Annotated in this window: 53 protein-coding genes and 2 rRNA genes (1 of these 55 only partly in view); 36 read left to right on the top strand and 19 right to left on the bottom strand. The window is 72.1% G+C overall.

The features are described from left to right. Together AB0J53_RS08055 and rrf are read left to right on the top strand one after the other, a co-directional pair. Positions 1-1,388, top strand: a 23S ribosomal RNA gene (locus AB0J53_RS08055); the annotation flags it as partial. Between the two features lie 139 nt (positions 1,389-1,527). Next, positions 1,528-1,644, top strand: a 5S ribosomal RNA gene (gene rrf, locus AB0J53_RS08060). Between the two features lie 111 nt (positions 1,645-1,755). Here rrf and AB0J53_RS08065 read toward each other — a convergent pair. Both AB0J53_RS08065 and AB0J53_RS08070 read right to left on the bottom strand, forming a co-directional pair. Then, the gene (locus tag AB0J53_RS08065) at positions 1,756-2,502 is read right to left on the bottom strand and encodes a class I SAM-dependent methyltransferase (protein ID WP_219519520.1); all 747 of its coding nucleotides are present in this window, start codon (positions 2,500-2,502) and stop codon (positions 1,756-1,758) included. 273 nt (positions 2,503-2,775) lie between these two features. After that, the gene (locus tag AB0J53_RS08070; protein ID WP_364169883.1) at positions 2,776-4,389 is read right to left on the bottom strand and encodes a hypothetical protein; all 1,614 of its coding nucleotides are present in this window, start codon (positions 4,387-4,389) and stop codon (positions 2,776-2,778) included. A gap of 12 nt (positions 4,390-4,401) precedes the next feature. On the opposite strand from AB0J53_RS08070, the gene AB0J53_RS08075 reads away from it, so the two are divergent. Beyond that, positions 4,402-5,586 (top strand): hypothetical protein, encoded by a 1,185-nt coding sequence (locus AB0J53_RS08075; protein WP_364169886.1) that lies wholly within the window; start codon positions 4,402-4,404, stop codon positions 5,584-5,586. A 39-nt stretch (positions 5,587-5,625) separates the two neighbouring features. Here the strand turns inward: AB0J53_RS08075 and AB0J53_RS08080 are convergent, their stop codons facing one another. Next, positions 5,626-6,552, bottom strand: coding sequence for an MBL fold metallo-hydrolase (locus AB0J53_RS08080; protein WP_364169889.1), 927 nt, complete (start codon positions 6,550-6,552; stop codon positions 5,626-5,628). A 110-nt stretch (positions 6,553-6,662) separates the two neighbouring features. Here AB0J53_RS08080 and AB0J53_RS08085 point away from each other — a divergent pair, with 110 nt between their 5' ends. Beyond that, the gene (locus AB0J53_RS08085) at positions 6,663-7,055 is read left to right on the top strand and encodes a single-stranded DNA-binding protein (RefSeq protein ID WP_364169892.1); all 393 of its coding nucleotides are present in this window, start codon (positions 6,663-6,665) and stop codon (positions 7,053-7,055) included. A 123-nt stretch (positions 7,056-7,178) separates the two neighbouring features. Here AB0J53_RS08085 and AB0J53_RS08090 read toward each other — a convergent pair whose 3' ends face one another. Then, complete coding sequence (locus AB0J53_RS08090; RefSeq protein WP_364169895.1) at positions 7,179-8,804, bottom strand: DUF1015 family protein; 1,626 nt, start codon at positions 8,802-8,804, stop codon at positions 7,179-7,181. Between the two features lie 102 nt (positions 8,805-8,906). On the opposite strand from AB0J53_RS08090, the gene AB0J53_RS08095 reads away from it, so the two are divergent. Continuing rightward, the gene (locus tag AB0J53_RS08095; RefSeq protein WP_364169898.1) at positions 8,907-9,332 is read left to right on the top strand and encodes a tetratricopeptide repeat protein; all 426 of its coding nucleotides are present in this window, start codon (positions 8,907-8,909) and stop codon (positions 9,330-9,332) included. 802 nt (positions 9,333-10,134) lie between these two features. After that, positions 10,135-11,106 carry an HAD-IIA family hydrolase gene (locus tag AB0J53_RS08100; RefSeq protein ID WP_364169901.1) on the top strand — a complete coding sequence of 324 codons (972 nt, stop codon included), beginning with the start codon at positions 10,135-10,137 and terminating at the stop codon, positions 11,104-11,106. A 320-nt stretch (positions 11,107-11,426) separates the two neighbouring features. Here the strand turns inward: AB0J53_RS08100 and AB0J53_RS08105 are convergent, their stop codons facing one another. After that, positions 11,427-11,774, bottom strand: a complete 348-nt coding sequence (locus AB0J53_RS08105; RefSeq protein ID WP_364169904.1) for an SCP2 sterol-binding domain-containing protein — start codon at positions 11,772-11,774, stop codon at positions 11,427-11,429. 127 nt (positions 11,775-11,901) lie between these two features. Between AB0J53_RS08105 and AB0J53_RS08110 the strand changes: the two genes are divergently transcribed. The 13 genes from AB0J53_RS08110 to AB0J53_RS08170 all read left to right on the top strand — a co-directional run bounded on the left by AB0J53_RS08110 (position 11,902) and on the right by AB0J53_RS08170 (position 24,608). Then, positions 11,902-12,060, top strand: a complete 159-nt coding sequence (locus AB0J53_RS08110; RefSeq protein ID WP_219509896.1) for a hypothetical protein — start codon at positions 11,902-11,904, stop codon at positions 12,058-12,060. After that, positions 12,057-12,869: a TlyA family RNA methyltransferase gene (locus tag AB0J53_RS08115; protein ID WP_364169906.1), complete on the top strand. Its 813-nt coding sequence runs from the start codon at positions 12,057-12,059 to the stop codon at positions 12,867-12,869. The genes AB0J53_RS08110 and AB0J53_RS08115 overlap by 4 nt, the downstream gene beginning before the upstream one ends. Next, on the top strand, positions 12,866-13,777 hold the full coding sequence (locus AB0J53_RS08120) for an NAD kinase (protein WP_364169908.1): 912 nt from the start codon (positions 12,866-12,868) through the stop codon (positions 13,775-13,777). Before AB0J53_RS08115 ends, AB0J53_RS08120 begins: the two co-directional genes overlap by 4 nt. 75 nt (positions 13,778-13,852) lie before the next feature. Beyond that, positions 13,853-15,562, top strand: coding sequence for a DNA repair protein RecN (gene recN, locus AB0J53_RS08125; protein ID WP_219509899.1), 1,710 nt, complete (start codon positions 13,853-13,855; stop codon positions 15,560-15,562). Between the two features lie 74 nt (positions 15,563-15,636). Continuing rightward, positions 15,637-16,833, top strand: a complete 1,197-nt coding sequence (gene steA, locus AB0J53_RS08130) for a putative cytokinetic ring protein SteA (protein ID WP_219509900.1) — start codon at positions 15,637-15,639, stop codon at positions 16,831-16,833. After that, the gene (locus tag AB0J53_RS08135; protein WP_364169912.1) at positions 16,830-17,822 is read left to right on the top strand and encodes a copper transporter; all 993 of its coding nucleotides are present in this window, start codon (positions 16,830-16,832) and stop codon (positions 17,820-17,822) included. Before steA ends, AB0J53_RS08135 begins: the two co-directional genes overlap by 4 nt. A gap of 1 nt (position 17,823) precedes the next feature. Continuing rightward, a complete protein-coding gene (locus AB0J53_RS08140; RefSeq protein ID WP_364169915.1) occupies positions 17,824-18,675 on the top strand; it encodes a hypothetical protein in 852 nt (283 codons plus the stop codon). A gap of 70 nt (positions 18,676-18,745) precedes the next feature. Then, complete coding sequence (locus tag AB0J53_RS08145; protein WP_364169918.1) at positions 18,746-20,341, top strand: lipid II flippase MurJ; 1,596 nt, start codon at positions 18,746-18,748, stop codon at positions 20,339-20,341. A gap of 80 nt (positions 20,342-20,421) precedes the next feature. Further along, the gene (locus tag AB0J53_RS08150; protein ID WP_364169920.1) at positions 20,422-21,537 is read left to right on the top strand and encodes a glycosyltransferase family 4 protein; all 1,116 of its coding nucleotides are present in this window, start codon (positions 20,422-20,424) and stop codon (positions 21,535-21,537) included. 183 nt (positions 21,538-21,720) lie between these two features. Continuing rightward, positions 21,721-22,704 carry a TerC family protein gene (locus AB0J53_RS08155; protein ID WP_219509906.1) on the top strand — a complete coding sequence of 328 codons (984 nt, stop codon included), beginning with the start codon at positions 21,721-21,723 and terminating at the stop codon, positions 22,702-22,704. 111 nt (positions 22,705-22,815) lie between these two features. Further along, positions 22,816-23,457: a phosphatidylserine decarboxylase gene (locus AB0J53_RS08160; RefSeq protein WP_219509907.1), complete on the top strand. Its 642-nt coding sequence runs from the start codon at positions 22,816-22,818 to the stop codon at positions 23,455-23,457. Continuing rightward, on the top strand, positions 23,444-24,265 hold the full coding sequence (gene pssA / locus AB0J53_RS08165; RefSeq protein ID WP_364169923.1) for a CDP-diacylglycerol--serine O-phosphatidyltransferase: 822 nt from the start codon (positions 23,444-23,446) through the stop codon (positions 24,263-24,265). Before AB0J53_RS08160 ends, pssA begins: the two co-directional genes overlap by 14 nt. A gap of 79 nt (positions 24,266-24,344) precedes the next feature. Then, positions 24,345-24,608, top strand: a complete 264-nt coding sequence (locus AB0J53_RS08170; protein WP_219509909.1) for a hypothetical protein — start codon at positions 24,345-24,347, stop codon at positions 24,606-24,608. Positions 24,609-24,622: 14 nt separating this feature from the next. Here the strand turns inward: AB0J53_RS08170 and AB0J53_RS08175 are convergent, their stop codons facing one another. Together AB0J53_RS08175 and AB0J53_RS08180 are read right to left on the bottom strand one after the other, a co-directional pair. Next, a complete protein-coding gene (locus AB0J53_RS08175; RefSeq protein WP_364169927.1) occupies positions 24,623-25,279 on the bottom strand; it encodes an MBL fold metallo-hydrolase in 657 nt (218 codons plus the stop codon). Next, positions 25,276-26,052, bottom strand: a complete 777-nt coding sequence (locus AB0J53_RS08180; RefSeq protein WP_364169930.1) for a maleylpyruvate isomerase family mycothiol-dependent enzyme — start codon at positions 26,050-26,052, stop codon at positions 25,276-25,278. Before AB0J53_RS08180 ends, AB0J53_RS08175 begins: the two co-directional genes overlap by 4 nt. A 234-nt stretch (positions 26,053-26,286) precedes the next feature. On the opposite strand from AB0J53_RS08180, the gene uvrA reads away from it, so the two are divergent. Together uvrA and AB0J53_RS08190 are read left to right on the top strand one after the other, a co-directional pair. Further along, positions 26,287-29,127: an excinuclease ABC subunit UvrA gene (uvrA, locus tag AB0J53_RS08185; RefSeq protein WP_219509912.1), complete on the top strand. Its 2,841-nt coding sequence runs from the start codon at positions 26,287-26,289 to the stop codon at positions 29,125-29,127. 77 nt (positions 29,128-29,204) lie between these two features. Next, positions 29,205-30,425 carry a PucR family transcriptional regulator gene (locus tag AB0J53_RS08190; protein ID WP_219509914.1) on the top strand — a complete coding sequence of 407 codons (1,221 nt, stop codon included), beginning with the start codon at positions 29,205-29,207 and terminating at the stop codon, positions 30,423-30,425. 69 nt (positions 30,426-30,494) lie between these two features. On the opposite strand, the gene AB0J53_RS08195 is transcribed toward AB0J53_RS08190, so the two are convergent. Next, complete coding sequence (locus tag AB0J53_RS08195) at positions 30,495-31,358, bottom strand: SGNH/GDSL hydrolase family protein (protein ID WP_364169934.1); 864 nt, start codon at positions 31,356-31,358, stop codon at positions 30,495-30,497. Positions 31,359-31,420: 62 nt separating this feature from the next. Next, positions 31,421-32,566, bottom strand: a complete 1,146-nt coding sequence (locus tag AB0J53_RS08200; RefSeq protein ID WP_364169936.1) for an alkaline phosphatase PhoX — start codon at positions 32,564-32,566, stop codon at positions 31,421-31,423. Positions 32,567-32,777: 211 nt separating this feature from the next. Here AB0J53_RS08200 and AB0J53_RS08205 point away from each other — a divergent pair, with 211 nt between their 5' ends. The 7 genes from AB0J53_RS08205 to whiA all read left to right on the top strand — a co-directional run bounded on the left by AB0J53_RS08205 (position 32,778) and on the right by whiA (position 39,156). Beyond that, entirely contained in the window at positions 32,778-33,182 is a 405-nt protein-coding gene (locus tag AB0J53_RS08205; protein WP_364169939.1) for a Rieske (2Fe-2S) protein, read from the top strand. A 106-nt stretch (positions 33,183-33,288) separates the two neighbouring features. After that, complete coding sequence (locus AB0J53_RS08210; RefSeq protein WP_364169942.1) at positions 33,289-33,759, top strand: Rieske (2Fe-2S) protein; 471 nt, start codon at positions 33,289-33,291, stop codon at positions 33,757-33,759. Between the two features lie 46 nt (positions 33,760-33,805). Beyond that, the gene (locus AB0J53_RS08215; RefSeq protein WP_357586644.1) at positions 33,806-34,264 is read left to right on the top strand and encodes a Rieske (2Fe-2S) protein; all 459 of its coding nucleotides are present in this window, start codon (positions 33,806-33,808) and stop codon (positions 34,262-34,264) included. 75 nt (positions 34,265-34,339) lie between these two features. Continuing rightward, on the top strand, positions 34,340-36,265 hold the full coding sequence (gene uvrC / locus AB0J53_RS08220) for an excinuclease ABC subunit UvrC (RefSeq protein ID WP_219509920.1): 1,926 nt from the start codon (positions 34,340-34,342) through the stop codon (positions 36,263-36,265). Continuing rightward, a complete protein-coding gene (rapZ, locus tag AB0J53_RS08225; RefSeq protein ID WP_219509921.1) occupies positions 36,262-37,131 on the top strand; it encodes an RNase adapter RapZ in 870 nt (289 codons plus the stop codon). Before uvrC ends, rapZ begins: the two co-directional genes overlap by 4 nt. Further along, positions 37,128-38,105 carry a uridine diphosphate-N-acetylglucosamine-binding protein YvcK gene (gene yvcK, locus AB0J53_RS08230; RefSeq protein WP_357586646.1) on the top strand — a complete coding sequence of 326 codons (978 nt, stop codon included), beginning with the start codon at positions 37,128-37,130 and terminating at the stop codon, positions 38,103-38,105. The genes rapZ and yvcK overlap by 4 nt, the downstream gene beginning before the upstream one ends. 70 nt (positions 38,106-38,175) lie before the next feature. Then, a complete protein-coding gene (gene whiA / locus AB0J53_RS08235; protein WP_219509922.1) occupies positions 38,176-39,156 on the top strand; it encodes a DNA-binding protein WhiA in 981 nt (326 codons plus the stop codon). Positions 39,157-39,180: 24 nt separating this feature from the next. Here the strand turns inward: whiA and AB0J53_RS08240 are convergent, their stop codons facing one another. Next, the gene (locus tag AB0J53_RS08240; protein WP_364169947.1) at positions 39,181-39,834 is read right to left on the bottom strand and encodes a hypothetical protein; all 654 of its coding nucleotides are present in this window, start codon (positions 39,832-39,834) and stop codon (positions 39,181-39,183) included. 185 nt (positions 39,835-40,019) lie between these two features. Here AB0J53_RS08240 and gap point away from each other — a divergent pair, with 185 nt between their 5' ends. From gap to AB0J53_RS08265, 5 genes are all read left to right on the top strand, one after another. After that, positions 40,020-41,024 carry a type I glyceraldehyde-3-phosphate dehydrogenase gene (gene gap, locus AB0J53_RS08245; protein ID WP_219509925.1) on the top strand — a complete coding sequence of 335 codons (1,005 nt, stop codon included), beginning with the start codon at positions 40,020-40,022 and terminating at the stop codon, positions 41,022-41,024. A 66-nt stretch (positions 41,025-41,090) separates the two neighbouring features. Next, on the top strand, positions 41,091-42,278 hold the full coding sequence (locus AB0J53_RS08250; protein ID WP_364169950.1) for a phosphoglycerate kinase: 1,188 nt from the start codon (positions 41,091-41,093) through the stop codon (positions 42,276-42,278). A 1-nt stretch (position 42,279) separates the two neighbouring features. Next, entirely contained in the window at positions 42,280-43,056 is a 777-nt protein-coding gene (tpiA, locus tag AB0J53_RS08255; RefSeq protein ID WP_281427240.1) for a triose-phosphate isomerase, read from the top strand. A gap of 99 nt (positions 43,057-43,155) precedes the next feature. Further along, the gene (secG, locus tag AB0J53_RS08260; RefSeq protein WP_049564200.1) at positions 43,156-43,386 is read left to right on the top strand and encodes a preprotein translocase subunit SecG; all 231 of its coding nucleotides are present in this window, start codon (positions 43,156-43,158) and stop codon (positions 43,384-43,386) included. A gap of 70 nt (positions 43,387-43,456) precedes the next feature. Continuing rightward, positions 43,457-43,801, top strand: coding sequence for an RNA polymerase-binding protein RbpA (locus AB0J53_RS08265; protein WP_090942943.1), 345 nt, complete (start codon positions 43,457-43,459; stop codon positions 43,799-43,801). A gap of 53 nt (positions 43,802-43,854) precedes the next feature. Here the strand turns inward: AB0J53_RS08265 and AB0J53_RS08270 are convergent, their stop codons facing one another. Both AB0J53_RS08270 and AB0J53_RS08275 read right to left on the bottom strand, forming a co-directional pair. After that, complete coding sequence (locus AB0J53_RS08270) at positions 43,855-45,465, bottom strand: amidohydrolase (RefSeq protein ID WP_364169954.1); 1,611 nt, start codon at positions 45,463-45,465, stop codon at positions 43,855-43,857. A 27-nt stretch (positions 45,466-45,492) separates the two neighbouring features. Continuing rightward, positions 45,493-46,884, bottom strand: coding sequence for an FAD-binding oxidoreductase (locus tag AB0J53_RS08275; RefSeq protein WP_364169956.1), 1,392 nt, complete (start codon positions 46,882-46,884; stop codon positions 45,493-45,495). A 109-nt stretch (positions 46,885-46,993) separates the two neighbouring features. Between AB0J53_RS08275 and AB0J53_RS08280 the strand changes: the two genes are divergently transcribed. Continuing rightward, positions 46,994-48,022: a GNAT family N-acetyltransferase gene (locus tag AB0J53_RS08280; RefSeq protein ID WP_364169959.1), complete on the top strand. Its 1,029-nt coding sequence runs from the start codon at positions 46,994-46,996 to the stop codon at positions 48,020-48,022. Here AB0J53_RS08280 and AB0J53_RS08285 read toward each other — a convergent pair. After that, positions 48,014-48,565, bottom strand: a complete 552-nt coding sequence (locus AB0J53_RS08285; protein ID WP_364169962.1) for a Clp protease N-terminal domain-containing protein — start codon at positions 48,563-48,565, stop codon at positions 48,014-48,016. The two genes, AB0J53_RS08280 and AB0J53_RS08285, sit on opposite strands and share 9 nt — an antisense overlap. 71 nt (positions 48,566-48,636) lie before the next feature. Here AB0J53_RS08285 and AB0J53_RS08290 point away from each other — a divergent pair, with 71 nt between their 5' ends. Beyond that, positions 48,637-49,416 carry a hypothetical protein gene (locus AB0J53_RS08290; RefSeq protein WP_364169965.1) on the top strand — a complete coding sequence of 260 codons (780 nt, stop codon included), beginning with the start codon at positions 48,637-48,639 and terminating at the stop codon, positions 49,414-49,416. A gap of 481 nt (positions 49,417-49,897) precedes the next feature. On the opposite strand, the gene AB0J53_RS08295 is transcribed toward AB0J53_RS08290, so the two are convergent. Then, the gene (locus AB0J53_RS08295) at positions 49,898-50,668 is read right to left on the bottom strand and encodes a methyltransferase domain-containing protein (RefSeq protein WP_364169967.1); all 771 of its coding nucleotides are present in this window, start codon (positions 50,666-50,668) and stop codon (positions 49,898-49,900) included. 94 nt (positions 50,669-50,762) lie between these two features. Between AB0J53_RS08295 and add the strand changes: the two genes are divergently transcribed. After that, entirely contained in the window at positions 50,763-51,779 is a 1,017-nt protein-coding gene (gene add, locus AB0J53_RS08300; protein WP_364169970.1) for an adenosine deaminase, read from the top strand. Here add and pgl read toward each other — a convergent pair. The 5 genes from pgl to tkt form a co-directional block, all read right to left on the bottom strand. Next, a complete protein-coding gene (gene pgl, locus AB0J53_RS08305; protein WP_219509938.1) occupies positions 51,776-52,549 on the bottom strand; it encodes a 6-phosphogluconolactonase in 774 nt (257 codons plus the stop codon). The two genes, add and pgl, sit on opposite strands and share 4 nt — an antisense overlap. 73 nt (positions 52,550-52,622) lie before the next feature. Beyond that, positions 52,623-53,528 (bottom strand): glucose-6-phosphate dehydrogenase assembly protein OpcA, encoded by a 906-nt coding sequence (locus AB0J53_RS08310; RefSeq protein ID WP_219509939.1) that lies wholly within the window; start codon positions 53,526-53,528, stop codon positions 52,623-52,625. Next, entirely contained in the window at positions 53,528-55,129 is a 1,602-nt protein-coding gene (gene zwf / locus AB0J53_RS08315) for a glucose-6-phosphate dehydrogenase (protein ID WP_246646029.1), read from the bottom strand. The genes AB0J53_RS08310 and zwf overlap by 1 nt, the downstream gene beginning before the upstream one ends. Positions 55,130-55,192: 63 nt before the next feature. Beyond that, a complete protein-coding gene (gene tal, locus AB0J53_RS08320; RefSeq protein ID WP_219509941.1) occupies positions 55,193-56,284 on the bottom strand; it encodes a transaldolase in 1,092 nt (363 codons plus the stop codon). Between the two features lie 4 nt (positions 56,285-56,288). Then, on the bottom strand, positions 56,289-56,886 hold the final stretch of the coding sequence (gene tkt / locus AB0J53_RS08325; RefSeq protein WP_364169975.1) for a transketolase. It continues 1,496 nt past the right edge of the window; only the last 598 of its 2,094 coding nucleotides appear in the window; its start codon lies off the right edge, out of view; it ends in the stop codon at positions 56,289-56,291.

A 56,886-nucleotide genomic window follows, 5' to 3' on the forward strand; every position in this document is an offset into this window, starting at 1 on the left:
TGAGATGTGATGCCGAGCCGATTGTGGTGAAGTGGATGATCCTATGCTGCCGAGAAAAGCCTCTAGCGAGTGTTGTGGCGGCCCGTACCCTAAACCGACTCAGGTGGTCAGGTAGAGAATACCAAGGCGATCGGGTGAACTGTGGTTAAGGAACTCGGCAAATTGCCCCCGTAACTTCGGGAGAAGGGGGACCTCTGCTGGTGATGGGCTTTACGCCTGGAGCTGGTGGGGGTCGCAGTGGCCAGGGGGAAGCGACTGTTTACTAAAAACACAGGTCCGTGCGAAGTCGTAAGACGATGTATACGGACTGACGCCTGCCCGGTGCCGGAACGTTAAGGGGACCGCTTAGCTGTGGTAACACAGCGAAGGTGAGAACTTAAGCGCCGGTAAACGGCGGTGGTAACTATAACCATCCTAAGGTAGCGAAATTCCTTGTCGGGTAAGTTCCGACCTGCACGAATGGCGTAACGACTTCCCCGCTGTCTCAACCGCAGACCCGGCGAAATTGCACTACGAGTAAAGATGCTCGTTACGCGCAGCAGGACGGAAAGACCCCGGGACCTTCACTACAGCTTGACATTGGCGTTTGGAGCGTCTTGTGTAGGATAGGTGGGAGACTGGGAAGCTCGGACGCTAGTTCGGGTGGAGTCATTGGTGAAATACCACTCTGGTCGTTTTGAACGTCTAACTCTGGTCCGTGATCCGGATCGAGGACAGTGTCTGGTGGGTAGTTTAACTGGGGCGGTTGCCTCCTAAAGGGTAACGGAGGCGCCCAAAGGTTCCCTCAGCCTGGTTGGCAATCAGGTGTTGAGTGTAAGTGCACAAGGGAGCTTGACTGTGAGACTGACGGGTCGAGCAGGAGCGAAAGCTGGGACTAGTGATCCGGCATCGGCATGTGGAAGCGGTGTCGCTCAACGGCTAAAAGGTACCCCGGGGATAACAGGCTGATCTTCCCCAAGAGTCCATATCGACGGGATGGTTTGGCACCTCGATGTCGGCTCGTCGCATCCTGGGGCTGGAGTAGGTCCCAAGGGTTGGGCTGTTCGCCCATTAAAGCGGTACGCGAGCTGGGTTTAGAACGTCGCGAGACAGTTCGGTCCCTATCCGCTGCGCGCGCAGGAGACTTGAAAGGAGCTGTCCCTAGTACGAGAGGACCGGGACGGACGAACCTCTGGTGTGCCAGTTGTACCGCCAGGTGCACGGCTGGTTGGCTACGTTCGGAAGGGATAACCGCTGAAAGCATCTAAGCGGGAAGCTCGCCTTGAGATGAGGTCTCCCACCCCGTTTGGGGGTAAGGCTCCCGGTAGACGACCGGGTTGATAGGCCGGAGGTGGAAGCGCGGTAACGTGTGGAGCTGACCGGTACTAATAGGCCGAGGACTTGACCACAAAGCTAAAGTTCTGTGGTGTGTGCAGCGCTCCGTAACTCTTCGCCGGGTCCGGAGAAGCGCCGCATCGCAGAATACTTGCTCGCGTCCACTATGCAATTCTGAAACAACAAGCGGTTCGCTTGACAGTTTCATAGAGTTACGGCGGTTATGGCGGGAAGGAAACACCCGGTTACATTCCGAACCCGGAAGTTAAGCTTCCCTGCGCCGATGGTACTGCACTCGGGAGGGTGTGGGAGAGTAGGTCACCGCCGGACAATCTTTCAGAAGAAGGCCCCGACAAGCTGATTGTCGGGGCCTTCTTTTGCGTTCCAAAAGGGCCTCCGGCACTGCCGGGGGCCCTTTTCGCGTTGTGGAGGACTGCTCTCTCAGGCGTTCTTCTGGCGGAGCACGAACACGCCCCAGCCCAGATACTGCCGGCCGTACTCGAGATGGGATCGCCTGGCACGGTTCAGGAAGTCGCGCACGGCGGCGTGATCGGGATCGGCGGGGTTGTCGCGCAGCCAATCGCTCAGCGTCCACCACTGGCTGGCCATGTATCGGTCCCAGTCGTCCTGGTTGGAGAGAACCATGTCCAGCAGCTCGAACCCGGCGGCGTCGAACACCTCCTCCGTTTCCGCGAGTGAAGCGAAGCTGCCCATCGGGACCTGCAGGGACTCGTACGCCTTCTCCGGCGGTGGGGAGATCCAGTAGCACTCGCCCACCAGGGCGAGGCCGTCGCGGCGCAGCGGGCGGCGCATCAGGTCCAGCGTGCCGGCCAGGCCGCCGCCGATCCAGGTGGCCCCAACGCAGGACACGATGTCGTACGTCTCTGGAGTGTCCTCATAGGTCCCGGCGTCGGCTTCGACGAAGCGGACGCGGTCGGCCACGTCCAGTTCGTTCACGCGGGCTCTGGCAGCGTCCAGGAAGACCTTGCTGATGTCGACGCCCACGCCGTGCAGGCCGTACGTGGCGGACCAGGTGGCGAGCAGTTCGCCCTTGCCGCACGCCAGGTCGAGCTGGCGCGTACCGGGAGTGATGCGGCACATCTCGCCGAGCTGTTGAAGTTTGAGCTCGTTGAGTGGGTTAAGGATGTTGTGACGGGATTCGGCGATCTCGTGGAAACGCAAGGACATGCGGAGAGTCTGCCCAAGGGGGCCGCCTGCGTGCGATCGAATATGTGTCGGCCAAGGGACACGGTGTGGCTTGCTACGCTTGAGGGTACCGGGCCACCCCCCACGGGTGGCCTTCGTCGCGTAAGGCCTTCGACAGGCGGCGACCAGCCACGGCGGACCGCCGTACAGGTAGCAAGGGTCCGCTGAGTGAGCCAACGAAATGGACCAGAAGTGAACAGAGATAGCGGATCGGACGGCGGACAGCGCGAGCGCGGCGACTACGGGGAGAGGCGCTCAGACGGAGGCGACAGGAGCGGCGGGCAGGGTTCCCGCGAACGTGACTCCCGGGGCGACCGTCCGTTCCGCGCCGATGCCGATAGATCGCGGTCGTATGGCCGGGACAACCGGGATGACCGTGGCGGCCGGCGTGACGACGGCAGCAGGGGACCGCGCAGTGAGGACCGGCGGCCCTACCAGGACCGTAACTCGGGCGACCGCAGGTCGTGGGACGACCGCGGCCCCCGCCGCCCGTTCCGGGAGGGCGACGACCGGGGTCCTCGGCGTGAGGGCGGGTTCCGCGACGATCGTGGGCCGCGTAGCGACAGTGGTGGTTACCGGGGTTCGCGGGATGGTGGCGAGCGCCGCCCGTTCGGCGACCGGGATGACCGTGGGCCGCGCAGTGACAGCGGCGAGCGTCGTCCCTTCCGTGACCGGGATGACCGGGGTCCGCGTAGTGACAGTGGTGAGCGTCGTCCCTTCCGTGACCGGGATGACCGGGGTCCGCGCAGTGACAGTGGTGAGCGTCGTCCGTTCCGGGATCGGGATGACCGGGGTCCTCGGCGTGAGGGCGGGTTCCGTGACGATCGTGGGCCGCGTAGCGACAGTGGTGGTTACCGAGGTTCGCGTGACGCCGGCGAGCGCCGTCCGTACCGCGACCGCGATGACCGGGGTCCGCGCAGTGACAGTGGTGAGCGGCGTCCGTTCCGTGACCGGGATGACCGGGGTCCGCGTAGCGACAGTGGCGAGCGTCGTCCCTTCCGGGATCGCGATGACCGTGGTCCGCGTCGTGAGGGCGGGTTCCGCGATGACCGTGGGCCGCGTTCCGACAGCGGCGGTTACCGGGGTTCGCGCGATGGCGGCGAGCGCCGCCCGTTCCGCGACCGCGATGACCGTGGCCCGCGCAGTGACAGTGGCGAGCGTCGCCCGTTCCGTGACCGGGATGACCGTGGTCCGCGTAGCGACAGTGGCGAGCGTCGTCCCTTCCGGGATCGCGATGACCGTGGGCCGCGTCGCGAGGGCGGATACCGTGACGATCGTGGGCCACGTAGCGACAGTGGTGGTTACCGGGGTCCGCGTGACGCCGGCGAGCGCCGTCCGTTCCGCGACCGCGATGACCGTGGGCCGCGTAGCGACAGTGGTGAGCGTCGTCCCTTCCGTGACCGGGATGACCGTGGCCCGCGCAGTGACAGTGGCGAGCGTCGTCCGTTCCGGGACAGGGATGACCGGGGTCCGCGTCGCGAGGGCGGGTTCCGCGACGACCGTGGGCCGCGCAGTGACAGCGGCGGCGGTTACCGGGGCTCGCGCGATGGCGGCGAGCGCCGTCCGTTCCGCGACCGGGATGACCGAGGCCCCCGAAGCGGTGGATACCGGGACGACCGTTCGCGTCCGTTCTCGCGTGACGAGCGGCCGGGCGGCACCCGGGCGCGGTTCGGCAGGCCGGAGGACGAGACTGGCGCTCCGCAGCGCGAGAGGCTGCCCGAGGTCGAGCCCGACATCACCGCCGACGAGCTCGAGAAGGAAGTACGCGAGGAGCTGCGTTCCCTGCCCGGCGACCTGGCCGAGCTGGTGGGCAGGCACCTCGTCGCTGCCGAGCGGGCGCTTGAGGCGGACGACCCCGACAAGGCTCACGAGCACACCAAGGTGGCCCGCCGTTTCGCGGCCCGCATCGGTGTCGTACGGGAGGCCGCCGGCATCGTCGCCTACCGGGCCGGGCACTTCTCGGAGGCGCTGAGCGATCTGCGCGCCGCGAGAAGGATGACCGGTTCGGAGGCGTACCTGCCGGTCATGGCCGACTGCGAGCGCGGGATGGGTCGGCCCGAGCGGGCGCTCGACCTCGTACGTTCGCCCGAGGCCGAACGCCTCGACAGGGGCGGGAAGATCGAGCTGAGCATCGTGGAGTCCGGCGCCCGCCGGGACCTCGGCCAGCACGACGCCGCGGTCATCACGCTTCAGCGTCTGCCCGAGTTGCGCGACCCGCAGCCCCGGCCGTGGTCGGCGCGGCTCGCGTTCGCGTACGCCGACGCGCTGGCCGAGGCCGGGCACCAGGAGGCGGCCACCGACTGGTTCGGCCGGGCGATGGCGTTCGACGAGGACGGTGAGACGGACGCCGCCGAGCGGTACGCCGAGCTGACCGGAGCCGTCATTGAGGACGTCGAGGAGGAGTTCGACTACGAGGACGACTTCGACGACGCCGGTGCGGCCTCGGACCAGCCCGAGGAGGACGACTCGCCTGACGACGCCGAGGCGTTCGCCGAGGCCGGCGACCTGCTCGCCACCCCGGAGGCGGAGACGGTCGATGCCGAGCTTGAGCACCTGAGCGAGGCGCCGGACGAGGATGTCGACGCCGGGCAGTCCTCGGCGGAGACGGACGCCGCCGGCTCTGTCCTGGATGATGCCGATTCCAAGGACGTCGATGAGGCGGCTGACGGGTCGGCCGGTGCCGACCGCGAGACGTCCGAGGAGGCGGGTGCGGCCGCGAGCGCCGAGACTGCCGACGTGGTCCAGGACGCCGAGCCGTCGCCGGAGCCCCCGGCGGCCGAGGATGACGCGGACTCCCAGGAGCCCGAGTCGAAGCCCGAGGCCCAGGCTTCGAAGCAGGAGGCCCCGAAGCAGGAGGCCCCGAAGCAGGAGGCCCCGAAGGCGGGAACTCGTCAGGCGGAAACCCGCTCGGCGGAGGCTCCGAAGGCGGACGCCGGCTCCGAGCCGGTGAAGTCCGGTGATTCGGCCGCCGTGGCCGGTATCAACCCTGCCTTCATCGAGCCGGACTTCGGTGACGACCTCGACGAGGGCGACGAGGCTGACGAAGCGGCCAAGCGCGACGAGTAACACCTTGTGCGGGTACGGGTCCCGTACCCGCACAAACAATTACGGCGAGACGCGGTCGAGCCAGTGGAGGATGCCCGCGACGTTCGACGGGGCGCCGCTGAGGAGCTCGAAGTGCTCGGCCGTCTCGTCGTCCGCGGCGAGCGCCGTGTAACGCTCCTTGGTGCGGTCGCGGACCATGGCGACGGCGTGGTCGAGGTCCATGCCCTCCGCGTGCGCCTGCCGGGTGAGATCAACCCAGATGCGCAGTTCCTCCGCCGACCTTTCGAGCGTTTCCTGCACCGCGTCGACGGGCCCGTAGTGGCTGAACAGCAGCCGCTGCGGCCCAAGCGCCTCGAACAGCGCGATCGAGTCGAGCGCGGTCTGCAGGTCGAAGTCCGGCGGCGGGGTCGCCGGGCGCAGGTCGCCGGTCTGGGGCAGGTAGACGCCGGCCGCGTCGCCGACATACAGGTCCCCGGTGTACGAATCGATCAGACCGACGTGGTGCTTGGCGTGGCCGGGGGAGTAGTGGCTGCTCAGCGTCCTGCCGTTGCCGAGGTCGATGGCACCGGTGTCGCCCAGCGCGACGATGCGCTCGGCCTCGGTGGGGGACAATTCACCGAACAGCGTGTCGAGACGGTCTCCCCACACCATCCGGGCGCTGGCCATCAACCGTGACGGTTCGGCCAGATGCCGTGCCCCCTTCTCGTGGACGACCACCTGGGCGGACGGGAAGAACTTCGCGATGTCCCCCACTCCGCCCGCGTGATCCAGATGGATGTGCGTGACCACGACCGTCGCAAGCTCGCCCGGCCCGACGCCGAGCGAGGCCAGCGCGTCGCGCACCACGGGCGCGGACGTGGACGTACCGGTCTCCACCAGGCATGGGCGATCGCCCAGGATCAGATAACCGGCGGTGATGCCCGAGTAGCCGGCCATTTTCGTGTCGATCTCATAGACGTCGCCGCCGAGGGCGGTGATGTTGTCCACAGGCAACTCCTGAACCGCGTCCGCTATCCCCAGAACGGCGTTCCAGCCGAACCGGCCTCGTCCTCATCGTAGAGAGTGATCCTCACCCGAACACCAATGGGAGGACGACTGTGGACCGTAACGAGGTCTTGCTGGTGGGCCGGCTGTCGGCGGGTGTCGAGGACCGCGAGCTGCCCAGTGGCGACACGATGACGAAGTGGCGCCTGCTGGTGCGCCGTCGCAGGCACCGGCGCCACGGCACGATGACCGACAGCATCCCGTGCGTCACGTTCGACACCGAGGTGGCCGACCTGGTCCGGAGCCTCAAGCCGCGAGACCCGCTGGAGCTCACCGGCGCCTTCCGCTGCCGCATCTTCGGTCCGGCGCAGGCCAAGGTCTGGAGCTACGAGGTGGAGGTGTCGTCGGCCAGGGTCATCGAAGCCGACCCCCTCCCGCAGGAGCCCCCCGAGCCGCCGCCACCGACCGCTCCCCGCCCCGTGGCGGTCCTCGCCGAGACCGGCTGACCCCGCCACCCGGGTAGGCGGTCGCGGAGCGGTACCGGCCCATGCGAGCTGGGGCGCGCATGGGCCACTCGCTCCGTCGTGGACGGCGTGCGAGCCCCTTGGGGATGCCGCAACTGCAGGAGGTCAATCGATGGCGAAAGTCCTCAGGACGAGGCCCGTACGGGGCTTGGGGCCGAAGGAGGTGGATTTCCGGGGCACTCGTTCTCCACCGGCCGCGACCGCCAGCACATCGTCCACGGCCAGCGGCTTGAGGAGCACGGCGGTGCCACCGGTCTCGACAGCCAGGCGCAGAGCCGCGTACGGGTCATGATGCACGATCCGCACGGTCTTCTCGTCGTCCTGCAGCCCCCACACCTTGGGCAGCACGAACTGGGTGAGGATGGAGGTGTTCAGCGAGTTCCAGCGGTCCGAGCGGTCGGCGGGCATGGCCAGCGCGAGCTGCACCGGGTCGGGATGGGTCAGCAGGTGGACGCCCTCCGCTCCGGCCAGCAGGAAGGCGGGGTTGTCGGCGGCGTCGAGGGCGGCCATGCCCTCGGCCAGATCCTCCTGGTCCTGCACCCGCCAGGCTCCCTTGGCACGCGCGGCTGCCTCGGGCAAGGGGAGCCCAGGGATGACGCGGTGGATGGCCTTCAGGTCAGGCGGATACGCACGTGAGTCGACGAGCAGAGCCAGCCCGAAGTCCCACGGCCCGCCGCCGGCCCGACGGCTCAACGGGGACGCGCCGGAGGAGGGAACCTGACTTCCTGCGGGCTGGGGGCGGGTTGCGTGTTCCTGGCGCTGGAGTACGCGGTAGGTGGCGTATCTGTGGTGGCCGTCGGCGATCAGGGCCTGGCGGGCGTGGAGGTCGGCGTTGACGGCGTCGATCTCGGCCTCGTCCGTGATGGCCCAGAGGCGGTGCGTCAGGCCGTCCTCCGTATGGGCGGTCACCAGAGGCGGGCGGGTCGCGGCCACCTCGTCCACCAGGGTCGTCGCCGTGCCGGTGGCGCCGTCGTAGAGGAGGAAGATGGGCTCAAGGTTGGCCTGGGTGGTGCTCATCAGGGCGAGGCGGTCAGCGATGGGGCCGGGCATGACGTCCTCGTGGGGCAGGACGATGCCCTGCGCGGGGTCCGCCAGGCACACGTCCCCGATGAGGCCGCGCTGCACGACGTGTTCGCCGCGCTGCTCGTACACGTAAAGAGCGGGACGGTCGTCGACCACGAGGACGCCCGAGGCGAGCCACGCCTGCAACGTGTCGCGCGCCTGGCCATAGCGGGCCGGCGACGCTTCGCTGCTGCCGGCCTCCGGGGTGACCGTGGCACGTCCGGGCTGTGGCGCAGTTGCGGGACGTCCAGATGGTGGCGCTGCTGCGAGGCGTCCAGGCTGTGGCGCGGCTGCAGGACGTCCAGATGGTGGCGCGGCTGCGGGGGCTCCGGGCGCGGAGGCGGGCTTTGCGGGCGAATGGCCGTGCGGCTGGGAATGCGCGGGTGGTGTGCGTGGGTTTGCCGAGGTACCGGGGGCGGGAGTGCTCTCGCCGAAGTGGCCAGCGGGAGCCGGCTGGTTGGCGTCTCCCGAGGGCGAGATGGGAAGGATGAGACGGACGACGTTGTAGGGATGGGAGTCCAGCAGCGCGTGGACATCACCGTCCGAAATCAGGTCGTACGGCGGGGAGGTCACCTTGGCGGGATCGTCGACGGCGAATCGTACGCCCCGGAAGGGGCGCAGTTCGAGACCATCCGGTATCGGCAGTTCGGAATTCCCCATACCGGGCATGCTGTCATAGACGTCCGTGTCTTTCCGTGGTCGCCCCGACGCTCCGCCGGTGCCCGATTCCCCAGCGAACCCGTCGATTGCCGATGAAGGAGAGCTCACGCAATGGTCCAAGGTGAAAACCCTCACGAAGATTCCCCGACGGGCGCTCCGAGGGGCGACGTTTACGACTGGTACCAGCGTGGAGTGAAGTTGCTCAAGGAAGGCAGCCCGGCGGCCGCGGCCGCGCTGCTGGAACGGGCGGCCGGGGCCGAGCCGGAGTCCCGCAGCATCAGGGAGGCGCTGGCCAGGGCCCAGTTCAACTCGCGGCAGTACGCGGAGGCGGCCGACAGTTTCCGGCGGATCGTCGACGCCAACCCCGCGGAGGACTACGCGTACTTCGGGCTAGGCCTGTCGTTGTGGCGCACCGGTGACATCGAGGGAGCGCAGGAGCCGCTCGCGATCGCCGTGGCGATGCGGCCCGATGAGGGGCACTACGTGTCGGCGTTGAAGAGCGTACGGGCGACCCTCCGCGCCCGACGGGAGATGTGACCCCGCCCCGCCGCCAGGGTCCGTGCGTTTGTGTCCACCGCACCCTGATCACCGTCACCGACGCCAACGAGTAGATGGCCGGACGTACGTGGACAAGGCGGGGCGATCAGTGAGCGGCGAGGGGCGACGTCGCAGAGAGAACGGCGCATGTTGCAAGGACGCCCAGCCCGGCGGTGCTGAGGGGCGGCGAATGGCGCTGAGAGGGTCTGGTTACCGGCGGCGCGCTTGAACCCACGATGGGCTGCGCGTGCGGGCGAGCCTGTGTGAAGGTCGCGCGCGCAGTCGGGGGAGGGGCGCGTAGCCGGGAGGGACGCGTAGCCGGGAGGAGGGCGTGGCCGGGGAAGGGGGCGGCCGCTGCTGTGGGCCGTGTGGCGGCCTGCTGATCCTCCGGGCAGGGGCGGCCGGTCGGGCGGGGGCAGGCCGATGGCCAGGGGCTACGCGAGCGCACGCGGTCACGCCCGGGTGGCCGGTCGTGCGAAGGGCAGGCTCGCGGCTGGTAGGCCCGTCGAGGGTGGACCGGGCGGACCGGGCGATGGAGCGAGTCGAGCGAGTCGGGCGGATGGGGCGGTCAGGCGGGAAGGGGCAGCCGGTCGGGCAGTGGCAGTCGGTGGGGCCCGGGGGCGGTCTTGGGGCAGACGGGGCGGTCGGGCATGGGGGAGGGCCGGGCTTCGGCAGCGTGGAGGTTGGGCACCGGGGCGGTTCGGGGCTTCGGCAGCGTGGGGGTCGGGGTGGGCATAGGGGCCGGAGCTGGGGCGCGGTTAGAGTCTCACGGGATGTGGGTGGGCTAGGGGAATGAGGCATTGTGCTGATCGACGGCTATGACACCCTGCTGCTTGACCTTGACGGGGTCGTTTACCTGGGGCGGCATGCGGTGCCCGGGGCGCCGGAGGCGTTGGAGCAGGCTCGGCGGCGCGGGGCGCGGCTGGCGTACGTGACGAACAACGCCTCGCGGACGCCTGCCGCCATCGCGACGCATCTGCGGGAGCTGGGGGTGCCGGCCGAGGTGGCGGACGTCGTCACGTCGGCGCAGGCGGCCGCGCGGGTGGTGGCCGAGCGGGTGCCCGCCGGGTCGAACGTGCTCGTGGTGGGCGGGTCGGGGCTGCGGCTGGCCGTACGGGATCGGGGGCTGAGGCCGGTGACCACGGCGGCGTCGGAGCCCGTGGCGGTGGTGCAGGGGATCGCGCCCGGGCTGTCGTACGAGCTGCTGTCGGAGGGGGCGCTGGCGGTGCGGCGGGGGGCGTTGTTCGTGGCGTCCAACGGGGACGCGACCATGCCGACCGGGCGAGGGGAGCAGCCGGGGAACGGGGCGATGGTACGGGTGATCGCGCATGCGACCGGGGTTGAGCCGGTCTATGCGGGTAAGCCTGATCCGCCGTTGCATCGGGAGTCGGTGATCCGTACGGGGGCGCGGCGGCCGCTGGTCGTGGGGGACCGGCTCGACACCGACATCGAGGGCGCGGTGAACGCGGGCGTGGACGGGCTGCTGGTGCTGACGGGGGTCGCCAGGCCGGTCGACCTGCTCACGGCGGAGCCGCGGCATCGGCCGACCTATGTGGGGGAGGATCTGAGGGCGTTGCTGGAGCCGTATCCGCCGGTGCGCGACGGGGAGTGCGGCGGGTGGCGGGCGCGGTGGGCCGGAGGGGCGCTGCGGCTCGACGGTGGCGGGAGCCGGATCGACGGGCTGCGGGCGGCGTGCGACGCCGTGTGGGCGGCCGTCGGCGACGGCCGCGCCGAGGAGGATGCGGTCAAGGAGGCCCTCGACCGCATCGGCTGACGCAGGGGCACACGAACCGCGGGCCCGCCAGGGCGGGTCAACCAGAGTGGGGCTCTGAGTGGCCCACGAGGGCGGGCGCTCTGAGTGGCCCACCAGAGCGGGCGCTCAGAACGGGCCTACCAGGGCGGGGTGGGTCTAAGTGTGCGCGTCGGCGCAGGACCGGGTCGGCGCAGGCCGGGACGGGTCCTGCGGGACGGGTCCTGCGGGACGGGTCGGCGGGACGGGGCGAGGGTCAGGGCCTGCGGGTCTGGACCGGCGGGTCAGGTCCTGCGGGACGGAGCCTGCCGGTCGAGGTGCGGGGGCAAGTGGGGGTGGCGGGGTCAGAGAAGGCGGCGGAGGCGCAGGAGGTCGCCGAAGCTGGCGTCGATCTTGACGCGGCCGCCCAGCAGCGCGCGGGCCAGGTCGAGCTCCCCGTCGACCAGCGCGATGAGGTCGTCGGACACGATCGTCAGCTTGACCTCGGCCGGTTTGCCGTTCGCGGGCGGCTCCTCGGTGAACGGGTCGAGGCCGCCGTGGTGGAGCCGGCCGTAGAAGGTGACGTCGAGGTCGGACACCCGGCAGCTGACCGTGCGCTCGACCACATGCTTGGCCCGGTCCTGCTCGTCGATCTCGTCGAACTGGGCGACGAGCTTGACCAGCGCCTCCCGGCACTCCTCGACGCTTGCCATGATCCGCCTTCCTTTCCTTGTCTTCAGGGTCCGTAGCGTTCCACATCGGAGCACCCCGTATGACCCTCCAACGTGTGACACGCCCGCCAAGGTGCCGGGCGCTCGCCCGAGGCGTTACCGTCGAGTCATGAGTGAGCTGCCAGAGGCAACCGGCGACGAGCGGGTCGACGCGGTCCTCGCGGATCTGGGCCGCCTGGCCGGGCTGCCGGTGGGCGAGCACGTGGCGGTGTTCGAGGAGGCGTTCTCCGGGCTGGAGGCCGCCCTCGGCGCCGTGGAGGCGCGGTGAGCCGCAGGGTCCGGCTCGACACCGAGCTGGTGCGGCGCGGGCTGGCGCGTTCGCGGGAGCAGGCGGCCCAGCTGATCGAGGCCGGCCGCGTCGCCGTCGGAGGCCAGCGGGCCGGCAAGCCCGCCACCCAGGTCGACACCGCCTCGGCCATCGTCGTCGCCGAGTCGCCCGGCGGGCCTGATTACGTCTCGCGCGGCGCGCACAAGCTGCTCGGGGCGCTGGAGGCGTTCCCCGAGCTGGACGTGACGGGGCGGCGCTGCCTGGACGCGGGCGCGTCCACGGGCGGGTTCACCGACGTGCTGCTGCGCCGCGGCGCCGCGCACGTGGTCGCCGTCGACGTCGGCTACGGGCAGCTCGCCTGGTCGCTGCGCAGCGACGAGCGGGTCACGGTGATGGAGCGGCTCAACGTGCGCGACCTCATGCCGGGCATGGTCGGCGAGGCGCCCACGCTGGTCGTCGGCGACCTGTCGTTCATCTCGCTGCGGCTCGTGCTGCCCGCGCTGGCCGAGGTCGCCGCGCCGCGCGCCGACTTCGTCATGCTGGTCAAGCCGCAGTTTGAGGTGGGCAAGGAGCTCGTGGGGGCCGGTGGCGTGGTGCGTGACCCGGAGCTGCGGGCGGGAGCGGTGCGGCAGGCCGCCGCGAAGGCCGGTGAGCTGGGGCTGGCGGTGCGTGGCGTGACCGCGAGCCCGCTGCCGGGCCCGTCGGGCAACGTCGAATACCTGCTGTGGCTGGGCAAGGGCGAAGGGGCGCCGCCGGTCGCCGACCTGGAGTCCGAGATCCGGCGCGCCGTGGCGGAGGGGCCCCAATGAGCCGGGCAGCGAGCCGGACCGTCCTGGTCACCGCGCACACCGGGCGGGAGGCCGCCGTGGAGAGCGCCAGGCTGGTCATCGGGCGGCTGGTGGGGGCCGGGCTGAGCGTCCGGGTGCTCGACGGCGAGGCCGCCGACATCGGCTGCGGCGGCGTCGACGTCGTGCCCGCGGAGCCGGGCGCGGCCAAGGACGCCGAGGTGATGATCGTGCTCGGCGGCGACGGGTCGCTGCTGCGCTCGGCCGAGCTGGCCAGGCCGGCCGGCACCCCGCTGCTCGGCGTCAACCTGGGCCACGTCGGCTTCCTGGCGGAGGCCGAGGTCGCCGACCTGGCCGCCGCCGTCGACAGCGTGGTCGCGGGCCGCTACGACGTCGAGGAGCGCATGACGATCGACGTGCTGGCCCGGCAGAACGGCCGCGTCATCGCCGACACGTGGGCGCTCAACGAGGTCACCGTCGAGAAGCGGGAGCGCATGCTGGAGGTGGTCGCCGAGATCGACGGGCGGCCGCTGTCGCGCTGGGGCTGCGACGGCGTGATCTGCGCCACGCCGACCGGCTCCACCGCCTACGCCTTCTCCGCCGGCGGCCCGGTGGTGTGGCCGGAGGTGGAGGCGCTGCTCATGGTGCCGATCAGCGCGCACGCCCTGTTCGCGCGCCCGCTGGTGGTCTCGCCGCGCTCGACGCTCGCCGTCGAGATCCTGCCCGACACACCCGTCGGGGTCCTGTGGTGCGACGGGCGCCGCCACTTCGACCTTCCCGCCGGCACCCGCGTGGAGGTGCGGCGCGGCAGTGAGCCGGTACGGCTGGCCCGGCTGCACGGTGTGGAGAGCACCGGGGCGCCGTTCACCGACAGGCTGGTCGCCAAGTTCGAACTACCCGTCCAGGGGTGGCGCGGAAGGGTGCGACCCTGAGTGAATGGGGACGCGAACGCGTAGGATCGCATCCGCACGAGTGTTCGGAAAGCACGTAAGTGACGGGAGTGGGCAGTGCGACCAAGGGTCGAGGAGGTCCGCATCCAGGGGCTCGGCGTCATCGACGAGGCCGTGCTGGAGCTTTCGCCGGGCTTCAACGTGGTCACCGGCGAGACCGGCGCGGGCAAGACGATGGTCGTCACGGGTCTCGGGCTGCTGTTCGGCGGCCGGGCCGACCCCTCCCGGATCCGCCCCGGCGCCGACAAGGCCAGCGTCGAGGGCACGCTCGTCATTGACCCGGGCGGCCGGGTCGCCCAGCAGGTCGAGGACATCGGCGGCCAGGTCGACGACGGCGAGCTGATCATCTCCCGCACCGTCTCGGCCGAGGGCAGGTCGCGCGCCTGGCTCGGCGGCCGCACGGTGCCCGTCGGCACCCTGACCTACCTGGCCGACGACCTGGTGGCGGTGCACGGCCAGATGGACCAGCAGCGGCTGCTGCAGCCCGCCAGGCAGCGCGCCGCGCTCGACCGCTATGCCGGCAACGACCTGGTCAAGCCGTTGCGCGCGTACGCGCAGGCGTACAAGAGGCACAAGCAGGTGGCGGCGCTGCTGGAGGAGCTGACCACGCGCGCCCGGGAGCGGGCACAGGAGGCCGACCTGCTCCGGTTCGGGCTGGAGGAGATCGAGAAGGTCGACCCGAAGGCCGGCGAGGACGCCGACCTGCGCGGAGAGGAGGAGCGGCTGTCGCACGCCGACGCGCTGCGCGGCGCGGCGACCACCGCGCACTCGGCGCTGCTCGGCGACCCGATGGAGGCCGCGGGCGGCGCGCGTGACGTGATCTCGCTGCTGGGCGAGGCGCGGGCGGCCGTCGACGCGGTGCGCGACTTCGACAGCCAGCTCGCCGGGATGGCCGACCGGCTGGCCGAGGCGGGCTACCTCATCTCCGACGTGGCCACCGACCTGGCCGCCTACGCCGAGTCGATCGAGGCCGACCCGGCCCGGCTGGCGGCCGTCCAGGAGCGGCGCTCCGCGCTGACCGGGCTGATCCGCAAGTACGGCGAGGACAGCGCCGGCGTGCTGGCCTGGGCGCAGCGCTCGGCCGCCCGGCTGGCCGAGCTGGAGGGCGACGACGAGCGCATCGGGGAGCTCACCCGCGAGCTGGAGGAGCTCACCGCGCGCCTCACCGACCTGGCCGCCGAGCTGACCAAGGTGCGCCAGGCCGCCGCCGAGCGGTTCGGCGCGGCCGTCACCGAGGAGCTGACCGCGCTGGCCATGCCGCACGCCCGCGTCGTCGTCCAGCTCTCCCGCGCCGCCGAGTTCGGCCCCGAGGGCGTCGACGAGGTCGAGCTGCGCATGGCCGCCCACCCGGCCGCGCCGCCGCTGCCGCTCAACAAGGGCGCCTCCGGCGGCGAGCTGAGCCGGGTCATGCTCGCCATCGAGGTGGTGTTCGCCGGTGCCGACCCGGTGCCGACGTTCGTCTTCGACGAGGTCGACGCGGGCGTGGGCGGCAAGGCCGCCGTCGAGATCGGCCGCCGCCTGGCCCGGCTGGCGCGCACCGCGCAGGTGATTGTGGTCACACATCTGCCCCAGGTCGCGGCCTTCGCCGACCAGCATCTGGTGGTCGAGAAGGCCAGTGACGGCAGTGTCGTGCGCAGTGGCGTGGTCACCCTCAACCACGAGGGCAGGGTGCGCGAGCTGTCGCGGATGCTCGCCGGACTGGAGGATTCCGAGCTGGGCCGGGCGCACGCGGAGGAGCTGCTGGGACTGGCCGCCGCCGACAGGTGATCCTGGGTGACATAGCGGACACGCCCCGCAGTGCGTGACCTCCCACGTGTTTCCCTCTGGCAGGATGGTCACTGATGAAGGTTCCGGGGAACAAGATGCCGGGCCTCCGCGGAAGGAAGGTCAACGACCTTCCCGGTGTCACGGGTGTGGCGAGGATCGACCGGCGGACCAAGAGGCTCACCAAGCGCCTCAAGCCAGGCGAGATCGCCATCATCGACCATGTCGACGTGGACCGGGTCAGCGCGGAGGCACTGGTGGCGTGCGAAGCCGCGGCCGTGGTCAACGTGGCCGCGGGCATCAGCGGGCGCTATCCCAACCTCGGACCGAAGATCATCCTTGAGGCCGGCATCCCGTTCGTCGACAACGCCAGCCACGAGCTGTTCGAACGCGTCAAGGACGGCGACGTCGTGCGGCTGCACGAGGGCGTCATCCACCTCGACGACGAGGTCGTCGGCAAGGGCGACGAGCAGCACATGGAGGCCGTCGAGGCGGCCATGGCCGAGGCCCGCGCCGGCCTGGCCGTGCAGATCGAGGCGTTCGCCGTCAACACGATGGAGTACGTGCGCGGCGAGGGCAAGCTGCTCATCGAGGGCGTCGGCGTGCCCGAGATCCGCACCCCCATCGAGGGCAGGCACGCCCTCATCGTGGTGCGCGGCTACCACTACAAGGAAGACATCGCCACCCTGCGCCCCTACCTGCGTGAATACCGCCCGGTGCTGATCGGCGTCGACGGCGGCGCCGACGCGCTGCTGGAGGCCGGCTACCTGCCCGACATCATCGTGGGCGACTTCGACTCCGTCTCGGCCAAGGCCCTCACCTGCGGCGCCGAGCTCGTCGTGCACGCCTACCGCGACGGCCGCGCGCCCGGCCTGGAACGGGTCCGCCAGCTCGGCCGCGACGCGGTGATCTTCCCGTCGACCGGCACCAGCGAGGACATCGCCATGCTCATGGCCGACGACAAGGGCGCCTCGCTCATCGTCGCCGTCGGCACCCACGGCACGCTGGAGGAGTTCCTCGACAAGGGGCGCTCCGGCATGGCCAGCACCTTCCTCACCCGGTTGCGCGTCGGCAGCAAGCTCGTCGACGCCAAGGGCGTCAGCCGCCTCTACCGCAGCCGCATCTCCACCCCGCAGCTGCTGCTGCTGGCGATCACCGCGCTGATCACGATGGGTGTCGCCCTGTCGTTCTCCCCGCTCGGCCAGACCTGGCTGAACGGGCTGCAAGACTTCTGGAACGCGTTCATCTTCTGGTTGGTCGGGCTCTTCTCGTGATCGATTTCCGTTATCACCTCGTCTCCATCGTCGCCATCTTCCTGGCGCTGGCCGTGGGCATCGTCATGGGCACCACGCTGCTCCAGGACCCCGCGATCAGATCGGCCGAGGAGCTCACCCGCCAGCTCACCGCCGACAAGCAGGAGCAGCGCGGTCAGATCGACGACCTGCGCAGCCGGGAGCAGGCGGGCGACGCGTTCGTCACCACGCTCACGCCCAAGCTCGTCGCCGGTGAGCTCACCGGCGAGGAGGTGCTGCTCGTGGAGGCGCCCGGAGCGGGCGCGGCGCAGCGCGAGGCCACCCAGGAGGTGCTGACCGACGCGGGCGCGACCATCTCCGGCAGGCTCTCGCTGACGGAGAAGTTCTTCGACCCCAAGAGCGGCGGCGTCCTCGACGGCCTGGCCGGGCAGCTCAAGCCGGCCGAGATGACCTTCCCCACGCCCGCCACCGCCTACGACAAGGCCGCCACCCTGCTGGCCGCCACCGTGACCACCACCGACCCGGCCGTCGCGGGCACCCCCAACGCGGCCACCGCCTCGGTGCTCGGCGGGCTGGAGACCGGCGGGTTCGTCAACCTCGACGGAGACCCGGCCAAGCGGGCCACGCTCGTCGTCATGTTCGCCCCGGACGTCCCGTACGAGGGCGAGAACGCCGAGACGCAGGCCGCCGCGTTCGTGGCGCTGGCCTCCGGGCTCGACGCGGGCGGTCGCGGTCTGGTCGTGGCGGGCACCGTCCCCGCCACCGGGCCCGGCGGCGCCGTCACCGCCGTGCGCGACAGCACCGAGGTGGCCAAGCGCGTCTCCACCGTCGACAGCGCCGATATCCCGGCGGGCCGCGTCGTGATCGTCTACGCTCTGCGGGAGCAACTGGCCGGGGCCGCCGGGCAGTACGGCATCGGCACCGGGATCACCGCGTTCCAGCCGGTGGTGCCGAGCCCGGCGCCGACCACGCCCCAGCCGACCCCGTCGTCCTCCGACTCAGGGAGCTGACATGGCCCGCAGCCTGCTCTACGCCGTCGCCGGCGCCGCGATCGGCGCCGCCGCCGCCCGCGCCGCCTACACCGCGTTCACCCGGGCGCGCGGCGTCGACCCGGGCAGCCGCTGGACCCGTAAGAACCACCGGGGCGAGGCCGTCACGCTGCTCGAAGGGCCCGCGTTCGTGGCAGGGGCGGGAGCGGCCGCCGCGCTCGCGCCCGGCCTGCCGCCGCGGGTACGGGCGGCCGCGCTGCTCGCCGGGGCGGGCAGCGGCGCGCTCGGCGCCTACGACGACCTCTACGGCACCACCTCCTCCAAGGGCTTCAAGGGTCACCTGACCGCGCTGGCCCGCGGCGAAGTCACCAGCGGCGCCGTCAAGATCCTCGGCATCGGCGCGACCGGGCTCGGCGCCGCCGCGCTCGTCTCCCGCGGCCCGGCCGACACGCTCGTCAACGGCGCCGCCATCGCGGGCGCCGCCAACCTGGCCAACCTGTTCGACCTGCGGCCCGGCCGCGCCATCAAGGTCGGCCTGCTCACCGGCGGCCCCCTCCTGGTCAGCGCGGTCGCGGGCGGCTCACCGGCGACCGCCGCGCTGGCCGCCGTGCCGCTGGGCGCCGCCGCCGCGCTGCTGCCCGACGACCTCGGAGAGCGCGCCATGCTCGGCGACGCCGGGGCCAACGCGCTCGGCGCGCTGCTCGGCCTGGCCGCCGTCACCCGGCTCGGCCGTCCCGGCAGGCTCGTCCTGCTCGGCACCGTCGCCGCGCTCACCGCCGCCTCCGAGAAGATCAGCTTCACCAAGGTCATCGCGGGCAACCCGGTGCTCAACCGGCTCGACCTGCTCGGCCGCCGCCCCGCCGACACCGTCTGAGAGACCGCGTGACGCGCCTGTCCGTACGGCCTGCCATGATGTCCGGAATGACCGGAGAGGCGGGCAGGGCGTGACCCCGCGGCTGGCGCGCGGCGTGGCCGGAGGCGCGCTGCTCATCGCGGTGATCACCGTGCTGGCGCGCGTCGCGGGCTTCGCCAAGCAGTACGCCCTGGCCCAGACCGTCGGCACCAACTGCCTGACCAGCGCCTACTTCACCGCCAACCAGATCCCCAACATCGTCTTCGAGGTGGTCGTCGGCGGCGCCCTGGCCGGGGCGGTCGTGCCGGTGCTCGCCGAACCCGCCGCCACGGGCGACCGCGAGCGGGCCGGGCGGATCGGCTCGGCGCTGCTGACGTGGACCCTGGTCGTGCTCGTCCCCGTGGCGGTGCTGACCGCGCTGCTGGCGGGGCCGATCATGGGACTGTTCGGCGGCGGCGACTGCGAGATGCACGCGGTCGCCACCCGGATGCTGGTCGTCTTCGCGCCGCAGATCCCGCTGTACGGCGTGGTCGTCGTGCTCTACGGCGTGCTGCAGGCGCACCACCGCTTCACCGGGCCCGCCGTGGCGCCGCTCGTGTCGAGCCTCGTGGTCATCGTGGCGTACCTGCTGTTCGTGCCGCTCAGCGACGGCCGGGCCGGAAGCGCCGAGGTGCCGCTCGCGGCGGAGCTCGCGCTGTCCGTCGGCACCAGCCTCGGCGTGCTGGCGCTCGTGCTCACCGTCGCCGGGCCGGTGGCGGGGCTCGGGCTGCGGTGGCGGCCCGCGTTCCGCTTCCCCGGCGGGGTGGCCGTGCGGGTGCGGCGGCTGGCGCTGGCGGGCATCGCGGCGCTGCTCGCCCAGCAGGCGGCCATGGCCGGGGTGCTGGCGCTGTCCAACAACGTGATCGGCGGCGGGGCGCTGGCCGTCTACAACTACGCGTGGGCGATCTACCTGGTGCCGTACGCGGTGCTCGCCGTGCCCATCGCCACCAGCGCCTTCCCCCGGCTGTCGGCCGTGGAGGGGGACCGGGCGGCGTTCGCGGAGCTCGCCGCCCGCACGACCCGGGCCGTGGTGCTCGTGTCCGGGGTGGCGGCCGGGGTGCTCGCGGCGGCGTCCGGGCCGGGGGCCGTGGTGTTCCTGGGGGCCAAGACGACCGTGTCACCGGTGGAGCTGGCGCGGGCCGTCGCGCTGTTCGCGCCGGGGCTGATCGGCTACGGGCTGATCGCGCACCTCAGCCGGGTGCTGTACGCCGCCGGGCGCGGGCGGGCGGTCGCGGCCGGGACGGTGGCCGGGTGGGGCGTGGTGATCGTGGCCCAGACCGTCTTCGCGCTGGCGTTCCCGCGCGAGTGGCAGGTGGCGGGGCTGGCGCTGGGGATGAGCGCGGGCATGACCGCCGGTGGGGCGCTGCTGCTGGCGTCCGTCGTACGGGCGCGGGGGGCCGCGGCGATCGCCGGGCTGGGCCGGGCCGGGGCGGCGGCGCTCGCCGGGGGCGGGGCCGGGTTCGTGGCGGGCGGCTGGGTCGCCGGGCTGTTCGGCGGGGCCGGGACGTGGGGGAGCGTGGCGGGCACGCTGCTGGCGGCCGTGGTGGCGCTGGCGGCGGGCGTGGGCGTCGTGGCGCTCGTGGACCGCGCCGACGCCGCCGCCGTGGCCGCACTGCTGCGCCGCCGTGGCGGACCGGAGGGCGGATGAGGCGGGCGGTCCGACGGACGGGCCGGCGGACGGGCCAGTGGGTGGATGAAGTGGGCGGGCGAGTGAGCGGAGGAGCGGCTGTGCGGGTGGCGTTCGTGCTGGGGACCACGTCCGGCGGGACCGGGCGGCACGTGGCGATGCTGGCCCGGGGCCTGGTGCGGCGCGGGCACCGGGTGCTGGTGGTGGCGCCGCGCGAGGTCGGGGAGGGGTTCGCGTTCCGCGAGGCGGGGGCGCGGCTCGCGGAGGTGGAGGTCACCGACCGGCCCAGGCCGCTCGCCGACGCGCGGGCGGTGCTCGCCGCCGGGCGGCTGACCCGGGGCGCGGACGTCGTGCATGCCCACGGCCTGCGCGCCGGGGCCCTGGCCGGGCTCGGGCTCACCCTGGCCGGGCTCGGGCGCGTCCCGTCCCGGGGCCGGAGGCGGCCACGGCTGGTGGTGACGCTGCACAACGCGCTCACCACGGGCGGGACGGTCGGCCTGGTGTACGGGGTGCTGGAGCGGATCGTGGCGCGGCTGGCCGACCGCGTGCTGGTCGTCTCGCCCGACCTCGGGGAACGGATGCGGGCCCTGGGCGCGCGGGACGTGCGGGCCGCGGTGGTGCCCGCGCCGGTGCCGCGCCCCGCCGGGCGGCCCGCCGCCGAGGTGCGCGCCGAGCTGGGGGCCGGGGAGCGGCCCGTCGTGCTCACCATCGCCAGGCTCGCCCAGCAGAAAGGGCTGGAGACCCTGCTCGACGCCGCCGCCGGGCCGTGGCCGGGGCCCGAGCCGCTGTTCGCGATCGCCGGGGAGGGCCCGCTGCGCGAGACGCTGCAGCGCCGGATCGACCGCGACGGGCTGCCCGTGGTGCTGCTGGGCAACCGGGACGACGTGCCCGACCTGCTGGCCGCCGCCGCCGTGGCCGTGTGGCCCAGCCGGTGGGAGGGGCAGCCGCTCAGCCTCAGCGAGACCCTCATGGCCGGCCGCCCGGTGGTCGCCACGGCCGTCGGCGGCATCCCCGAGCTCGTCGGCGACGCCGGTGCGCTCGTGCCCTACGGTGACGTGCCCGCCCTGCGCGCGGCCGTACAGGAAGTGATCGCCGATCCTGAGAAGGCGGCCGGACGGGCCGCGGCGGCGGCCCGGCGTGGCGCCGAGCTGCCGGACGAGGACGACGCCGTGCGGGCGGTGCTGGACGCCTACGGTTCGTCAACATCATCCGGATGATTAGGTGAGGCTTTCGCGTTCTCGTATACTGCGTGCGTTAAGGGAGGGGAGTATCCCTTCGCGGCAGCCTCGTCATCACGGTGCAGTCCCGCTCCATGGGGCCCCCGGGGCTGCCGGTCCGCCATGCCCAGCGGGCGGGAGAGACCTCCGGCGTTCTGACGTGTATGCCGGAGGTAATACAACGTGAGCGAACCATTGTGGGCCTGGATCGTCGTGATCGGCGGGCTCCTGCTCGTCCTGGCCGTCGACCTGTGGATCGTCGACCGCGGTGAAGCCCGCGAGTTCTCGATGCGCCAGGCGGGATTCTGGGTCACCTTCTACATCACGCTGGCCGTGATCTTCGGGGTGATCCTCTGGGTGACGACGGGGCCGGAGAAGGCGGGCGAGTTCTTCGCCGGCTACATCACCGAATACAGCCTCAGCGTCGACAACCTGTTCGTCTTCTTCATCATCATGAGCCGGTTCGCCGTGCCGAAGGCGTACCAGCACAAGGTGCTGCTCGTCGGCATCCTGCTCGCCCTGGTCATGCGGGGCATCTTCATCGCGCTCGGCGCCGCGGCGCTGGAGCGGTTCGGCTGGTTGTTCTACGTCTTCGGCGCGTTCCTCGTCTACACCGCGATCAACATCGTCCGCCAGCACGTCAAGGGCGAAGAGGAGCAGGTCCCCGAGAACGTCCTGCTCCGCTGGGTGCGGCGGGCCTTCCCCACCACGGACGGCTACGTCGGGTCCAAGGTCACCGTCAAGATCGACGGCAAGCGCATGGTCACGCCGATGCTGATCGTCATGATCGCCATCGGCAGCACCGACCTGCTGTTCGCTCTCGACTCGATTCCGGCGATCTTCGGGCTCACCACGGACCCGTTCATCGTCTTCACCGCCAACGCCTTTGCCCTGATGGGACTGCGTCAGCTTTACTTCCTGCTCGGTGGGCTGCTGCAGCGCCTGGTCTACCTCAGTTATGGTTTGGCGTTCATTCTGGGCTTCATCGGGGTTAAGCTGATTTTGGAGGCTCTGCACCACAGCGGGTTCTCCTGGGCCCCGGCGATCCCGATCTGGGTTTCGCTGTCGGTCATCGGCGCCACGATGGTCATCACCACCGTGGCGAGCCTGGTCAAGGCCCGCAGGGACACCCGCAAGAGCGAGGAAACCCACTCGGAGCAGGTCTAGAAAAACGGCTTTCGAGGCGCTTTGCTGGTGTAGTTGCGTCGTGTCATAGTTGTGCGTTCTGTAGCATCACGGCAAAGCGCTTCCGTTCCAGTCACCATCCAAAGGTTGTACGTGTCAGTCGATTCTGCCAAGCCGGGCCGTGTCAGGCTCGCACGCGGGGTCTCCCCGTGGCTCCTCCCGACGGCGGCCGCGGCGGCCGCCACCGCGTTCCTGACGCGACGGGACCGTCGCTGGGCGCTCGCGGCCGTGCCGCTGGGCGCCCTCACCGGTGGGATGCTCTGGTTCTTCCGCGACCCCGACCGCAGGCCGGGCGAGGGGCGGATCCTGTCACCGGCCGATGGGGTCGTCCAGAGCGTCGACCCGTGGCCGGACGGCCGCACCCGGGTCGCGATCTTCATGAGCCCGCTGAACGTCCACGTCAATCGGGCACCACTTGCGGGAAATGTCACCTCCGTGCAGCATGTGCCAGGTGGGTTCCTGCCGGCTTTCAACAAGGACAGCGACCAGAACGAGCGCGTGGTGTGGCATTTCGAGACCACGCTCGGCGACATCGAGATGGTGCAGATCGCGGGCGCGGTCGCGCGCCGGATCGTGCCGTACCTGACCGCTGGGGCGAAGGTCGCGCAGGGCGAGCGGATCGGGCTCATCAGGCTCGGATCCAGGGTCGACATCTACCTTCCCGAAGGGATCTCACCCGCGGTGTCCGTGGGCGAGAAGACGGTTGCGGGGGTGACCAGAATTGACCACAGCTGACGCCGGCGGCTGGCCGGCCGAAGAGGAAGAACCTCGCGGCCCGGTCGGCAAGGCGTTCCGCCTGTCCGCCGCCGACTCCCTGTCCCTGGGCAACGCGCTGTGCGGCTTCCTGGCCGTGTGCGTGCTGGCCGCCTCGGCCATCGAGGCGCTGCGCACCGACGGGACCTTCACCCCGGCGCCCAGCTATTTCGCCACGGCCGTGGTGCTGCTGCTCATCGGCGCCACCTGCGACCTGTTCGACGGGCTCGTCGCGCGGCGCTTCCGCGCCTCCGCGATGGGCGCCGAGCTCGACAACCTGGCCGACGTCATCAGCTTCGGGTTCGCGCCCGCGTTCATGGTCGTGATCTGGGGCGGGTTCACCCACCAGGTGCCGTTCTTCGCCGTGGTGGGCGCCGCCGCGGCCGTGCTCGTCGCCGGTGTCGTACGGCTGGCGCGGTTCGCCTGCGTCAAGACCAAGAGCGGCGACTTCATGGGGCTGCCGATCCCCATGGGCGCGATGACCGTGATCTCGATCGTGCTGCTGTTCGAGCCGGGGATCTGGTCGCTGCTGGCCGTGCTGGGCGTGGCCTGGCTCATGGTCAGCCGGATCGAGTACCCCAAGCCCAAGGGGCAGCTCGCCGCCGTGGTCCTCGGATGGATCATGGTGAACGTCGCGTTCCTCACCTTCTGGGTCGCCTGGCCCGAGGGCGGTGACCTGCCGATCAAGATCGGCGCCACCATGCAGATCGCGCTCGTCGCGGCCATCCCGCTGCGGATGCTCTTCTACAAGCGCGAACTGCGCCGTGAGGCCTCCCGCATCGGGCAGTGACCAATTCGAGCAGTGACCATTCGGGCAGGGGCGCCGGAAGAAGCGGGACTTCTCCGGCGCCTTCGGCTTTGATGGAGCCATGCCGGTCGAGCACACGCGCACGTACTTCCTCGGCAAGCTCGCCGCCGAGCTGGAGCGGCGCGGGCTGACCGCCACGCTGCGAGCCGACCCGCCCGTGCTGCGGGTCAGCGATCCCGGCACCGCGCTGCTGGCCGAGACCGTCGACTGCGTGCCGCTCCAGGACGGATGGTTCTACCGCTGGTCGTGGGGCGAGCTGGTCGGGCAGGCCGACCAGCCGGGGCCGGCGGCCGAGCGCATCGTGCGCGTCCTGGCCCGCCGCTGACCCTCTTGCGACAGCTACCAGCCTCGGGCCTTCCACTCGGGAAGGGACGGGCGCTCGGCGCCCAGGGTGGTGTCCTTGCCGTGGCCCGGGTAGACCCACGTGTCGTCGGGCAGCCGGTCGAAGACGCGCTCCACCACGTCGGTGTAGAGCTGCTCGAAGCGCTCCGGGTCCTTCCACGTGTTGCCGACGCCGCCGGGGAACAGCGAGTCGCCGGTGAACAGGTGCTTGTCGCCCTCGCCGCCGTCGTACAGCAGGGCGATCGAGCCCGGCGTGTGGCCGCGCAGGTGGATCGCCTCCAGGGTGACGACGCCGACGGCGACGCGGTCGCCGTGCTCGACCAGGCGGTCGGCCGGGACCGGCAGGCCGGGCGCGTCCAGCGGATGGGCCAGCACCTTGGCGCCCGTCACCTTGCGCACCTGCTCCAGCGCCTGCCAGTGGTCGCCGTGCTGGTGGGTGGTGACGATCGCGCTGATCGGCTGGTCGGCGATCAGGGCCAGCAGCCGGTCCGGCTCGGCCGCCGCGTCGATGAGCAGGCCGTCACCCGTCTCGGTGCAGCGCAGCAGGTAGGCGTTGTTCTCGTACGGGCCGACGGCGAGCTTGCAGATCGTCAGATCGGGCAGCTCCCGCACGTCGGCGGGGCCGCCTACCTGGACGTCGCCGGTGTAGGTCATGGGTAGTCCTTCGGGGGCGTCGCGGGCAGGTCAGCGGGCGCGGTCGTGGTCAGCCACGGCGGTGGCGGCGGGCACGGCCGTCCCTCGGGCACCACTTTAACTCCCTCACCTGCCGAGCGGCCGGTCAGCCAGGCCAGCACGTCGGCCGGCGCGCCCTCGACCACCGGACCGTCGCCGAGCCCCTCCCACCCGGCGGCGACCGGGCCGTTCGCGGGGGTGACGAACCGCACCGCGCTCACCGTGCTGCGGTCGTGCGGCCAGGTGCGCAGGCAGTCGTGCAGCTCGCGGCGGACGAACGTCTCGGGCCAGTCGGCCGGGCCGTAGCCGGCGCCCAGGTCGGCATGGTGCAGCCCCACCTCACGGAGGCGGCGTACCAGGACGTACCAGGCGGGGTGGTGCGGCGGGCGCAGGCCGCCGACCGGGGTGCCCCAGGCGGGCTCGGAGACGGCGTCGGCGGCGGCGTCCAGGCGGCCGGCGCTCTCGCGCAGGTCGGCGAGCTGCTCGGCGGCGGGCCGGTGGCAGCCGGCCTCGATGCCCGCCTCGCGCGCCCGCGCGTCCGGGTACTGCGGTGTCGGGACGCCGGTCCGCGCCCAGGTGAGGAGGTTGACGAGGCTGTCGGCGTTCCTGGCGAGGTGCGTGAGGACGTGGCCGCGCGACCAGCCGGGCAGCCGGGAGGGGGCGGCGACGTCGGCGTCGGACAGGGAGGCGGCCGTGGCGAGCAGCCCGGACGTCGCCTCGGTCAGCTCGGCACGCAAGCTCTGAAGGACGGTCATAAGGGGATATTTCATCATCCGGAGGTCGGGCGCCAGCGGCGGACGGGCATAAAGCCGCAGGTCGCGGCGTTGATATGGCGTTGACAGGGAAAGGCCTCCTGCCCGGGTGGGCGCAGGCCGTAACCTGGGAGGGACGGATTTTCGCCAGGGCGGTATGCGGCCCTGCCGAAATTGTCGGAGCCCCCGTCTACCATCCCCCGTGGACCTATCCGCCTTTTCGACATCGGGATCGCCGTGGCTGACCGCCTGATCGTGCGTGGCGCACGTGAACACAACCTCAAGGACGTCTCGCTCGACCTGCCGCGAGACGCGATGATCGTCTTCACCGGCCTGTCCGGCTCCGGCAAGTCGAGCCTGGCCTTCGACACGATCTTCGCCGAGGGGCAGCGGCGTTACGTCGAGTCCCTGTCCGCCTACGCCCGGCAGTTCCTCGGGCAGATGGACAAGCCCGACGTTGACTTCATCGAGGGCCTGTCGCCCGCGGTGTCGATCGACCAGAAGGCCACCAGCAAGAACCCGCGCTCCACGGTCGGCACGATCACCGAGGTCTACGACTACCTGCGGCTGCTGTGGGCGCGCATCGGCAAGCCGCACTGCCCGGTGTGCGAGCGCCCGATCGCCAGGCAGACGCCGGAGCAGATCGTCGACCGGGTGATGGACCTGGAGGAGGGCACCCGCTTCCAGGTGCTGGCCCCGGTCATCAGGGGCCGCAAGGGCGAATACGCCGAGCTGTTCCGCGAGCTGCAGACCAAGGGCTTCGCCCGCGCCCGGGTCGACGGCACCGTCGTGCGGCTGGAGGAGCCGCCGGTGCTGAAGAAGTACGAGAAGCACGACATCGAGGTCATCGTCGACCGGCTCTCGGTCAAGGAGTCGTCGCGGCGCAGGCTCAACGACTCGGTCGAGACGGCGCTGCAGCTTTCGGGCGGCACGATCACGCTGGAGTTCGTCGACCTGCCCGAGGACGACCCGGGCCGCGAGCGCTTCTACTCCGAGCACCTCTACTGCCCCTACGACGACCTGTCGTTCGAGGAGCTGGAGCCGCGCTCGTTCTCCTTCAACTCGCCCTTCGGCGCCTGTCCGGAGTGCACCGGTCTCGGCACCAAGATGGAGGTCGACCCCGACCTCGTCGTGCCCGACCCCGAGCGCACGCTGCGCGACGGCGCGCTGCACCCCTGGTCCGGCGGCCACACCAGCGAATACTTCGTCCGGCTCGTCGAGGCGCTCGGCCACACCATGGGCTTCACCCTCGACACGCCGTGGGACAAACTCCCGAAGAAGGCGCAGAAGTCGCTGCTGTTCGGCCACGACGAGCAGGTCCACGTCCGCTACGCCAACCGCTACGGCCGCCAGCGCTCCTACTACACCACCTACGAGGGCGTCATCCCGTGGGTGCAGCGCCGTCACGCCGAGGCGGAGAGCGACTCGACGCGCGAGCGCTTCGAGGGCTACATGCGCGAGATCCCCTGCCCGGCGTGCAAGGGGGCCAGGCTCAAGCCGGTCACGCTGGCCGTCACGGTCGCGGGCAAGTCGATCGCCGAGGTCGCGTCCATGTCGATCGGCGAGTGCGCCAAGTTCCTGGCCGCGCTCAAGCTGTCCGACCGCGACATGCACATCGCCGAGCGGGTGGTCAAGGAGATCAACGCGCGGATGGGCTTCCTGCTCGACGTCGGCCTCGACTACCTGAGCATGGACCGCGCCGCCGCCACCCTGGCGGGCGGCGAGGCGCAGCGCATCCGGCTGGCCACGCAGATCGGCTCCGGCCTCGTCGGCGTCCTGTACGTGCTCGACGAGCCGTCCATCGGGCTGCACCAGCGCGACAACATGCGGCTGCTCGACACCCTGATCCGGCTGCGCGACATGGGCAACACGCTCATCGTGGTCGAGCACGACGAGGACACCATCGCCGCCGCCGACTGGGTGGTCGACATCGGCCCGGGCGCGGGCGAGCACGGCGGCCAGGTCGTCGTCTCCGGCACCGTCCAGGACCTGCTCAACAGCGAGGAGTCGCTGACCGGGCAGTATCTGTCGGGCCGCCGGAGCATCCACGTGCCCGCCAAGCGCCGCAAGCGCGACAAGAAGCGGCAGATCACCGTCAAGGGCGCCCGCGAGCACAACCTCAAGGGCGTCGACATCGACTTCCCGCTCGGGCTGTTCACCGCCGTGACCGGCGTGTCCGGGTCCGGCAAGTCGACGCTGGTCAACGACATCCTCTACAACGCGCTGGCCAAGGAGCTCAACGGCGCCCGCACGGTGCCGGGCCGCCACTCCCGGGTCAACGGCATGGACCAGGTCGACAAGGTCGTGCACGTCGACCAGTCGCCGATCGGGCGCACCCCGCGCTCCAACCCGGCCACCTACACCGGCGTGTTCGACCACGTGCGCAAGCTGTTCGCGGCCACGACCGAGGCCAAGGTGCGCGGCTACCAGCCGGGCCGCTTCAGCTTCAACGTCAAGGGCGGGCGCTGCGAGGCGTGCGCGGGCGACGGCACCATCAAGATCGAGATGAACTTCCTGCCCGACGTGTACGTCCCGTGCGAGGTCTGCCACGGCGCCCGCTACAACCGGGAGACGCTGGAGGTCCACTACAAGGGCAAGACGATCTCCGAGGTGCTCGACATGCCGATCGAGGAGGCGCTCGCCTTCTTCGACGCGATCCCGGCGATCAAGCGCCACCTGCAGACGCTCAACGACGTGGGCCTCGGCTACGTGCGGCTCGGCCAGCCGGCCACGACGCTGTCCGGCGGCGAGGCGCAGCGCGTCAAGCTGGCCTCCGAGCTGCAGCGCAGGCAGACGGGCCGGACGGTCTACGTCCTGGACGAGCCGACGACCGGGCTGCACTTCGAGGACATCCGGCGGCTGCTGGGCGTGCTGGGGAGGCTCGTCGACGGCGGCAACACGGTCATCGTCATCGAGCACAACCTCGACGTCATCAAGACCGCCGACTGGATCATCGACATGGGCCCGGAGGGCGGCTCCCGCGGCGGCACGCTGGTCGCGGCCGGCACGCCGGAGGAGGTGGCCCAGGTGGACGAGAGTCACACCGGCCGCTTCCTGCGCAAGCTCCTGGGGTCCTGACGACGCGGGAACGCGGATGCGATAGCGCCACGGTTGGGTGCCTTGTTTACCGACGGGGGATTTGACAGGGTCTGACCGTGGCGGATCATGCGCTCCGGGCGCTCACGCTGGGCGGGTGCCCGGTGCACGAGCTCCTGGAGCGTCAGGCGGTGCGGCTGGCCAGGGAGCTGGTCGCCGCGTTCGCCGAGGAGATCCCGCTCTACCGGCGGCTGCCCCGCGAGGAGCTCGACGGCGACATCACCGGCATCACCGTGCACAACCTGCGCATGATCTGCGGGATGTTCCGGGAGCGGCGCCCGCCGACCCGCGCCGAGCTGGCGCCGCTGCGGGCGTCGGCGGCGCGGCGGGCGCAGGAGGGGGTGCCGCTGGACGCGCTGCTGTCGGCCTACCACCTGGGGGTGACCCGGGTGTGGGAGCACCTGTTCGCGCTCGCCGGGCCCGGCGACCTGGACGACGTGCTGGCCGCCAACCGCCTCATCCTCTCCTACACGGGCACCGTCACGTCCGCCGTGTGCGGCGCGTACCTGGGGGAGCGGGAGGCGATGCTCAGCCAGGAGCAGCACGCCATGCACGCCACCGTCTCGGCGCTGCTGGCGGGCGACCGGGCGGCGCTGGCCGGGGTGCGGCTGGCGCCCGGCTACCTGGTGGTGGCCACGGCGCTGGGCGCGCACCCCGACGAGGCGGGCGACCGGGTGAGCCGCGCCATCGCCGGGCGGCGCAAGCTGCACCGGGTGCGCACGGCCGTCCAGCGGCACGCCGCCGAGCAGGTGCTGTCGGCGCTCGACGCCACCGGCGGGCTGGTGCTCGTGCCGCTCGCCGAGGAGCCGGCCTGGTGCGAGGTCGGCGAGATGGTCGCGGAGGCCGCGCGGGCCGCCGGGGCGCCGGTGTGGGCGGCGGCGGAGTGGGCCGAGCCGGCGGGCGTGCCCGAGGCGGCCAAGCTGGCCGAGGAGGTGCTGGAGGTCGCGCGCGGGGCCGGGCTGCCGCCGGGGGCGCACCGGCTGGCCGACGTGCTGCTGGAGTATCAGCTGACCCGGCCCAGCGCCGCCGTGGCCGGGCTCGCCGGGCTGCTCGACCCGCTGGGCGCCCATCCCGACCTGCTGCGGACGCTGACCGCGTACCTGGACACGGGGCTGGACCGGCGGCGGACCGCCGAGCTGCTGCACGTCCACCCGAACACCGTCGACTACCGGCTGCGCCGGGCGGTGAGCCTGACGGGGCTCGACCCGATGGACCCGGCCCAGCTCCAGCGGATCGGAGCCGCGCTGACGGCCCGGCGGCAGCTCGGCCGCCGGGCCTGAGGAGCGCGCCCGGTCTGGGAGGGTGCCGGTCCCGGGCGCGTGCCGGTCTTGAGCGCGTGCCAGGGCGGGTCAGCGGGCCGCGGAGGTGACGGCTCCGGTGACGATGGTGGCGAAGTTGCGCATGCCCAGCGCGTTCGGGTGGAACGGCGCGGCGGGCGAGGCCGGGATGTACGGCTCGATCCAGCGCACCCCGGGGGAGGCGCACGGGTCGTGGCCGGCGCTGGGCGTCTGCAGGTCGATGAAGCCGATCCCGGCGGCGGCGGCCTGCTCGGCGAGCATCCGGTTGAAGTACATCAGGGTCGCCCGGATGTAGTTGGCGTCCTGCCGGATGATCGGGACGCGCGGGTAGCAGCCGTCCGGCCGGGCGTAGGTGGCGTAGCCGACCAGGAAGATCCGCGCCTGCGGCGAGCGGGCCCGGATGTCGCCGGCCAGCGTGACGAGCGTCGGGCGCAGCGCCTCGGTCTTGACCCGCCAGGTGTCCTGGCCGTTCTCGTCGGTGTAGTCGTTGTAGCAGGCGTCGCCGACGGGCGGCGGCAGCAGGTTGAGGCAGTCCTCGATGAAGCCGGTCAGGCCGACGTCGTTGGCGCCGATGTGCACGGTGACCAGCGTGGTGTCCGGGCGCAGCGCGTCGAGCTGGGGCGGCACCGAGCCCAGCTCGGTCTCCTGCGGCTGGTACATGTGCCGCGTCTTGGCTCCCGAGCACGTGACGTCGCGGAAGGACGCCACGCCGAGCGCCCGCGCGGTCAGGTGCGGGTAGTTCCGGTCGGAACGCAGGCAGCCCAGGTCGGGCAGCACCTGGTCGGGCACGAGCGGCCCGGCGGCGGCCGAGTCGCCCAGCGCGACGTAGGACTCGCCCTGCTGGGCGTGGGCGGGGGGAGCCAGGCCGGCCAGCAGCAGGGCGGCGGCGAGTGCGACCGTCGTTCGTCGGAGCATGCGGGCATCCTTCGGTGGGGGGTGGGGGCCGCCGCGGGGTGACGGCGGCCGGGCAAGAGGGATCAGTGACGGAACGGGCCCGTCACCTCGTAGGTGATGCCGCCGGTGCCGGCGCGCTCGCCGCTGGTGCCGCGCTGCGAGGAGAAGTAGAGGCGGGTGCCGTCCGGGGAGAACGCGGGCCCGGTGATCTCCGAGCCGCCGTGGCCGTCGAGCCGCAGCACCGGCGCCACCACGCCGTCGGGCGTGATGATGTTGATCTCCATGTTGCCGCCGTCCTCGGCCACGTACAGGTCGCCGGTGGGCGCGCCGGTGATGTTGTCGACGCCGTCGAGCGTGCCGCCGCCGTCGTAGACCCAGCTCAGGCTCTGCCGCACGGCGTCGTACGCCCACACCCTGCGGTCGCCCTTGGCCGTGAAGTAGCAGATCCCGGCCGCGTAGTGGCAGCCCTCGCCGCCGTCGAAGTGCCGGGCGGCGCTCACCTGGTGGCGCGTCTGCCGCTCCAGCACGCCGGGTGCCGGGTCGGGCACCGGACGCCACTCCACCGGGCCGCCGGACGCGTTGCCGCACAGCACCTCCAGCCGCCCGCTGGACAGGTCGCCCCACGTGACCGGGACGAACCGGTAGAAGCAGCCGTCGGACTCGTCCTCGGTCAGGTAGACGACCCGCCGGTCCGGGTCGCAGGCCGCCGCCTCGTGCTTGAACCGGCCCATCGCGGGCCGCGACCGTGCCGCGCGCTCACCGTACGGGTCGGTCTCGTACACGCGGCCCCGGAAGATCTCCTCGCAGGACAGCCACGTGTTCCACGGCGTACGGCCGCCCGCGCAGTTGACGTTGGTGCCGTCGAGGATGCGGTAGGCGCGCTCGACCGAGCCGTCCGGGCGGAACCGGATCGCGGTCGCGCCGCCGACCAGCGGCACCTCCGAGTTGGACACGTAGATCCAGCCCGTCCCCGCGGCGAAGCAGGCGCCGCCGTCGGGCGCCGGGTGCCACAGCGTGCCGCCGATCGGGTGGCCCGTCCTGGCCACCACCCGGCTGGTGAACCCGGCGGGCAGCGCGACGCCGTTCGCGTCCGGCGGGCCGAGCGGGCCGTACGGGCTCGCGCCCGCGGCGACCGCCGACGTGCTCGCCGCCTCGTGCCAGAGGGCGCCCGAGAAGGCGACGGCGCCCAGCCCGGCGGAGACGGTGCGGAGGAACGTGCGACGCTGCATGGCGACTCCCGTGCGTGCGTGAGGGCGTTCGCAGCACACGATGATCCGTCGGCGGCATCCTGTGAATTGGACGGCGCGGCAAAGTCGGCGGGCCGCCGCTGTGACCCGTCACAAAGCCCGCACCCGCACCCGCTTACCGGACCGGACATCACCGCCCCTAGGGTGAACCGTGACCTGCAGGGGGTCATCGATCATGGAGGGGGGCTCCGCCATGCCTGGAGTCGGCCGGCGTGAGGCGCTGGGAGCTGCCGGGGTGATGGCGTGCGGGGTGGCGCTCGGCGCGTGCGGCACCGGTGACGCCAAGACACGCCAGACGCCCGGGGTCAAGGGCCACGTCATCGCCAAGGTCGCCGACGTGCCCGTGGGCGGCGGCAAGGTCATCGGCAAGTGGAAGATCGTGGTGGCGCAGCCGTCGGAGGGCGTCTTCAAGGCGTACAGCGCGAGCTGCCCGCACCGCGGATGCGCGGTCGGCTCGCCCGAGGACAACGTGATGCGGTGCCCGTGCCACGGCAGCGAGTTCGCCGCCGACACCGGCGCGGTGCTGAGCGGTCCGGCGCAGGGGCCGCTGACGCCCTACGCGGTCAAGATCGAGGGCGACGGCATCGTGGTGGTGTGAACGGGTAATTGTGCGTGGTTCCCGGGATCGGGGCGCGGGAGGCTGAACCGGCTCACGGCCGCCGGCCGTACCTGCGAGTGAGACCCGAAACCTGGAAGGACGCATCATGACCGATACGACGCGCCGGGCGGTGGTGTTCGGAGCCGGAGGCGCCGGGCTGGCCGCGGTCCTGACCGCCTGCGCCGCCTACGGGCAGCCCACCGGGGAGGCGGCCGTCGACGCCGCCGCCGACGCGGCCGAGGAGCCGCCCGCCGAGGAGTCGCAGGCCGCGCCCAAGAAGAAGAAAGAGCCGAAGGCGCTGGCCGAGACCGCCGACATCCCCGCCGGCGAGGGGGCGATCTTCGACAAGCAGAAGGTCGTCGTCACCCAGCCGGTCGAGGGCGAGTTCAAGGCGTTCACGGCGACGTGCACCCACGCGGGCTGCACGGTCGCCGAGGTCGTCGGCGGGACGATCAACTGCCCGTGCCACGGCAGCAAGTTCAGGATCGAGGACGGGTCCGTGGCGGAGGGCCCGGCCACCGAGCCGCTCGCCGAGAAGAAGATCACCGTGTCCGGCGGCAAGATCAGGCTGGGCTAAGGGGTTCTTCATCGAATTCTCACCTGGATGCGGTTGGCTGGCCGGCATGGGACGAGACCTTCAGAGCCGCAGAGCGGTGATCGCCGGGGTGGGCGCGAGTGGCCTGGCCGTGGCCCTGACCGCGTGCGGCGGCGACAGCGGCACGACCGGCGCGACCACCGCCACTACCGCGACCAGCGCGCCCGCCGCACCCACCGAGTCCGCCGGGAGCGCGCCGCAGGGCGGGCTGGCCAAGACCTCCGACATCCCCGTCGGCGGCGGGACGATCTTCAAGGAGCAGAAGATCGTCATCACCCAGCCGGCGGAGGGCCAGTTCAAGGCGTTCAGCGCCGACTGCACCCACAAGGGCTGCCCGGTCGCGAGCGTGGAGAACGGCACCATCGACTGCCCGTGCCACGGCAGCAAGTTCAAGATCGAGGACGGTTCCGTGGCCCAGGGCCCCGCGACCGAAGCGCTGCCCGCCCGGCAGATCAAGGTCGAAGGCGACCAGATCTCCCTCGCCTGACCCACCCCTGCCCGCCGTGCCTGCCCGGGGGCACGGCGGGTGAGCTTGTCGGTGGCGGCCACTAGGCTGGAAAACGTGGCGAGATCAGCGGGCAGCCCCTTGAGTTTCCGGCCGAAGTCAGGGTCGATCCCCGATTCCCCCGGGGTCTACCGGTTCCGCGACCCCCACGGCCGGGTGATCTACGTCGGCAAGGCCAAGAGCCTGCGCCAGCGGCTCAACTCCTACTTCGCCGACTTCTCCACGCTGCACCCGCGCACCCAGAGCATGCTCACCACCGCCGCCGGCGTCGACTGGACCGTCGTCGGCACCGAGGTCGAGGCGCTGCAGCTCGAATACTCCTGGATCAAGGAGTACGACCCGCGCTTCAACGTCAAGTACCGCGACGACAAGTCCTACCCCTACCTCGCCGTCACCATGGGCGAGGACTTCCCGCGTGTGCAGGTCATGCGCGGCGCCAAGCGCAAGGGCACCCGCTACTTCGGCCCCTACTCCCACGCCTGGGCCATCCGCGAGACCGTCGACCTGCTGCTGCGCGTGTTCCCGGTGCGCACCTGCAGCGCCGGGGTGTTCAAGCGCGCCGGGCAGATCGGCCGGCCCTGCCTGCTCGGCTACATCGACAAGTGCTCGGCGCCGTGCGTGGGCCGCGTCACGCCCGAGGAGCACCGCGACCTCGCCGAGGACTTCTGCGACTTCATGGCGGGCAACACCGGGCGCTTCATCAAGCGCCTGGAGAAGGACATGCGCGAGGCCGCCGCCGAGCAGGAGTACGAGCGCGCCGCCCGGCTGCGCGACGACATCCAGGCGCTCCAGCGGGCGCTGGAGAAGCAGGCGGTCGTGCTCGGCGAGGGCACCGACGCCGACGTCGTGGCGCTCGCCGAGGACCCGCTGGAGGCCGCCGTCCAGGTCTTCTACGTACGCGGCGGGCGCATCAGGGGCCAGCGCGGCTGGGTCGTCGACAAGGTGGAGGAGACCTCGCCGGGCGAGCTCGTCGAGCAGTTCCTGCTGCAGATGTACGCCGAGGCGAGCCCCGAGTCGATGCCCCGCGAGGTGCTCGTCCCGGCGCTGCCGCCCGACGCCGAGGCCGTCGTCGAGCTGCTGTCGGAGCAGCGCCGCGCCCGCGTCGACGTGCGCGTCCCGCAGCGCGGCGACAAGCGCTCGCTCATGGAGACCGTCGAGCGCAACGCCAAGGAGTCGCTGGCCCAGCACAAGGTCCGCCGCGCCGGCGACCTCACCACGCGCAGCAAGGGCCTGCAGGAGATCGCCGACGCGCTCGACCTCGACCAGGCGCCGCTGCGCATCGAGTGCTACGACGTCTCCCACCTGCAGGGCGAGAACGTGGTGGCGTCCATGGTGGTGTTCGAGGACGGCCTGGCCCGCAAGTCCGAATACCGGCGCTTCGCCGTCAAGACCAAGGAAGGCGACGTCGCCTCCATCCACGAGGTGATCCTGCGCCGCTTCCGCCGCTACCTGGAGGAGCGCTCGGCCACGGGCGAGCTGGCGGCCGACGACGACGCGCACAGCCCCATCGACCCCGAGACGGGCAAGCCGCGCAAGTTCGCCTACCCGCCCAACCTCGTCGTCGTCGACGGCGCCGGGCCGCAGGCCGCCGCCGCCCAGCGGGCGCTCGACGAGCTCGGCATCGACGACGTGGCCGTCGCCGGGCTGGCCAAGCGGCTGGAGGAGGTGTGGCTGCCGGGCGACGACCAGCCGGTCATCATGCCGCGTTCCAGCGAGGGCCTCTACCTGCTGCAACGGGTCAGAGATGAGGCGCACAGGTTCGCCATCACCTACCATCGAGCCAAGAGGTCCAAGACGGTGAAGGAGAGCGCGCTCGACAGCGTGCCCGGTCTCGGCCCGGCTCGCCGCCAGGCCCTGCTCCGGCACTTCGGCTCCGTCAAGAAGCTGCGCGAGGCCACCGCGGACGAGATCCGCGAGGTCCCGGGCATCGGCCCGGCCACCGCCGAGGTGATCGTGTCGACCCTGAAGGGGGAGAGTCAGTGAAGTCCACCGAGCCGGCGTTCGTCATCGTCACCGGCATGTCGGGGGCCGGGCGGAGCACCGCCGCCAAGGCCCTGGAGGACCTCGGCTGGTTCGTCATCGACAACCTGCCGCCGGGGCTGCTGTTCGCCATGGCGGAGGAGGCGGGCAAGGTCAAGCTGGCCGCCGACAAGGTGGCCGCCGTCGTCGACGTGCGCAGCCTGGCGTTCACCACCGACCTCAACGCCGCCATCGAGGAGCTGCTCGGCCGCGGCGTCCGGGTGCGCGTGGTGTTCCTGGAGGCCAGCGACGAGGAGCTGGTGCGCCGCTTCGAGGCCGTGCGCCGCCCCCACCCGCTGCAGGGCGAGGGCCGGCTGGTCGACGGCATCACCCGCGAGCGCGGCATCCTGCGCGAGGTGCGGGCCAACGCCGACCTCGTCATCGACACCAGCGCCCACAACGTGCACGAGCTGCGCAACAAGATCGTGGCCTACTTCGGCGGCGAGGACCGGCCGGGCCTGCGGGTCAACGTCGTCTCCTTCGGCTACAAGTACGGCCTGCCCGTCGACGCCGACCTGGTCGTCGACTGCCGGTTCCTGCCCAACCCGCACTGGGTGCCCGAGCTGCGGCCGATGAACGGCACCGACGCGCCCGTCCGCGACTACGTGCTCGGCCAGCCCGGCGCCAAGGAGTTCCTCGACGCCTACGAGGAGGTGCTGCGCGTCATCGCCGGCGGTTACTCGCGCGAGGGCAAGAGCTACGCCACGCTCGCCGTGGGCTGCACCGGCGGCAAGCACCGCAGCGTCGCCATGGCCGAGCAGGTCGCCTCCCGGCTGCGCGACCGGGGCATGGAGGTCCAGGTCAGCCACCGGGATGTGGGCCGGGAGTGACGGATGAGGGCTTCGCCGATCCGCTGAGCGGCATCGACTTAGAGACGGGCCCGCGGGTCGTGGCGCTGGGCGGCGGCCACGGCCTCTACGCCGCGCTGTCGGCGCTGCGCGCGGTGACCGACGCGCTGACCGCCATCGTCACCGTCGCCGACGACGGCGGCTCCAGCGGCCGGCTGCGCCGCGAGCTGGGCGTGCTGCCGCCCGGCGACCTGCGCATGGCGCTGGCCGCCCTGTGCGGCGACGATGAGTGGGGCAGCACCTGGAGCGAGGTCGTCCAGCACCGCTTCCGCAGCGAGGGCGAGCTGCACGGCCACGCCGTCGGCAACCTGCTCATCGTCGCGCTGTGGGAGCTCCTCGGCGACCCCGTCGCCGGGCTCGACTGGGTGGGCCGGCTGCTCGGCGCGCACGGCCGAGTGCTGCCGATGGCCTCGGTGCCGCTCGACATCGTCGCCGAGGTGGAGCTCGACGGCGTCGTCTCCACCGTGCGCGGCCAGGTGGCGTGCGCGCTCACGCCCGGCCGCGTGCGGGCCATCTCCCTGGTGCCCGAGGACCCGCCCGCGCGGCCCGAGGCCGTCGAGGCGGTGCTGGAGGCCGACTGGGTGGTGTTCGGGCCCGGCTCGTGGTTCACCAGCGTGCTGCCGCACCTCAAGGTGCCCGAGCTGGCCCGCGCGCTGCACCGCACCGAGGCCCGCAGGCTGGTCACGCTCAACCTCGCGCCGCAGCCGGGCGAGACCGACGACTTCTCCCCCCAGCAGCACCTGGAGGTCCTGCGGCGGCACGCCCCCGAGCTCTCCCTCGACGTCGTCCTCGCCGACACCGGCGTGGTCGACGACCCCGCCGCGCTGGAGAAGGCCGCCGCCGCGTTCGGCGCCCGGCTGGTCCTGGCCGACGTCGCCGCCCGTGACGGCTCGCCGAGGCACGATGCACGACGTCTTGCCTCCGTCCTGGACGAGATTTTCCTCCAGAAGCGTTGATCCTGGTCGGCGTGGCGAGAAGGTGCGAGAGACTGCTAGGACCGGTCTGATGGGGGAGGACTAAACGCTTATGGCAATGACGGGTGTGGTCAAGGACGAGCTGAGCCGGCTGCCGGTGCTCAAGCCCTGCTGCCGCAAGGCGGAGGTGTCCACGCTGCTGCGCTTCGCCAGCGGCCTGCACCTCGTGGGCGGGCGCATCGTGATCGAGGCCGAGCTCGACACCAACGCGACCGCGCGGCGGCTCATCAAGGACATCGGCGAGGTGTTCGGCCACAAGGCGGAGGTGCTGGTGCTCGCGCCGGCCGGGCTGCGCAAGGGATCACGTTACGTGGTCCGCGTCTACCGCGACGGCGAGGCGCTGGCCCGCCAGACCGGGCTGATCGACAACCACGGACGGCCGGTGCGCGGCCTGCCCCGGCAGGTGGTCGCGGGGGCGGCCTGCGACGCCGAGGCCGCCTGGCGCGGCGCGTTCCTGGCCCACGGCTCGCTCACCGAGCCGGGCCGGTCGATGTCGCTGGAGGTCACCTGCCCCGGCCCGGAGGCGGCGCTGGCCCTGGTCGGCTCGGCCCGGCGGCTGAAGATCCACGCCAAGGCGCGCGAGGTGCGCGGCGTCGACCGGGTCGTGGTCCGCGACGGCGACGCCATCAGCGCCCTGCTCACCCGTCTCGGCGCCCACGACAGCGTGCTCGCCTGGGAGGAGCGGCGGATGCGCCGCGAGGTCCGGGCCACCGCCAACCGGCTGGCCAACTTCGACGACGCCAACCTGCGCCGCTCGGCCCGCGCCGCCGTCGCCGCCGGCGCCCGCGTGCAGCGCGCCCTGGAGATCCTCGGTGACGAGGCGCCGGACCACCTCGTGGTGGCCGGGCGGCTGCGGGTGGAGCACAAGCAGGCGTCCCTGGAGGAGCTCGGCCAGATCGCCGACCCGCCGCTGACCAAGGACGCGATCGCGGGCCGCATCCGGCGGCTGCTCGCCATGGCCGACAAGCGCGCCTCCGACCTCGGCATCCCCAACACCGAGGCCAATCTCACGGTCGAGATGCTCTCCTCCTGACGTCCCCCGTACGGGACCGCCGGGTCACGTCGCGTCGCGGTCGGGCGGCGTGAAGAGGCTGGGCGGGGTGGTGGCCGGCTTGGCCGCCTGCAGGGGCTCGAAGGGAGCCCGGTACTCGGGCTCCTCCCCCTCCTCGGGCTTCTCGGGCTTCTCGGCGGCCGTCGCCGCCCTGGCCTTCCCGCGCAGGCGCAGGACGCGTACGAGGACGAGCAGGAAGGCGGGCAGGGCCGCGGCGGCCACCACCGCGGGGATCTGCCACGACCGGTAGAGCTGCGGCCAGATGAGGGCGGCGGCGTCGGGCAGTGCGGCCAGAAACTCCTCGAGCGTGCGAAGCGGCGGCTTCCACGGCTCCGAGGCCGGCGTGTACGCGAAATACCCGGGGACCGCCGCCGTGCTCGCGATCGCGCCGGCCACGACGGCCCCGGCCCCGTACAGGGCCGCCACGAGCGGGAGCACGAGGGCGCGCGGGCGGATCAGGCAGATCGCCGCGCCGACCAGGAGGCCGGCGACCAGGGCGATCCCGGCGGACAGCGGGACGCCGTCGCCGAAGACACGCACGGCCTCGGGAACGAGGTCGCCGTCGTAGAGGAAGGCCGCCGCGACGCCGGCCGCGCACAGCAGCATCGCGATGAAGCCGATGATCAGGCCGGACAGCAGGCCGGATCGGTGTTGTGACATCTCAGCCCCCAGAGAATGCCTGAATTTACTCCGACGAGTCGGGCACTTTACTCGAACCTCACAAATTGTGCTTACCGAACCTCGATTCTCTAGGCGGGGGTGGCAGTGGTCTAAACCAATTTGGTTCCGATAGGGTTCGAGGGTTGAGGTATCAGCCCGTCATCACGTACGAGGAGATCGGTTCCGTGAGCATCCGCGTAGGCGTCAACGGCTTCGGCCGCATCGGTCGCAACTTCTGGCGCGCGGTCGCCGCCAGTGGCAAGGACATCGAGATCGTCGCGGTCAACGACCTGACCGACAACGCGACGCTGGCCCACCTGCTCAAGTACGACAGCATCCTGGGCCGCCTGCCGTACGAGGTGAAGGCCTCCAGCGACGAGATCACCGTCGACGGCAAGGCCATCAAGGTGTTCGAGGAGCGCGACCCGGGCAAGCTGCCGTGGGGCGACCTCGGGGTCGACGTGGTGGTCGAGTCGACCGGCCTGTTCACCGACGCCAACAAGGCCCGGGTGCACGCCGAGAACGGCGCCAAGAAGGTCATCATCTCCGCCCCGGCGAAGAACGAGGACGTCACCATCGTCATGGGCGTCAACCACGACTCCTATGACCCGGCCCAGCACACGATCATCTCCAACGCCTCCTGCACCACCAACTGCCTGGCCCCGATGGCCAAGGTCATCCACGACACCTTCACCATCGAGAAGGGTCTGATGACCACCATCCACGCCTACACGCAGGACCAGAACCTGCAGGACGGCCCGCACAAGGACCTGCGCCGCGCCCGCGCCGCCGCGCTCAACGTGGTGCCCACCTCCACCGGCGCCGCCAAGGCGATCGGCCTGGTGTTGCCGGAGCTCAAGGGCAAGCTCGACGGCTTCGCGATGCGCGTGCCGATCCCCACGGGCTCGGCCACCGACCTCACCGTCGAGGTCGGCCGCGACGTCACCGTCGAAGAGGTCAACGCCGCGCTCAAGGCCGCCGCCGAGGGCCCGCTCAAGGGCGTCCTGACCTACACCGAGGACGAGATCGTCTCCTCCGACATCGTCACCGACCCGGCCTCCTGCATCTTCGACGCCGGCCTCACCAAGGTGATCGGCAACCAGGTCAAGGTCGTCGGCTGGTACGACAACGAGTGGGGCTACTCCAACCGCCTCGTCGACCTCATCCAGCTGGTGGGCGCGGACATCTGACCGATTCCGGAGCGAAGCGGGGCCGTCCGCCCGGGCGGCCCGCGCGCCTCCGCAGAAGGAGCACAGTTGCGGACGATCGACGATCTCGATGTGAAGGGACGGCGCGTGCTGGTGCGCGCCGACCTGAACGTGCCGCTCGACGGCGAGACGATCACCGACGACGGGCGCATCCGCGCGTCGGTGCCCACCATCCAGGAGCTGGCCGGACGCGGCGCGAAGGTCGTCGTCTGCGCCCACCTGGGACGGCCCAAGGGCGAGGCCAACCCGAAATACTCCCTGCGGCCCGTCGCGGCCCGCCTGGGCGAGCTGCTCGGCCAGGAGGTGGCCTTCGCCTCCGACGTGGTCGGCGACAGCGCCCAGGCCACCGTGCAGGGCCTCCAGGAGGGCCAGGTGGCCCTGCTGGAGAACCTGCGCTACGAGCCGGGTGAGGAGTCCAAGGACGACGCGGCCCGCCGCGCGTTCGCCGAGAGGCTGGCCGCGCTCGCCGACCTCTACGTCGGCGACGGCTTCGGCGCCGTGCACCGCAAGCACGCCAGCGTCTACGACGTGCCGGCGCTGCTGCCGCACGCCGCGGGCGGGCTGGTCGTGGCCGAGGTGGACGTGCTGAGGCGGCTCACCGAGGACACCGAGCGCCCCTACGTGGTCGTGCTCGGCGGCGCCAAGGTCAGCGACAAGCTCGGCGTCATCGCCAACCTGCTGACCAAGGTCGACCGGCTGCTCATCGGCGGCGGCATGGCCTACACCTTCCTCAAGGCCCAGGGCCACGAGGTCGGCGGGTCGCTGCTGCAGGAGGACCAGCTCGACCAGGTGCGCGGCTTCCTCGACGAGGCCGGCCGGCGCGGCGTCGACCTGGTGCTGCCCGTCGACGTGCTGGCGGCCACGCACTTCGCCGCCGACGCCCCGCACGAGGCGGTCGCGGCCACGGCCATCCCGGCCGACCGCGAGGGCCTCGACATCGGGCCCGAGACCCGCGAGCTGTTCGCCGCCAAGCTGGCCGACGCCAAGACCGTCTTCTGGAACGGCCCGATGGGCGTGTTCGAGTTCGACGCGTTCTCCGGCGGCACCCGGGCGGTGGCCGAGGCGCTGATCGGAGCCGACGCCTTCACCGTGGTCGGCGGCGGCGACTCGGCGGCCGCGGTGCGTAAGCTGGGCCTGCCCGAGGACGGCTTCTCCCACATCTCCACCGGGGGCGGGGCCAGCCTTGAATATCTGGAGGGCAAGACGCTCCCCGGACTCGCCGCCCTGGAGGACTGACTTGAGAAAGCCGCTCATCGCCGGCAACTGGAAGATGAACCTCAACCACCTCGAGGCGATCGCGCTGGTCCAGAAGCTGGCCTTCGCGCTCGGCGACAAGGACTTCGACCGCGTCGAGGTGGCCGTCCTGCCCCCGTTCACCGACCTGCGCAGCGTGCAGACGCTCATCGACGGCGACAAGCTGCGCATCGTGCACGGCGGCCAGGACCTGTCCCCGCACGACGCGGGCGCCTACACCGGTGAGGTGTCGGGCGTGATGCTCGCCAAGCTGGGGTGCACGTTCGTCGCCGTCGGCCACTCCGAGCGGCGGCAGTACCACCACGAGGACGACGACCTGGTCAACGCCAAGGTGCTGGCCGCGCTGCGCCACTCGCTGACGCCGATCCTGTGCGTGGGCGAGGGCCTGGAGGTGCGCCAGGCGGGCGGTCACATCGCCCACACGCTGGCCCAGCTCGACGGAGCCCTGCGCAAGGTCTCCGCCGAGCAGGCACAATCGATGGTGGTGGCCTACGAGCCGGTGTGGGCGATCGGCACCGGCGAGGTGGCCACCCCCGAGGACGCCCAGGAGGTCTGCGGGGCGCTGCGGGTGCGACTCGCGGAGCTCTACAACCCCGAAGTGGCCTCGGCGGTCCGTATCCTTTACGGTGGCTCGGTCAAGTCGGGAAACATCGCAGGGATCATGGCTCAGCCGGATGTCGACGGCGCCCTCGTGGGAGGGGCCAGCATCGACGCCGCGGAGTTCGTGAAGATCTGCCGTTTCACCGATATGCCCGGCTAACTCAGCCGTTCTGGGGGTGCGACTTGACACGAGGCCGTACCCTCAAGAGGCAAGTTTGAATCGTCACGCGTACCAGACCATTGAAGGAACAGGCATACCGTGGAACTCGGAATCTCCATCGCCCTCATCCTGACGAGCCTGCTCATGATCTTGCTCGTCCTGCTCCACAAGGGCAAGGGTGGCGGCCTGTCTGACATGTTCGGCGGCGGTTTCTCGTCGAACTTCGGTGGTTCCTCGGTGGTGGAGCGCAACCTCGACCGGCTCACCGTCATCACGGGCGTCGTCTGGTTCGTCTGCATCATCGCTCTGGGTCTGCTCGTCAGGCCCTGAGGCAAACGACAACGCGTGACAGTGATTCTCCCCCCGTGTCACACGGGGCGATCGAGCGAGGAGTTCATCCGTGGGTAGTGGCAACGCGATCCGTGGCAGCCGTGTCGGCGCCGGCCCTATGGGGGAGGCCGAGCGCGGCGAGGCAGCTCCGAGAGTGCGGGTCTCGTTCTGGTGCGCCAACATGCATGAGACGCGCCCCAGCTTCGCCAGCGACGCGGCGGTCCCCGAGCTGTGGGACTGCCCGCGTTGCGGCCTCCCGGCCGGCCAGGACGAGGAGGCCCCGCCTGCTCCGCCGAAGAACGAGCCGTACAAGACGCATCTGGCCTACGTGAAGGAGCGCCGGAGCGACAAGGACGGCAAGGCGATCCTCGAGGAAGCGCTGGAGCGCCTGCGCAACAACAAGTCCCCTTGGTAGCGGGCTGACGTGAAAGGGCCCCGGCGGTTCTCCCGCCGGGGCCCTTTCGTCGTTCAGGCCCGTTGTTCGTGGACGGCGACGCCGTCGACGAACGTCATCCGCACCCGCGTCGTCCAGATGTCCTTCTCGGGCAGCGTGAACGGGTCGCGGTCGAGCACCACCAGGTCGGCCGGGCGGCCCGGCTCGATCACCCCGGCGGGCGAGCGGTTGATCCACGCCGAGCCCGCCGTGTACGCGGTCAGCGCGGTCGCCAGGTCGATGCGCTGGGCGGGCAGGAACGGCGTCTGCGCCGTCGGGTAGCCCGCGTGCACCGAACCGCCCGGCTCGGTCCGGTTGACGGCCACGTGCATGCCCTGCAGCGGGTCGGCGTCCGACACCGGCCAGTCGCTGCCCGCGCAGAACCGGGTGCCGTGCGCCAGCAGGTCCGCGAACGGGTACTGCCACGACGAGCGCGGCTCGCCCAGGAACGGCAGCGTCAGCTCGTCCATCTGCGCGTGATGGGTGGCCCACAGCGGCTGCAGGTTGGCCGTGACGCCCAGCGCGGCGAAGCGCGGCACGTCCGACGGCTCGATGATCTGCAGGTGCGCGATGTGGTGACGGTTGGCCGGATCGGTGCCCTCGAAGCTGTCGAGCGCCTCGCGCACCGCCCGCTCGCCGATCGCGTGGAAGTGCACCTGGAAGCCCAGCCGGTCCAGCTCGGCCACGTACTCCTTCAGCTTGACCGGGTCCACGTACGACAGCCCCGTCCCGCCGCAGCGGCAGTAGGGCTCCAGGGTGGCGGCGGTGAAGTTCTCCGTAATGCCGTCCTGCATGATCTTGACCGAGCCGGCCGCGAACCGGTCCAGGCCCTCGGCCGACGCCCGGCGCTCCACCAGGCTCTCGATCTGGTCCAGGCCGCGGGTCCTGTCCCACCACAGGGCGCCCACCACGCGGGCCCGTAGCCGCCCTGAGCGGGCCGCCGACAGGTAGGTGGGCAACTGGTCGTCGGAGCCCGCGTACGAGCCCACGATGGCGTCCTGCCAGCCGGTGATGCCCAGCGAGAACAGGTGCGCCTCCGCCTCGGCCAGCGCGGCGTCCAGGTCGGCGGCCGTCGGGCGGGGCGTGAGCAGGCCCACCAGGTCCATCGCGCCCTCGTGCAGCACGCCCGTCGGGGTGCCGTCGGGGTCGCGCTCGATCCGCCCGTCGGCCGGGTCGGGCGTGTCGCGGGTGATCCCGGCCAGCTCCAGCGCCCGGCTGTTGACCCAGGCGGCGTGGTGGTCGCGCTGGATCAGGTAGGCGGGCCGGTCCAGGAAGTCGAGCTGCTCCCTGCGGGGCAGCCCGCCCGGGAACGCCGACATGTCCCAGCCGCCGCCGTCGATCCACTCCTTGCCGGGGTTGGCGGCGGCATACGTGCGGACTGCCGCGAGGTAGGCGTCCAGCCCGAACACCTCGGCCAGGTCGCACCTGGCGCGTTCCAGGCCCGCCTGCACCGGGTGCAGGTGGGCGTCGGTGAAGCCCGGCACCAGCAGGCCGCCGCCGAGGTCCACCGTCTCGTGGGAGGGCGCCAGCCGGGCCAGCTCCCGTTCGGTGCCCACGGCCGCCACGACGCCGTCGCGCACCAGCACCGCCTCGGCGAAGGCGCCCGTCGCGGTGAACACGCGCCCGCCCCGGAACAGCACGCTCATGGATGATCTCCTATCTGGCAGGGATGGTCAGTGACCGGTGATCAGGTCGGCGAAGCGGGCCAGGACCGAGGTGCGCGGCATCGACCGCTCCCGCTGGTCGGCCATCCGGTAGAGGCGGTACATGCTGTGCACGCCCAGCCAGCGCAGCGGCTCGGGCTCCCACGCGCGCACCTTGCGCCCCACCCACGGCAGCGCCGTCAGCTCCGTCTCCTCGCCCAGCACCAGGTCGCGCAGGGTCCGGCCGGCCAGGTTCGTGGTGGTGACGCCGTGGCCGGTGTAGCCGCCCGCCCAGCCGAGCCCGGTCGCCGGGTCCACGTGGACGGTCGAGCACCAGTCGCGCGGCACCGCCAGCACGCCCGACCAGGCATGCGCGACGGAGGACGAGCGGGCCGCCGGGAAGAAGTCGACCAGCAGGTCCCACAGCGCCTCGACGGTCCACTCGTGCGTGTGGCCGCGGGCGTCGACGCGGGAGCCGTACAGGTAGGGCCGGCCGCGCCCGCCGAACGCGATGCGGTCGTCGGCGGTGCGCTGGGCGTACATGTAGTAGTGGGCCAGGTCGCCGAGCAGTTCCGCGCCGCCCCAGCCGACCGACTCCCAGAACGACGCCGGCAGCGGCTCGGTGACGATCATCGAGCTGTTCATCGGCAGCCACTGCCGCCGCAGTCCCTCCATCCGCGCGGTGAACCCCTCGGTGGCGCGGAGCACGTGCCCGGCCCGCACGGTCCCGTACGGCGTCTCCGCCCGGTGCGGCGCGATGCGGGTGACGGGCGTGCGCTCGTAGATCGTCACGCCGAGGTCGCGCACCACCCGGGCCAGGCCCTGGGCCAGCTTGGCGGGCTGGATGCGCGCGCAGTGCGGGCTCCAGGTGGCGCTCACGGCCCCCGCCACCCTGAGGTGGGCGTCCGGGTCGACCAGGCGCAGGTCCTCCTCGGTGATGCCCCAGGCGCGGGACTCGGCCACCGAGGCGCGCAGCCGGGCTGCCTGCGCGGTGGAGCGGGCCACGTTGACGACGCCGCCCTTGACGATGTCGGCGTCGATGCCCTCCTTCTCGCACACCGCGATGACCTCGTCGACCGAGGAGAACATCTCCCGCTGCAGCCGCCGGGCGGCGTCGCGGCCGTGGGTGCGGGCGTAGCGCGCGTGCGAGCCCGCCAGGTCGCCCGTCAGCCAGCCGCCGTTGCGGCCCGAGGCGCCGAACCCGGCGAACTCCTGCTCCAGCACCACCACGTCGAGCGACGGGCGGGCCCGCTTGAGGTAGTAGGCCGTCCACAGCCCCGTGTAGCCGGCGCCGACGATGACGACGTCCGCCTCGCGGTCGCCGTCGAGCCTGGGACCGGGGGCGGGAACGCCCGAGGAGCGGTACCAGAAGGACACGTCGCCATTGACGAACCCGGACGACAGGGGAACATGCACGCTCATGGGGCCATATCCTGCTATATCCGGAGAAGGTGTCGCATCTCGCCACGAATTCCGTGATGGAAACACGACGTTAGCGGCCACGTAACAGCGACCCCGCATCCTTCTTCGTATGGGACTCCTGCGCATCCGCACCACGGTCGACGAACGCCCGGGACGGCTCGCCTCGCTCGCCGCCGCCCTGGCCGCCCGGGGCGGCAACATCCTCGGCCTGAGCGTACAACCCGACGTCGACGGCACCGTCGACGAGTTCGTCGCCGACATCCCGGCCACCCCCGAGAACGTGCGCGAGGCCCTGGAGGCGGCGGGCGGGCGCCGCGTCCGGGTCGTCGCCGCCACCGCCCACGAGCTGACCGACGAGCCCACCCGGGCGCTGCTGCTGGCCTCCCGGCTGCGGGCCGCGCCCTGGCGGCTGCCCGAGCTGCTCGCCGAGCTGCTGCGCGCCGACGACGCCCGGTGGATCTACGGCGAGCCCGCGAACGACCTGCCCGACCCGACCCGGCTCGTGGTGCCCGTCGCCGCCCGGCGGTCGGTCCGGCTGCGCCGCGCCGGGCTGCCCTTCACGCTGACCGAGGCCGCCAGGGCCGCCGCGTTCGCCCGGCTCGTCCAGCCGTCGGCCGGTCTCGACGGCAAGCCGGCCGAGCGTCCCGTCAGGCTCGCCGACGGCGCCGAGATCGCCGTCCGCCCCCTCACCTCCCTCTACCGCGAGGCCGTACGCGACCTGCACGACAGGTGCTCGCCCGAGACGCGCAGGTTCCGCTACTTCACCTCGATGCCCGAGCTGCCGCCGCGCGTGTTCGACCGGCTCTGCGACCGCGCCCGCGGCCACTCCGTGGTGGCGGCCGACGACGGGCAGGTGGTCGCGCTGGCCAGCCTGATGTTCACCGCCGACCCCGGCATCGCCGAGCTCGCGCTGCTCGTCGAGGACCGCTGGCAGGGGCGCGGCCTGGGCACGGCCCTGGCCAGGGCGCTGGTGTGCGCCGCGCGCGACCTGGGTTACGCCGAGGTCAGGGCCGGGATGCTGGCCGACAACGCGCGCATGCGCCGGCTGATGCTCGGCCTCGGCGCCACGCTCTCCCGCACCGAGGACCCCGCCGTGGTGGAGGCCAGGCTGGCCGTGGGGGCGCTGGCGTCAGTCTGAGCCGGTCCGCCGGATGCCGAGATGGCGTTCGATGCGCTCCAGGCTCTCCTCGATGCGGGCCAGCCGCCCGGCCAGCTCCGGGGCGCTCACCGGCGACGCGTCGCCGGGCGGCTCCCGGCGCCCCACCTCTTCCAGCACGCGCTGCCGTACCTCGTCCGGGTCGGCGCCCGCGGCGGCCAGCGCGCGGAGCACCGGCGCGTCGCCGTCGCGCAGCAGCCCGAGCAGGACGTGCCCGGTGCCGATGAAGTCGTGCCGCCGCTCCAGCGCCTCACGCAGCGACAGCTCCAGCACCCTCTTCGCCCGGGCCGTGAACGGCGCGTGCCCGGCCCGGTCCTGACGCGGCTCCTCGGCCTCCACGCAGGCCCGCACGTCCTCCAGCGACACGCCGCACTCGGCCAGCACCCGCGCCGCCGGGCCCTCGCCCTCCCGGACGAGCCCCAGCAGGAGATGCCCGGTGCCGATGGCGCCGTGACGCATCGCCCGCGCCTCCTCCCGGGCGAGGACGACGACCTGGCGGCTGCTCTCGGTGAAGCGCTCGAACACGGGGGCCTCCGTTCGAGTGGGCTGCCTCCACTATGCGCTAGGAACCAGCCCGGGCGGGGTATCCCCCTTGTGTGGATCTCGAGGAGGTCACCGGCAGGCTGTACGGGCTCGCGCCCGCCGACTTCACCGCCGCCCGCACCGCCGAGGCCCGCGCGGCCAAGGACGCGGGCGACGCCGCGCTGGCCCGGGAGATCGGCAAGCTGCGCAAGCCCACGGTGTCGGCGTGGGCCGTCAACCGGATCTCCCGCGAGCACCCCGACGCCCTGGAGGAGCTGCTGGAGCTCGGCCAGGAGCTGCGCGACGCCTGGCAGGCGCACGACGCCGACGCGCTCGCCGAGCTGACCCGGCGGCGCGGCGAGGTCACCGGGCGGGTCGCCGGGCTGGTCCGCGACGAGCTGTCGCCCGCCGCCGCCACCGAGGTGGACCAGACGCTCGACGCCGCCGTCGTGGACGCCGGAGCCGCCGACGAGGTGCGGCGCGGCCGGCTCGCCAAGCCGCTGCGCTACAGCGGCTTCGCCCCGGCGCCCGCCCCCGCCGGCCGCCCCCCTGGCCGCCGCCGCAAACCCGGCACCCAGGCGGACGAGACGGCCGACGCCGACGCCGCGCGCCGCCGGGCCGAGACCGAGGCCAGGAAGGCCAGGGAGCGCGAGGAGGCCGAGGCGGCCCACCGGGAGTGGAGCCAGGCCCTGGAGGAGGCCGAGCGGGACCACGCCGAACGGGCCGACAAGGTCGCCCGCCTGGAGGCGAAGCTCACCAAGGCCCGCAAACGCCTCGCCGAGACGGCCCAGCGCCTCGAAGTCACCCGCCGCGAAGAACGCCACGCCCGCCAACGCCTCCCCGACCACACCTGACCGCACTTCCCGCCCACAGCCGCCCCACGACCCCCGCCCACAGCGGCCCCACGACCCCCGCCCACAGCGGCCCCACGACCCCCGCCCACAGCGGCCCCACCGCCGCCGCCCACGGCCGCCCGAACGCCCTTGCTCAACGGCCCCGTCCTACGGCGCCGCCCCCGTCCCTGGCGAAACACCAAGGGTGGCCGCAGGGGGAGGCCTCGCGAACCTCCGGAGGGGGCGGTTGCGTGCCTGCCGTGAGGTCCGCGGGAGGTGGCCGCGGGGGCGGGGCGAGGTAGCTCGCGTGCGTTCGGCGGGTCTTCGGAGGGGGGCGTGGAGGCAGGGCAGGCCGCCATCCTCCGAAGAGGACCGTCCCGGCGGGCCGCGCGATCCTCGGGTGCCGGGTGACGGGTGCCGGGTGCCGGGTGCCGGGTGCAGTGCACAAGGGTGGCGGGTGGGGGCCGGGGCGTGGGCCCAGGAAGGGGCGTTGGGTGAGGGGTCAGGGGGTGGTGGCGTGGGCCAGGTGGGCGGTTACGGGGAAGCCGTCCAGGATGTACGGGGCGGCCAGGTGGTGGTAGGCGGCGCGGATGCGGGCCTGGACGGCGGCGGGCTGGGCGGCGATGGGGCCGAAGCGGGGGCCGCCGGCGGCGACGACGTCGGCGAGCCAGGCGTCCGGGTCGAACGGGTGGCGCCAGCGGAGGGTGTCGACGGCGACGCGGGTGAAGCCCGCCCGGCGCATGAGCGTGGCGAAGCGGCCGGGGTCGGCGGCGGCGGCGAGGGGCCGGGGCGGGAACGCGAAGGGGTGGCCGGCGGCTTCGACGGCGGCGGCGATGACGCCGGTGGCGGTCATCTCGGACGGCTCCCACCAGGTCAGCGCCACGCCCGCGCCGGGCCGGGCGACGCGGCGCAGCTCCAGGAGCGCGGCGGCGGTGTCGGGCGCGTGGTTGATGATGAAATTTCCGGCTACGGCGTCGAATGTCCCGTCCCGGAAGGGCAGCGACGGCAGCGCCGCCACCACCACCTCCGCCTCCCGATGGCGGCGCGCGGCCAGCCCGGCCATCGCGGCGTCGGCGTCGAAGGCGGTCACGCGGGCCCCGCGCGCCAGCGCCCCGGCCGTCACGACGCCGCTCCCGCACCCCGCGTCGAGCACCCGCACCCCGGCCCGCCGCTCGGCCGGGCCGGTGGGGACGCCCGCCCGGTCGAGGAGCGGGCCGACGGTGTGGGCGCTGAGCCGGGCGAATCCGCGCTCGTAAGCTTCGGGATCGGTCACCCCGGACAGCATAACGCCAAAACTTTACACATCCATGTGATATTCGCCCCGTAAGCCTGGAGGCGAGGCCGGGGCGCGGCCTAGGGTCGTCCGCATGAGTCCTGACGCGTTCATCGACGCACTGCCCAAGGTCGAACTGCACGTCCACCTGATCGGCTCGGCCTCCGTCGACACGGTGCTGGAGCTGTCACGCCGCCACCCCGGCAGCCCGGTGCCGACCAGCGAGGAGGAGCTGCGCGCCTTCTACACCTTCCGCGACTTCCCGCACTTCGCCCAGGTGTACGGCGCGGTCAACGCCCTGGTCCGGGAGCCGGAGGACATCGCCACGCTCGTGCTCGGCCTGGCCCGCGACCTGGCGGCGCAGGGCGGGCGCTACGCCGAGCTGCAGGTCACCCCGTACGCCCATCATGTCGTCGGCATGCCGGCCCGCGAGGTCACCGAGGCGCTGGACCTCGCCGCCCGGCGGGCGCCCGTCGAGCACGGGGTGGAGATGGCCTACATCTTCGACATCCCGGGCGAGTTCGGGGAGGAGGCGGCCAAGGTCACCCTCGACCACGCGCTCCAGGAACCTCCCGCTGCTTTGGTAGGTTTCGGGCTGGGCGGGATCGAGCAGAGCCGCGCGCCCCACCGCGACGCCTACCGTGACGCGTTCGCCGCGGCCCGGGCGGCCGGGCTGCACAGCGTGCCGCACGGCGGCGAGATGACCGGCCCGGAGACCGTGTGGGAGGTCATCGAGGGGCTCGGCGCCGAGCGGATCGGCCACGGCATCGCCTGCCTCGCCGATCCGCGCCTGGTGGACCACCTGCGCGAGACGCAGCTCCCGCTGGACGTCTGCCCCACCTCGAACGTGTGCACCGGCCAGGTCACCCGCATCGAGGACCACCCGCTGCCGCGCATGCTGGAGGAGGGCCTGTTCGTCACGCTCAACAGCGACGACCCGCCCATGTTCGCCACCACGCTGGCCGACGAGTATCGCGTCGCGGCCCGCGTCTTCGGCCTGGCGGAGGCGGACCTCGCCGAGCTGGCCCGCAACGGCGTGCGGGCCAGCTACCTGCCGCAGGAGCGCAAGCAGGCGCTCCTCGGCGAGATCGACGCCCTGGTGGCCCGTTAGGGCGAGGCGATGCGGCCCAGGCCGGGCGGGATCTTGCCCGCGGCCGCCCGGTCCAGCAGGAACAGCGTGCCGCCCCGGCCGCGCGCCCCGGCCGCCGGGACCTGGACGGGCCCCGACTCCGACAGCGCCAGCCGGACCGCGCCCGACTTCTCCTCGCCGGCCGCGACCACCCACACCTCACGCGCCCCCTGGATGACCGGGAGCGTCAGCGAGATGCGCGTGGGCGGCGGCTTGGGCGCGCCGTGCACCGCGACCGCCGCGCGGGTGTCGTAGAGCGCCGGCATGCCGGGGAACAGCGACGCCACGTGCGCGTCGGGCCCCATGCCGAGCAGCAGCACGTCGAAGGCGGGCGCCGCGCCGTGGTCCTCCGGCCGGGCGGCCTTGGCCAGCTCCGTGGCGTAGGCGTCGGCCGACTCCTCCGCCGACAGCCCCGAGTCGGGGCCCAGCATGACGTGCACCCGCGCGGGGTCGAGGTCGACGTGGTCGAGCAGCGCCTGCCGGGCGCCGGTCTCGTTGCGCTCCGGGTCGCCGGCCGGCAGGAAGCGCTCGTCGCCCCACCAGATGTCCAGGCGGCGCCAGTCGACGGCGTCACGCGCCGGAGTGTCACGGATCGCCGCCAGCGTGGCGATGCCGACGGTGCCGCCGGTCAGCACCAGCGAGGCCGAGCCCTTGGCGGACTGGGCGTCGACGAGCCGGGTGATGATCCGCGCCGCCACGGCCTTGGCCAGCACGTCGGCGTCGCGGTGCACAACAACAGTGGGAACGCTCACGAGCGCCACCCTTTCATGGATACGGCCGTGCCCGGGCACCTCGGGGGCGCCCGGGCACGGGGAGTCGTGCGGTCTAGCGGAGGCGGGCCAGGCGCTTGACGGCGGCCCCGTAGATCTCGTCGGTGTCGAGCCGGCGCAGCTCCTCGGCCAGCAGCTCCGACAGGTGCCTGCGGGCCAGCGCCACGTTGCGGTCGGGCTGGCCGGGACGCGACAGCGTGGCCAGGCGGGCGTCGGTGCGCACCACCGACAGCTCGCCCTCGTCGGTGGCGAGCCGTACGGCGGTCAGGCCGGGCCCGCCCGAGTCGGCCACGTCCATCTCGGCGCCGAGCCGCTCCGACAGCCACGACGCCAGCAGCGGCGCGCTCGGGTTGCCCGCCGACGCCTCCACGACGCCGCCGTGCACCCGGCCCACGGGCTGGTCGAACGCGGCGGCCAGCAGGCTGCGCCACGGCGTCAGCCGCGCCCACGACAGGTCGGTGTCGCCCGGCGCGTAGCCCTTGGCCCGCGTCACCAGGGACGCGACGCCGTCGTCGGCGTTCTTGGCGTCGGTCAGCCGCCGCTGGGCCAGCACGCCGATCGAGTCGGCCGACGGCACGTCAGGGGCGCGGCTCGGCCACCACGCCACCACGGGCGTGTCGGGCAGCAGCAGCGGGCTGACGACCGAGTCGGCGTGCTCGGTCAGCTCGCCGTACAGGCGCAGCACCACGGTCTCGCCCGGCGCCGACTCGCCGATGCGCAGCTCGGCGTCCAGCCGGTTGGCCTCGTCGGTCTCCCGGTTGATCACCACGAGGATGCGCGACGGGTGCTCGCGGGCGGCCTCGGTGGCGGCCCGCAGCGAGTCGTACTGGTCGCGCTCCTCGCACACCACGACCAGCGTCAGCACCATGCCGATCGCGGGCGCGCCCATCTGGTGGCGCAACTGCGTGAGCTGCGCCGAGATCTTGCCCGCCGTCGTGTCGGCCAGCATGAACGTGGTCACTAGAGTCTCCTCCAGACGCGCCCGTCACGGGCCATCATCGCGTCGGCCGCGGGCGGCCCCCACGATCCCGACGGGTACGGCTCCGGCTGGCCCTGGGTGGCCCAGAACTCCTCGATCGGGTCGAGGATCTTCCACGACAGCTCGACCTCCCGCTGGTGCGGGAAGAGCGGCGGGTCGCCGATCATCACGTCGAGCAGCAGCCGCTCGTACGCCTCGGGCGACGACTCCAGGAACGACTCGCCGTAGGCGAAGTCCATGGACACGTCGCGCACCTCCATCGCCGTGCCCGGCACCTTCGAGCCGAACCTGACCGTGATGCCCTCGTCCGGCTGCACCCGCACGACCAGCGCGTTGTGGCCGAGGATCTCGGTGTCGTCGGCGCTGAACGGCAGGTGCGGCGCCTTCTGGAACACCACGGCCACCTCGGTGACCCGGCGGCCCAGCCGCTTGCCGGTGCGCAGGTAGAACGGCACGCCCGCCCACCGCCGGTTGGCGATCTCCAGCTTGACCGCCGCGTACGTCTCGGTGGTGGACCTCTTGGAGATGCCCTCCTCCTCCAGGTAGCCGACGACCTTCTCGCCGCCCTGCCAGCCCGCCGCGTACTGGCCGCGCGCGGTGTTGGCGGCCAGGTCGGCGGGCAGCCGCACGGCCTTGAGCACCTTCTCCTTCTCGCGGCGCAGCGAGGACGCCTCGAACGAGGTCGGGTCCTCCATCGCCACCAGGGCCAGAAGCTGGAGCAGGTGGTTCTGGATCACGTCGCGGGCGGCGCCGATGCCGTCGTAGTAGCCGGCCCGGCCGCCGATGCCGATGTCCTCGGCCATGGTGATCTGCACGTGGTCGACGAAGCTGCGGTTCCAGATCGGCTCGTAGAGGTTGTTGGCGAACCTCAGCGCCATGATGTTCTGGACCGTCTCCTTGCCCAGGTAGTGGTCGATCCGGAAGATCGAGCTCTCCGGGAACGCGGAGGTGGTGATCTCGTTCAGCTCGTGCGCCGAGCGCAGGTCGTGGCCGAACGGCTTCTCGATGACCACCCGCCGCCACGAGCCGTCGGGCGCCTCGGCCAGCCCGGTGCGCTTGAGCTGCTCCACGACCACGGGGAAGAACTTCGGCGGCACCGACAGATAGAAGGCGTAGTTGCCGCCCGTGCCCCGCAGCTCGTCGATCTCCTTCAACGCCATCGCCAGCGCGTCGAACGCGCCGTCGTCGGAGAACTCGCCCGGCACGAAGTGGATCCCCTCGCGGATCTGCTTCCAGACCTCCTCGCGGAAGGGCGTGCGGGCATGGGTCTTCACGGCGTCGTGCGTCAGTTTGGCGAAATCCTGGTCCTGCCAGTCGCGCCGGGCGAAACCGACCAGGGAGAAGCCCGGCGGCAGCAGCCCCCGGTTGCCCAGGTCGTAGATCGCCGGCAGCAGCTTGCGTTTGGCCAGGTCACCGGTCACGCCGAACAACACCATCACGCACGGCCCCGCCACCCGCGGCAGCCGCTTGTCACGCGGGTCCCGCAGCGGGTTGGCGGCGGCCACCTCCAGCGTCGTGGACGTGCCGGCCACGGCCGCCGCCACGGCGACGGCCTCCTCCGGGGGCCCTGCCGGGTCACTCATCTCAAACCTCCAGTGAGGCGCCGCGCGGGGAGGGCCCGCCCTCCCCGCGGCGGGGCGCCTTCGTCACGGAACCAGGTTCTTGCTGACACTCTCGAGCAGCTCGTTCCAGGACGCCTCGAACTTCTGCACGCCCTCCTCCTCCAGCACCCGCACCACGTCGTCGTAGTCGACGCCCGCCTCCTTCAGCGCGGCCATGGTGTTCCACGCCTGCTCGTAGAAGGGGCGCACGGTGTCGCCGGTGACGTTGCCGCCCGCGGCGGTCGCGTCGAGCGTCTTCTCCGGCATCGTGTTGACGGTGCCCGGCGCGACCAGCTCGTCGACGTACATCGTGGGGGAGTAGTCGGGGTTCTTCACCCCGGTGGAGGCCCACAGCGGGCGCTGCGGGCGGGCGCCGGCGGCGCGCAGGCGCTGCCAGCGCTCGGAGTTCATGACCTCCTCGAAGGCGGCGTAGGCCAGGCGCGCGTTGGCGACGCCGGCCTTGCCCTTCAGCTCGGGCTTGCCGAGCTTGTCGAGCCGGTTGTCGATCTCGGTGTCGACGCGGCTGACGAAGAACGAGGCGACCGACTCGATCGTGGCCAGGTTGAGGCCCTTGGCCTGGGCCGCCTCCAGGCCCGCCAGCCAGGCGTCCATGACCGCGCGGTAGCGCTGCAGCGAGAAGATCAGCGTGACGTTGACGCTGATGCCCTCGCCGATCGCCTGCGTGATCGCGGGCAGGCCCTCCATCGTGGCCGGGATCTTGATGAACAGGTTGGGCCGGTCCACCATCCACCACAGCGCCCGCGCCTCGGCGACGGTTTTCTCGGTGTCGCGGGCCAGGCGCGGGTCGACCTCCAGCGACACCCGCCCGTCGACGCCCTGCGTGGCGTCGTAGACCGGGCGCAGCACGTCGGCGGCCCAGCGGATGTCGTAGGTGGTGATCGCGCGCACGGCCTCGCCCACGTCCACGCCGCGCACGGCCAGGTCGTGCAGCTGGGCGTTGTAGGCGTCGCCCTTGCTGAGCGCGCCGGCGAAGATGGTCGGGTTGGACGTGACGCCGACCACGTTCTTGTCCCGGATCAGCTCCTCCAGGTTGCCGCTGCGCAGGCGCTCACGGCTGATGTCGTCGAGCCAGATGGACACGCCCTGGCCGGACAGCTTGTTCAGGATCTCGCTCATGTCCTCAGTTTCCCGTCGTCTCGCCCTTGTCCTGGCCCAGCTTGGCCAGGCTCGCCTTGGCCGCCGCAGCCACGCGCTCCGCCGTCAGCCCGAACTGCTCGTACAGCGTCTTGTACGGCGCGGACGCACCGAAGTGCTCCAGGCTGACGACCTCGCCGCACTCGCCGACGAACTCGTGCCAGCCGAGGGCGATGCCCGCCTCGACCGCGACCCGGGCCCTGATCGACGAGGGCAGGACGGTCTGCCTGTATGCGGAGTCCTGCCCCTTGAACCACTCGACACACGGCATCGACACGACGCGCGTCGGGATGCCCTGGGCCTCCAGCAGCTCACGGCCGTCGACGGCCTGCTGCACCTCGCTGCCGGTGGCGATGATGATGACCTTCGGCTGGCCGTCGGAGGCGTCGCGCAGGACGTAGCCGCCCCGGGCCACGCCGTCGGCGCTGGTGCCCTCGTACACCGGCAGGTTCTGCCGGGTGAGCGCGAGCGCGGCGGGCCGGTCGGTGTGCTCCAGCACGGTCTTCCACGCGTAGGCGGTCTCGTTGGCGTCGGCGGGCCGCACCACGTCGAGGCCGGGGATCGCGCGCAGCGACCACAGGTGC

Source organism: Nonomuraea sp. NPDC049725 (assembly GCF_040674795.1).
GTDB lineage: Bacteria > Actinomycetota > Actinomycetes > Streptosporangiales > Streptosporangiaceae > Nonomuraea > Nonomuraea ceibae.

Bases quoted from the DNA above. Each gene is read 5' to 3' on its own strand.
- AB0J53_RS08065 (WP_219519520.1), bottom strand. From the start codon at position 2,502: ATGTCCTTGCGTTTCCACGAGATCGCCGAATCCCGTCACAACATCCTT.
- AB0J53_RS08090 (WP_364169895.1), bottom strand. From the start codon at position 8,804: ATGCCCGGTATGGGGAATTCCGAACTGCCGATACCGGATGGTCTCGAA.
- AB0J53_RS08095 (WP_364169898.1), top strand. From the start codon at position 8,907: ATGGTCCAAGGTGAAAACCCTCACGAAGATTCCCCGACGGGCGCTCCG.
- AB0J53_RS08105 (WP_364169904.1), bottom strand. From the start codon at position 11,774: ATGGCAAGCGTCGAGGAGTGCCGGGAGGCGCTGGTCAAGCTCGTCGCC.
- AB0J53_RS08110 (WP_219509896.1), top strand. From the start codon at position 11,902: ATGAGTGAGCTGCCAGAGGCAACCGGCGACGAGCGGGTCGACGCGGTC.
- AB0J53_RS08120 (WP_364169908.1), top strand. From the start codon at position 12,866: ATGAGCCGGGCAGCGAGCCGGACCGTCCTGGTCACCGCGCACACCGGG.
- steA (WP_219509900.1), top strand. From the start codon at position 15,637: ATGAAGGTTCCGGGGAACAAGATGCCGGGCCTCCGCGGAAGGAAGGTC.
- AB0J53_RS08140 (WP_364169915.1), top strand. From the start codon at position 17,824: ATGGCCCGCAGCCTGCTCTACGCCGTCGCCGGCGCCGCGATCGGCGCC.
- AB0J53_RS08170 (WP_219509909.1), top strand. From the start codon at position 24,345: ATGCCGGTCGAGCACACGCGCACGTACTTCCTCGGCAAGCTCGCCGCC.
- AB0J53_RS08175 (WP_364169927.1), bottom strand. From the start codon at position 25,279: ATGACCTACACCGGCGACGTCCAGGTAGGCGGCCCCGCCGACGTGCGG.
- AB0J53_RS08180 (WP_364169930.1), bottom strand. From the start codon at position 26,052: ATGACCGTCCTTCAGAGCTTGCGTGCCGAGCTGACCGAGGCGACGTCC.
- AB0J53_RS08195 (WP_364169934.1), bottom strand. From the start codon at position 31,358: ATGCTCCGACGAACGACGGTCGCACTCGCCGCCGCCCTGCTGCTGGCC.
- AB0J53_RS08200 (WP_364169936.1), bottom strand. From the start codon at position 32,566: ATGCAGCGTCGCACGTTCCTCCGCACCGTCTCCGCCGGGCTGGGCGCC.
- AB0J53_RS08205 (WP_364169939.1), top strand. From the start codon at position 32,778: ATGCCTGGAGTCGGCCGGCGTGAGGCGCTGGGAGCTGCCGGGGTGATG.
- AB0J53_RS08210 (WP_364169942.1), top strand. From the start codon at position 33,289: ATGACCGATACGACGCGCCGGGCGGTGGTGTTCGGAGCCGGAGGCGCC.
- AB0J53_RS08215 (WP_357586644.1), top strand. From the start codon at position 33,806: ATGGGACGAGACCTTCAGAGCCGCAGAGCGGTGATCGCCGGGGTGGGC.
- whiA (WP_219509922.1), top strand. From the start codon at position 38,176: ATGGCAATGACGGGTGTGGTCAAGGACGAGCTGAGCCGGCTGCCGGTG.
- AB0J53_RS08240 (WP_364169947.1), bottom strand. From the start codon at position 39,834: ATGTCACAACACCGATCCGGCCTGCTGTCCGGCCTGATCATCGGCTTC.
- AB0J53_RS08270 (WP_364169954.1), bottom strand. From the start codon at position 45,465: ATGAGCGTGCTGTTCCGGGGCGGGCGCGTGTTCACCGCGACGGGCGCC.
- AB0J53_RS08275 (WP_364169956.1), bottom strand. From the start codon at position 46,884: ATGAGCGTGCATGTTCCCCTGTCGTCCGGGTTCGTCAATGGCGACGTG.
- AB0J53_RS08280 (WP_364169959.1), top strand. From the start codon at position 46,994: ATGGGACTCCTGCGCATCCGCACCACGGTCGACGAACGCCCGGGACGG.
- add (WP_364169970.1), top strand. From the start codon at position 50,763: ATGAGTCCTGACGCGTTCATCGACGCACTGCCCAAGGTCGAACTGCAC.
- zwf (WP_246646029.1), bottom strand. From the start codon at position 55,129: ATGAGTGACCCGGCAGGGCCCCCGGAGGAGGCCGTCGCCGTGGCGGCG.
- tal (WP_219509941.1), bottom strand. From the start codon at position 56,284: ATGAGCGAGATCCTGAACAAGCTGTCCGGCCAGGGCGTGTCCATCTGG.